This is a genomic window from Alkalihalobacterium sp. APHAB7 (assembly GCF_048323755.1).
Lineage (GTDB): Bacteria > Bacillota > Bacilli > Bacillales > Bacillaceae_F > Alkalihalobacterium.
Genome location: NZ_JBLWFS010000001.1, coordinates 461,370 through 519,040, shown reverse-complemented (window position 1 = coordinate 519,040; position 57,671 = coordinate 461,370). Strand labels below are relative to the sequence as shown.

Sequence of the window (57,671 nt, the reverse complement as noted above, 5' to 3'; positions counted from 1 at the left end):
TGGTAATTGTGTTTATTAACTAACGTAATGTCTGCTTCATTATAACCTAGCTCTTTCGTTAGGCGAGAAGCTGTAATCATTCCCCCGTAGCCTGCTCCTAAGATTACAATTTTTGGCTTATTCAAGTTCATCACTTCCATTTTCTTTTTAGTTAAATACTGTTAATCTCTGAAGTAATTTACTAGTTTGTGATTTACTTCACTTAAAAAGGTAAAATTTTTTATAAAATTATACAAAGGTTAACAAATTAATTCGATAAATAGTCACAAATCACATCTATTATCATATTGGTTTTCACTATATTTTTCAACTATCTTTTTTATAATTTCTTCTTATATCCGTACGTTTATGCGTGCATTTATTTGGAATGTACAGTTTTATAAAGACCGGTATAATCGACAGGATTAGACATTTTTATTAATAATCCTTAATTATAGGCTCTTTTCTCAAAGATTGTTGCTCTTGCTTTTGAACCGTTAGCCAAGCGAATGCTTTCTCCACGCACAGCGTGAAGCTAAAACATTCCAAAAGAACCTTTTTAAATTTACCATTATAACTTCTAAAATTAAAGTTGGCTACATATTTTTAAAATATTTAGATAAATTAATGGAGGTGCACAGTTATGACGGAAAAACGCAATGTTTATGACATTACGATTGTGGGCGGTGGTCCTGTCGGTTTATTTACGGCCTTCTACGGTGGTATGAGACAGGCGAAAGTAAAAATTATCGAAAGTATGCCACAGCTAGGCGGTCAACTTTCCGCATTATACCCAGAAAAGTACATATATGACATAGCTGGCTTCCCAAAAATTCGCGCTCAAGAGTTGGTCGATAACTTAAAAGAGCAAATGAGTAAATTTAATCCAACTGTCGTGTTAGAACAATCTGTAAAAGATATTAAAAAACATAAAGATAAAGTGTTTGAAATTCATACAAATAAAGAAATACATTATTCAAAAAGTATCATAATTACTGCTGGAGCAGGAGCATTCCAACCACGACGTTTAGAATTGGACGGGGCTGAGCAATACGAAGGAAAAAACCTCCACTATTTTGTAAATGATTTAAGTGTGTTTGCAGGTAAAAAAGTATTAGTGAGCGGTGGCGGCGACTCTGCTGTTGACTGGGCACTCATGTTAGAACCAATAGCTAAAAGTGTAAAGCTCGTTCACCGTCGTGATAAATTTAGAGCACATGAACATAGTGTAGAACTGTTACATCAATCCAAGGTCGACATTCAAACTCCTTTTGCAATAAAAGAATTAATAGGCGATGGGGAGAACATTACTCAAGTTGTCCTCGAAGAAGTACGAGGTGATAAAATAGAAACCCTTGATGTGGATGCTGTTATCGTCAACTACGGATTCATCTCCTCACTAGGTCCCATTAAACAGTGGGGTCTTGACATACAAAAAAATTCCATTATTGTGAATTCAAAAATGGAAACGAACGTTAAAGGCATTTATGCTGCTGGCGACATCGCTTCGTATGAGGGCAAAGTTAAATTAATTGCCGTCGGCTTTGGTGAAGCCCCTACTGCCGTTAACAACGCTAAATTCTATATGGACCCAGATGCTCGCCTCCAGCCTGGTCACAGTTCAAGCATGTTTTAATGAATTTAAAAGCAAAAAGGCTGAATAAAAGTTCAGCCTTTTTGTATCTATTTAACATGTGGAGGTGTGGTTTGGAAATTATTTATTTTACAAAGCCACCATTTAATTGTTGCTCAGCTATTTGTATAATGTATGTATAACATATGTCACTCAAATGATTTTATACTTTCTTGAATGATCTAGTTTTAACCATACACAAAGACGCATAGCTAGGCGCGTGATCATGACACCAAGAAAAAAAGGCTGAATATCTCAGCCTTTTTTCTACAATACCTTTATTATTAACAATCTTCAGGCTTACCAGCATTCTCAGCTGTTCTAAATGAAGAACCACAACCACATGATGCGATCGCATTTGGATTTTCAATCGTAAATCCGCCACCCATCATGTTTTGTTTATAATCGATCACTACACCATTTAAAACAGGTGCACTTTCTTCGTCAACTAGTACCTCTAAGCCATCATAGTCTAATTTTTTATCACTGTCTTGTTCTTCTTTATCAAAGCCCATGCCGTATGAAAGGCCGCTACAGCCTCCACCTTTCACACCAATTCGAAGCTTTAACCCTTGCTCCTCTTCTTCATTAAGCATTTCTTTAATACGAGCAATTGCTGATTCTGTAATGGTTAACATTCAAATCCCTCCTCTACTAGTACGTGTTCAAAAAGGAGGACAAAAAGATCCAAGAAGTTCGAGGCGGTGCAGTTGCGAGTACCGCAGCGTATGCTATTAATACGTGAGGAACGCAGCAGCAAACCAACAAAGAAATTCGCCAGATATTTTTCCCGGACTTTTTGAACATCCTCTACTATATCTTATTTTACTACCTATACACATTGTTCTCAAGGAAGGACGTTTTCTTTTACTTTTTGATTAAAAAACATTTGTTTTTTCTGCTTCGTTAATATTTCATTATGTTTTTCATCTATTTTTTGACTGTACTCCAATACTAGTGGGTGGTTAAATCCATATTGTAGAGCCGTTGATACCATTTTTTCTCTTAAAAGTTCAATTGTCGATAGGCACTCTTCACAACAAATTCTCTCCAAACCACTCACCCCTATCCTTTCGTCCTTATTTTTCTTTTTCTATAAGTTTCTTTTCTCAAATATTGTTGCCCTTCACGCATTCCGTGAAGCTTTTGAAAATAAAATAGCCGTTCAGACAAATGAATTTGTCTAGAAAAGGCTATTTTATTTTCAAAAAAACGGCCCAAAAGAAAAAAAGTTTTCGAATACAGCCTTTTGTAAAGGACAAACTTTAATTGTTATTTTACCAAAAAGATCCATTGTTTACAAAATGATATATCTTGAACTCACGCTTTTTTCAGAATAAGTTTTACATTGAAAAATGCCTGGTTACTAACGGTTTACCCTTATTGAAAGAATGTTAAACGTAAAAATCTAGTTTTTTACAATTCTTCTTTCTTTCTTTTTCTTATTTTTTTTTGATAGTATAATAGAAGAACATTTAAAAACAAAATGTTTCACATAACTTGGGGGATAATGATATCAATGGTACAATATCAATGATTTATATGATCTAGATGTAAAGGAATTTATCCTCAGAACAGTTTGAATAGATTTCTATCATTTTTTCTATATCTTAAGTTGAATATGAATACACTAATTAGCTAAAAAGTGCTGTTATGACACAAGTGCTTTTACTCGGCCAAATATAATGAAATGAGGTAATTTGATGTCTACACTTACTCTCGACAAGCGCATGCAGGAAATTGCAAGCAAAGTACAAAATGGTGAACGCCTTACAATCGAAGACGGACTGTATTTATACGACACTCCAGACCTACTTTCAGTTGCTCAACTTGCAAATGAAGTGAATCAAAAAAAGAATGGAAACAACGTGTATTTTATTGAAAATATGTATATTAATCCTACGAATGTTTGTGAAGCAGACTGCGGTTTCTGTGGCTTTAAGCGTAAGCCTGGTGAAGACGGGGCTTACACAATGGACGAAGAAGCGTTACTAAAATACGTTAGTGATCGTTGGAACGATAATATTCGTGAATTTCACATCGTTGGTGGTCATAACCATGAAGTTCCTTTTGATTACTATTTAGATACAATCCGTACGTTGAAAAAACATTATCCACAAGCTACAGTAAAAGCTTACACTGGAGCTGAAATTGAATTCTTCTCAAGAATTGCTGGCATTTCAATGAAAGAAGTTCTTGAAGAACTAATCAAAGCTGGTTTAGATACGTTACCTGGGGGCGGAGCTGAAATTTTAACTGAGCGTTACCGCTTGAAAATGAGTCCAGATAAAGCATCTACAGATCAATGGTTAGAAGCTCATGAAATTGCTCACGGACTTGGGTTAAAAACACATGCGACAATGCTATACGGATCGATTGAATCGTATGAAGAGCGATTGATTCATATGGATCGTTTACGTCAGCTTCAAGATCGCACAAATGGCTACATGGTATTTATTCCACTAGCTATGCAGCCACGTTCGGTTAACGCTGGTTTAAAACGAAGAACGTCTGCTTTTGATGATATGAGAACAGTTGCGATCAGTCGACTGATGCTAGATAACTTTGATCACATTAAAGCTTACTGGATTAATATTGGCGTTCAACTAACACAAATGGCATTAACGTTCGGTTCTGATGATATTCACGGTACGTTAATTGAGGAACGTATCTCTCATGCTGTCGGTGCATTAACTTCATCTGGTATTACACGGGACGAGTTAATCCACTTGATCAAAACAGCTGGTAGAACACCAGTAGAGCGAGACACATTCTATAACATCATTAAGAAATATTAATTAAATGTTTGTTTAATTTGGCGATGGCTCATTGCGCCAACTCAATGAGGTAATAAAAAACGGTCTTCCCATGGAGACCGTTTTTGTTATTGCTTATTTTCGAACATATTCACCTGTACAAATCGTTTCTGCTGCCCCTGTCATCAGAACATCTCCACCCGTTGACCAAGTGATTTTTAAATCGCCGCCTAGCAAATGAACCGTGATCTCTTCGCCCTTTTTCACTTTATCATTTAAGACCGCAGCTACTACAGCAGCGCACGCTCCCGTTCCACACGCTTGCGTAATTCCAGAACCTCTTTCCCACACACGGAAGTGCAGTTCATTATTATTAACCGCCTCAACAAATTCTACATTAACCCATTCAGGAAAAATCTCGTCCTTTTCAAGTACAGGGCCTAACGTTTCTACAGGCGCGTCAGCAATTTGATCTACGAAAAATACCGCATGAGGATTCCCCATCGATACCGCGGTCATCTCTAAAGAGTGGCCATTGCGCTCAATCGGTTCAGCAACTACTTGTCCTTCCGGGTCACCTATCATCGGCAAATCTTTTCTCGCTAAGCGAGGTTGTCCCATATTGACTGTTACTTCTTCTACTTGTTCCCCTATTAAGTGAACGGTCGCCTCTACTAACCCGCCTAGTGTTTCAATTTGGAACGTGGGATCCTTAACATAGCCCTTTTCATAGGCAAATTTTGCGACACAACGAAGACCATTCCCGCAATTTTTCGCTTCTGAACCATCATTATTAAAGACTCGCATTTTTACGGGGGCTATCTCAGAAGGACATACAAGGATCATCCCATCCGAACCAATTCCTTTATTTTTATCAGCTACTTCTACAGCTAGTTGCGGCAACTCTTCTTCGTTTAGTTGTTCTTGAAACAGATCGACATAGATATAACTGTTTCCTAGTCCATGCATTTTTGTGAATTTCATAAAGCTTCCTCACTTTCTTAACTTTTCATCCGTCCAAAAGTAATCATCATCCGCTTCTAATATCGTCATTTTATGATGACAGCAAGGCATAACAACAATTGTTTTTATCCCTTCTTTAGCTCTCTTTAAGTCACTTTCTTTTAAATGAATCAAGACACTTTCTGACTCGCAATATGGACATTCACTAAAATAAATATCTTTCATTACTTTTTCATAAGGCCACGTATTTTCAAATGGAATGACATCCAATAGAAAAACTCCTTCTTTATAGCTCGCAACGATAAATAGAGCTTTTTTATCAAGTGTATCTGTATCGTAAGAAAAGCAGAAGTACTCGACAAGCGCTGGAGGTCCAACAGATTGAATCCTAGTTCGTGACATATTTGATGCTCCTAAGCGACCTCGAGCCGCTGACTAGACATCCTGCCAAATTTATCTTTTCTTATAAAATAAGCCTGCTCCTTTTCAAGAGCTGGCTTATCTTAAAACATTGGATTTTCTTCGATATATATATAGATGTTGTTTACTAATTCCTCTGTTGACTGACCATATACAAACTCGCCGTTTACTAGAGCAAAATGCGATACGGCACATTGACCGCAATGACCCAAACATCCGTATTCAATCACATCTAAATTGGGGTCTCTCTCTAGCTCTTCTTTTGCCTTTTGACTACCGCTGGCTAAATTACTTAGGCAAAATTCTACGATTGGTTTTATCACAGTTATCACCTCTATTTCTCACTCTGCTCATAATGCTACATGCCTTAGTACAATAAATCAATATTAACATGTTTTTATCAAAAATACTCAAAAACTCCACTTTAAAAGCCCTATATTTTTCACAAATTTGTTGTTATTTAGACATGGAATTGTTATAATTCAAACTGACCACGGTCACTTTTTAAGGAGTACTGAGATGGAAAAAAATAAAAAAGAACGTACAAAAGAACGAATTGTCAGTGCCGCAATTGTTCTTTTTCGTGAGAATGGATTTGACGCAACGACAGTCAAAGAAATTACTGAAGCAGCAAATGTTGCAAAAGGTACTTTTTTTAATTATTTTCCTACGAAAGAGTCCATATTACAAACCTTAATCGCTGAGCGGTTGATAGCGGTAACTACTTTAATGAGTGACGCTTTCTTCACTAAGAAAACGCTTTTATTTAAGATTGAAAGAGTAATTGCGGAATTGTTAGCAGATTATAACGATAACCCTGAATTAACCGTAAAAATGTGGGTCCATTCCCTGCAATCTGAGCAGACTATTCATACATATTGGGAAAACATATTAGACCAATCCATACAAATGAACGAAATCAATCGAGATGTATGTATTAAAAATTGGAGTCACTTAATAAATAGTCAATTTTTATATGGCCTTGTCATGTTTGCCGACAGACAGCCCAAGCAAAAAGTGATTAAACAAATGATGGAACTGATCACCATTTGTTTACAGGCAATACTAGAAAAAAGGGGAAATCATCACATGCATAAACTCGTAGTATTAGGTGGCGGCTATGGTGGTATGAGAGTTTTACAACGCTTACTAACTAACGATCTACCTAACAATATTGAAGTAACATTGATTGATAAAATGCCTTATCATTGTTTAAAAACGGAATATTATGCACTAGCTGCTGGTACCGAATCAGATCAACATATTCGTGTCCACTTCCCAGATGACCAACGATTAAAAATTAAATATGCGACGGTCCAAGACATTGATTTAGAAAATAAATTAATTCATTTAAAAGATGAGGATGCTTTTTCATACGATACATTGATTATTGGTTTAGGCTGTGAAGATAAATATCACAATGTCCCTGGCGCACCTGAACACACATTAAGTATTCAAAGTATGGAAGCAACACGCAAAACGTATGAAACCCTTAGTAACTTACGCCCAAATGCTGTCGTTTCGATTGTTGGGGCTGGATTAAGCGGGGTCGAGCTCGCAAGTGAATTACGAGAAAGTCGTCCGGATTTATCGATCAAGTTATTTGACCGTGGTGAAATTGTATTATCGATGTTTCCTCACCGCTTAAGTTCTTACGTGCAAAATTGGTTTGAAAGCCACGGTGTAGAGGTCATCAATAAATCGAACATCACGTCTGTAGAAGAAAATACATTATATAACCATAACGAACCGATTCATTGTGATGCCATTATTTGGACGGCTGGTATTCAACCGGTAGAAGTGGTTAGAAATTTAAATACGGATAAAGATGAGCAAGGTCGAGTACAATTAACACCTCATCATCACCTGCCAAATGACGAGAATGTATTTGTTGTCGGCGACTGTGCAAGCTTACCACACGCACCAAGTGCTCAGCTTGCTGAAGGACAAGGTGAACAAATTGTCATGGTTCTAAAAAAACGGTGGAACGGTGAACCTATCCCTGAAACCCTTCCGAAGATTAAGTTAAAAGGTGTACTTGGTTCACTCGGGAAGAAACACGGGTTCGGACTAATGGGTGAACGCACATTATTAGGTCGCGTACCACGCGTACTCAAAAGCGGCGTACTTTGGATGTACAAATACCATTCCGGTTGATGGTTCAACGTAAAGTGGAAACAGCCGTAACCGATAAGTAACACCGAGACTGGTAAATTAGTTTTTCCGAAAAAAATCCCCCTAGGAGCGTCCTAGAGGGATTTTTCGTGTGGTTTGATTAGGGAATACTATCTTTCATGTATATTCCCTTTTCATGAACCGAACACTCCTTCTAACCGAGTTATATTATTTAATAACCTCTTCTATTTTTTCACTAATTGCTCTTAACTTAGGATTACCTTCTGCAACAACTTCACCGTCTATGACAATAAGTGGGTAAAAGTATTCCTCGTTATGGATCGCTTCCACGAAAACTTGATCGGCTTCTGCCACCTCGTCCTGCTCAATATCAACGTATCTAAATTGTAACGATACATTGGGATATTTCCGAGTAAGTGCCGCTTCTAACCATTCTTTCGTTTCTAAAGAAGTTGGTAAGTTGACACAACTTGCACATCTTACTTCCGCTCCGTATATACTAATCGTTACACTACTCAACTCAATCACCCTCAACAATTTAATAAAACGATCATACACTGTAGTATGAGAAAAGCGCAAGCGATCGGGTAGCGACGTAGGGACTGGAGCGCTCCGTATGAGATAAAGAAAACACGTAGAGCGCTAGCGTTACGATGTTGCCTTATCGTAAGGAGGAGAGCGAAGTCCACTAGGCGCTGATCGCTGGAGCTAGACAAAGAAAAGCGCAAGCGATCGGGTAGCGACGTAGGACTGAAATTAATCGAGTTAACCCGCAAGTTTTTATATATAGTTAAGCTTTCCTATTTTAGTGGACTGAGAGGACCTTATTTCAAGGAAATTCTCTTATTTTAGTGTTTAGCGGACTGAGAGGCTCTTATTTGTCTAAAATCATTAAAAAACTACAGTGAAAGTAGTAAATAAGGGCTTCTGAGTCCTCTAATTGATAAAGTCCATATAATTGTGTAAAAAGAATAAGCCATATCAATTTCTGGTTACAATGTTTTCAACCACGAAAAACCGTAAAGGAGAAATTGATATGACTCAAATTAAGTTTACCCTAAATATGGAAGATTTAAAAGAAGAGGTCATGAATTCTGGGTTAGACGCCGTGATTAAATCTTCTCTTGTACTGGTATTAAATGAGTATATGGAAAAAGAACGCGATGAGTATATGGAATCCAAGTCTTACGAGAGAGTTGGAAACCGTAAAGACTATCGAAATGGCTACTATGAAAGAGACTTTACAGTAGCGGTTGGAAAGCTCAGTCTTAAGGTTCCTCGTACAAGAAACGGTGATTTCTCTACGACTTTATTTGAGAAATACCAACGCTCAGATCAAGCCCTCGTTTTATCTATGCTTGAAATGGTGGTTAATGGTGTTTCTACTCGTAAGGTAACAAAGATTGTGGAACAACTTTGTGGTGAAAGTGTCTCTAAGTCTATGGTATCAAGTCTTACAGTTAAATTAGATCCCATCGTAAAGGCATGGGCTGAGCGTCCACTCAATATCATGTACTATAAGTATATCTTTGTGGACGCCATGTATATCAAAGTACGGGAGCATAATAAAGTCGTGTCTAAAGCGGTGTATATTGCGGTGGGAGTAAATGAAAAAAACAAAAGAGAGATCATTGGTCTAAGTGTTAATCACGCCGAGACTAAAGCAGGTTGGACTCAATTTTTCGATCAGTTAAAAGCAAGAGGATTGCAGTCTCCAAGACTGGTTATTTCTGATGCACATGAAGGCTTGAAAAATGCCATTAAGGATTCATTCATCGCAACAAGCTGGCAGCGCTGTACCTTCCATTTCAAATGGAATATCGTCGATCGGATGCCGAAGAAGAACTCAATTGAGGCCAAAGAGATGTTGAAACGGATGTTTGATGCACCTTCTCCAGAGGAAGCCAGAAAGCTTAAAGGTGAATTTATTCAGGCATATGAAAATGAAAAAGGTTATGAAAAAGCGATTGAAGTATTAGATGAGGGCTTTGAAGATGCGATTCAATTTTTGGATGAACCTATCGAAAATCGTATAAAAATTAGAACAACGAACAATTTAGAGCGCCTAAATGTAGAAATTAGAAGAAGAGAGCGCGTAATTAGAATTTTTCCTAATACCCAATCAGCATTACGTTTAATTGGAGCAGTATTAATCGATTACGAGAAAACGTTAGATCAAGGCAACCGAAAATACTTACCATGACCGCCCTATGCCTCACGCGCAGCGAAATTTTTTGGAGAAAGAGGGGGTACCCCCTCTTTCTCCAAAAAATAATGAACCACACTAATAACAACTAGTTAGATGAAAACATTGATTCTCTAATTTACACAGGATTGTGGACTTGACTCTCTAATTTCGCTAAGGTGAAGGTTTTTATCAAAATAACGGCTTCTCAGTCCGGTTAATTCATTCTGTATGAAAAATCGAACAGCAAATCAAACGACCCTCAGTGTTGCCATAAAGTTCAGCAGTCAAAACCTCATAGCGTAAAGTCTGTTCCAGCATTTACTTTACAGAAGAAAGCATGTAGCTCCCATTACCAACGTTGAAAAATTGGAAATTCAGGATTTACAGTGCACAATCATAGATTTTTTAGTGAATGGATATTATAATTGAGGAAAGAAAGGAGTGTTATAAATGGCAAGTGAAGAAATGCGTGCACAAGTTGAAGAAGTATTAGATAAACTTCGTCCATTCCTTCTTCGTGATGGAGGAGACGTTGAGTTTGTAGATATCGATGAAGAAGGTGTAGTTAAAGTTCGTCTTCTAGGAGCTTGCGGTTCTTGCCCAAGTTCAACGATCACATTAAAAGCTGGTATCGAACGTGCTCTATTAGAAGAAGTACCAGGCGTAAAAGAGATCGAACAAGTATTTTAATGTAATCAAAAGATCCCCGTCTCCGGGGATCTTTTTTTTGTTACCTTTCAGTTACCGCCGAATTCACAATTTCTACTTTAACTCCCTCGCTCGCTGGTTCGACTCGTTCTACTGAAAAAGATGGATAGTTCTCTTCTAATTTTTGTTTTAGAACTTCCCCATTATTTTTTTCTGTAAAACAAATGATCGCTGGTCCTGCCCCACTTAAAGCAGCACCGTAACCACCTAGCTCATCAATCGAGTTCATTACATCTTCTAATCCGTCTACAAGCGGAAGACGATACGGTTGGTGAAATAGATCCCGGGTCATCATTTGCCCGGCTAGTTCCCAATTCCCTTGCATAATCGCGGCCACTAAGACATTTGCAAGTCCACTGCCTCTAATGGCTTCTTTAAATGGTAATTGTTCAGGTAAAATACTTCGTGCTTTTTTTGTAAGTAATTCTTTATCAGGTACGAGCATCACGAGGTCAATTTCAGGCACGCCGCAGTAGACAACATCCGTTCGCTCTGCACTGTGGCTTCCGACGATTAAGCCGCCGTAAATCGATGGTGCGACATTATCAGGGTGACCTTCCCAGAGACTTGCGAATCTCACTTTTTCATCGATCGTTAAGTTTGCTTTTAACAGTTGGTTAGCCAGCTCAATTCCCGCAACGATGGCAGCTGCACTGCTTCCGAGCCCTCTTGCTAATGGAATATTGCTGACCATTTCGACATCACAAGGGTAAAGATCTCCGCCAAGTTCGTGGGCGATATGTTCTGCCACTTCGTATATGAGGTTTTCTTTTCCTTCAGGTACTCCCCTTAGCTCTGGAGACTCGGAATGAAATCGCCACTTTTCACTCGGCTGCACCTTTAAGGTTAAATATCGATTGACGGCTATACCGATCGAATCAAACCCGGGCCCTAAATTAGCTGAGCTCGCTGGTACAGTGATGAGCATTTTTTCTACGCTCATTGATGCACACCGCCTTTAATGTGTTCCATAAAGGCTTCCTCACTATTTGGTAGCACAAGAGGTTTTACCTCGACTGTGTCCATTGCTGTCGTCGGATCTTTAAGCCCATTTCCTGTAAGCACACAAACCACTTTTGAACCTTTTTTAATTTCACCTGATTGAATTTGCTTGATTAAGCCTGCAATGGATGCACAAGATGCCGGTTCCGCAAAAACACCTTCACGACTTGCAAGCAATTTATAGGCTGCTAAAATTTCATCATCTGTTACATAATCAATTTTTCCGTTCGATTCATCCGCTGCAGTTACTGCTTGTTTCCAGCTTGCTGGATTACCGATCCGAATGGCTGTAGCAATTGTTTCTGGCTGCTCGATGACTTCATTTTTTACAATCGCTGCTGCACCTTCGGCCTCAAACCCTCGCATTTCTGGAAGTCCCGTTTGCTTATGCTCATTGTATTCTTTGAAGCCTTTCCAATAAGCTGTAATATTTCCAGCATTACCTACTGGGATAGCTAACACATCAGGTGCTTGACCGAGGGCATCACAAATTTCAAAAGCTGCTGTTTTCTGTCCCTCGATACGGTAAGGGTTGACTGAGTTGACAAGTGTAATCGGTTCTTGTTCACTAATTTTACGAACAATATCTAATGCATTATCAAAGTTTCCTTTAATCTCAAGCACTTCTGCTCCATACATAACCGCTTGCGCAAGCTTTCCAAGCGCGATTTTTCCTTCTGGAATAACGACGATGCAACGAAGTCCAGCTCGTGCTCCATACGCGGCTGCAGCAGCAGACGTATTTCCTGTAGATGCACAAATGATCGTTTTACTTCCGTCTTCTTTTGCTTTGGCAACAGCCATTACCATTCCACGATCTTTAAAAGAACCGGTCGGATTTGCCCCTTCTACTTTTACATAGACTTCGACGCCCCATTCTTTCGATAAATTTTCTAATGGAATGAGTGGTGTATTTCCTTCGCGTAACGATAACATCGGTGTATCTTCATTTATTGGTAAAAATTGTTTGTACTCTTCTAGTAAACCTTTCCACTGACTCATAATTATTTTCCTCCCTCAACACGGTAACTACTTTCAACAGATTGAACAACATCCAGTTGATTTAATGCTTGGTAAATATCTTCGTACGTCTTTTTACTTGTCGTATGCGTAATAATGATGATTTCTGCTAGATCTGCTTCTTTGATTGGTAATTGTAAAAGTTTCTCAAAGCTCACACCGTGTTCTGCAAACAGTGAGGTAATTGCTGAGAATGTACCGGCCTTATCGACAACATGTAAACGCAAGAAATATTTAGATTGAATTTCTGCGTCTGTTTTTAATTCTTTATGGTAAAGTGGAGCAATGACATTTCGTCCTGTTACTCCAAGTCTCATGTTTTTCATCACAGTCACAAGATCAGATACGATTGCTGTAGCTGTCGGTAATGAACCCGCTCCAGGTCCATAGAACATCGTCTCGCCTACTGCCTCGCCGTACACATAGACCGCATTGAACTCATCATTAACGGCAGCTAATGGATGCTCATTCGGCAATAACGTCGGTTGGACACTCACTTCTACTCTTCCATCACTACGATCTGCTAGACCAATTAATTTCATCGTATAACCGAGCTGATCACAATAATGAAGATCTTCTTGTGTGATGGTCGTAATCCCCCGTACAACGACATCCTCAAGTTTCACGTTCATTGAGAAGCCTAATGTGGCTAAGATTGCCATCTTCCTTGCTGCATCAAGACCTTCGACGTCTGAAGTAGGATCTGCTTCAGCAAAGCCTAATTCTTGCGCTTCTTTTAGTACGTTTTCATAGGAACTGCCTTGCTTGCTCATTTTTGTTAAAATGAAATTCGTTGTTCCATTAACGATCCCCATCATTTTTGTAATTCGGTCAGAAGCCAACCCCTCTGATAAGCTGCGAATAATCGGGATGCCCCCTGCTACACTAGCTTCATAATACAAATCACAACCATTCTCTTGAGCAATCTTTAATAACTCTGCACCGTGTAGAGCCATTAAATCTTTATTGGCGGTTACGACATGTTTTTTATTTTGCAATGAGCGAACAATATACGCTTTCGCTTCTTTTACTCCCCCCATGACTTCAATGACTACGTCAATATTAGGGTTATCAATAACCTCTTCAGGGTGTCCCGTCAACTTGTTTTCATCAATTTCTACGTCTCTTTTTTTATCAAGTGAACGCACTAGTACTTTACCTACCGTCACTGGACATCCTACTTGGTGCATCAATTCTTCTTGATGTCCTTCTACTATTTTAATGACCCCTGTACCGACCGTTCCCAGGCCAAGTAAACCGATTGAAATTCCGTTCACATTCTCCACTCCTCAACATAGGTTTTATCCTTTATATGTGTATTCAGAATAAACAAATGTATATCTATAATGGACATTATAATTCTAGCGCCACTTATTTACAAGGGTTTATTTGAATTATTTTTCAATTAAAATAATTCTAACATATTGTGTTGCTTTCGATTATAAAGAATTGATGAACAATATGAATTTTAATGGTGGCCATTTTTGAAATAGCAGCGCAAACTTCAATTTATCAGCGTAACTCACGATTTATCGGTGCAGTTTCAAATATATCGGCGTAACTCATGATTTATCGGTGCAATTTCAAATATATCGGCGTAACTCATGATTTATCGGCGCAGTTTCAAATATATCGGCGTAACTCACAATTTACCGACGTAACCGTATTTGGAGTTAATAATAGTAATAACTTCGAGAATATCTTTTTTGTTCAACTGGGTATTCACTTTTTGTTTTTCATTGTTCTTCATGCTATATGTACAAAAATATGTTTCCATATAAAAAAGGCCAGGACAGCCTCTATTGCCGCCCTTTGCCTCTTATTTAATCTTTTCAATAATTTTTTCATATAGTTGCTCAGGTGTTGATGCTCTTAATCGTTCTCCATTCAGCATGCAGTGAAATTCCTCGGAGCACTGGTGGCAATTTCCTATACAACTAAACGTTTCTACATTGACGTTCGGCCGTTTTTCCAGCTCTGAAAAGATAGCTTCACTGCCGTTTAATCGATTAATAAAACAACATTCCATTTGGTGAGCCATTCATTTAAACTCCTAATTCTTTTAAATTAACCGCAGCAATCGGTTGTTCTCCTCTTAAGGTTCGAACAATATTTTGTACCGTCATTTCGACCATGGCATCTCTCGTTTCCACAGTTGCACTTCCTATATGAGGAATCGCGACAACATTTGGCAGTTGAACCAGCGGATGGTTAGCTCGAATTGGTTCTTCGGCAAAGACATCGAGTCCTGCCCCTTTAATAACACCATTTTTCAATGCTTCTACAAGTGCGGACTCCTTAACTAATCCACCCCTTGATGCATTAATAAAAATTGCCGAATCCTTCATTTGTTGAAACGCCTTTTCATCGAATAGTTCTTTTGTTTCTGGTGTGAGTGGCGCTAAACAAACGACGTAATCTGATTGTTTCAGTACCTCTTCAAATGTACAATAGCGTGCGCCTATTTCCTGTTCCGCTCCTGTTTTTCTTGTGCGGTTGTGATATAAAATGGTCATATCGAAACCTTTCGCCCGCCTTGCAACAGCTTCACCGATGCGCCCCATCCCGACGATTCCAATCGTTTTATGATGGACATCCGTTCCTGCAAGTAAATAGGGACTCCACTGGCTCCACTCGTCATGTGTAATGTAGCGTGTTGCCTCAGGAATTCGGCGTGCGGTTGCAAGTAACAGCGCGAATGTTAAATCAGCTGTTGTATCTGTAAGTACGTCTGGCGTATGACAAACGACAATACCTTTACTCGTTGCAAGCTCGACATCAATGTTGTCATAACCAACTGCCATATTGGCGATTACTTTTAAATTGGGGCAGTTTGACAGCTGTTCGGATTGGACCGGATCGGAAACCAGTGAAAATAACCCGTCAGCTCGTTCTAGCTCTTTTTTTAAAACGTCATTTGGAACAGGGACATCTTCGTGCTCCCACATCTTGACCTCAGCCATTTCATATAACTCGGTAAGGAGTTGTTCTGGAACTTTTCTCGTAATAAAAACATATGGCTTCATACATAATTTCCTACCTTTTTTACTGATCTTCTCATATCTGCTGGAGCCAATCAACCCTTGGAACACGCGCAATCATTTCGCTATTTCCCATTAAATCATGAAATTCAGACAAAAATTTTTGATTTCGTTGTTCTCGGTCGAGTAAATGAAAGAACTTTTCCCCATAATACAAGCGCTCTTCTTTTAATTGGGTTCCGTAGTAATTTTCTAGCGTTTCAAAATAGTTTAACGGAAATAATAATCTTGCATAAATCATTCTCCACGAATAAGAAGTGAGTGGCTTGACATTTTCATAATCATAAATAAACCTCAATATATTTGTCTCTGAAAATTCATCTCCATAAAATTCGTGTCTGATCCATTCTGCAACATCCCGACTTGGATGATCGATGATGAAGTGAGATGGAAGCTTGATCAGGGATTGAGCGGTGTTCGGTGAAGAAATCCAGGCCCGATCCGTAAAGCAATTGTGGCAAATCACTGGTTGTTCATTTCCACGATAAGGTTCATCGATATCGCTATCGGCAACAAATTGGATGGCGTTCTCAGTGAGCCCCAAATAATAAGGAAAACTCATTAAAAAGGCATCATCCACTTCGGTTTGCGGCAACCTTCCTAACATCGTTTGATACCATTGCTCAAGTTGCATTAATCTCTTTTCCCATATCAACTTCCATTGTCCATAGTAATTCGCAGCAGAATGGGCTGCAGTCTGGATATTACTGCCCTTATAATGAAAAAAGGCAAGCGAGCGCCCCATACTTTCCGCTGCTTCTGATCTCCACTCTTCTTCACTTTTAGGAAGCTTAAATAAATATCCGTCTACCCCATCAATTAAAGCTACTGCTTGATTTTGAACCGTACGTACAATTTCAGCTACGACACGTTCTCCGTTTGTTTTTAAATGTTCGGTCATTACCATCATATCTTGAACGGATTGGCCTGCGGTAAATTCAATAGGAACAAATACGTAATACTCTTTGTTAGTCTCAAATCCTTCAAGATCACCCAACATAAACCGTTCTTCACAGTACAGCTGATAATGGTCGTAGATATTGCGCTCAAACATGTTTGATTCACTCCTCGTCAGCCTACTTCATAATATAGTCTATGACCCAGGTTTCAAAAAGTGTAACTATAGATTAGGCTTCATTGTATTTATGACAAGTATGTTTTTTTAGTAGCAACATACAATAAACAGTATAAGTACGTGTTCAAAAAGGAGGACAAAAAGATCCAAGAATTTCGACGCGGTGCAGTTGCGAGTACCGCAGCGTATGCTATTAATACGTGAGGAACGCAGCAGCAAACCAACAAAGAAATTCGCCAGAGATTTTTCCCGGACTTTTTGAACATCCTCTATAAGGACAACGAGTTGCTGATATTTTGAATGAGGTGATGTAGATGAAAGAAGAGTATAACCTCGAAGAAGTCGCGAGAAAATCATTAGAAGAACGCGGGGTTACTTTAGACGAGATTGCCGATCTTGTTTATTTTTTACAAGTGAAATATCATCCTAATTTAGATATTGAGGAGTGCAAGCTGAATGTTGATCGCGTACTTTCTAAAAGAGAAGTACAAAATGCGATTATTACAGGGATACAACTCGATAAGTTGGCTGAAAAGAAATTAATTGAAGAGCCACTACTGAGCATTATCGAAAGTGATGAAGGTTTATACGGCGTAGATGAAATCATTGCATTATCGATTGTTAACGTTTATGGTTCAATAGGATTTACGAATTACGGATATATCGATAAGCAAAAGCCAGGCGTCCTTGAAAGGTTGAACGATAAAGAATCAAAGGAATGTCATACATTTTTAGACGACATCGTCGGTGCAATTGCCGCTGCTGCATCTAGTCGACTAGCGCATCGTGCCGCAAATTGTGAATAATTATTCGGTACGTGGCACCTTTAGTACACTAAAGGTGCCACGTACCTTTTTGTTTTTTATTCTTCTGCAAACACATATTCAGCTAGTGAGTCTAATGAATAGGTTGGTTGTTCTTTCATTTGTTTTAGGTCTTCTTTTGAAGTAACTCCCGTATGTACAATCAATGTATCGATCCCAGCTCGAATACCAGCCATAATATCCGTATCATAGTTGTCCCCAATCATTAACGTCTCTTCTTTACTCGTTCCTAGTCGTTCTAAAGCCTGCTCTATAATAATCGACTCTGGCTTTCCTATGAACGTTGGGGTAACTCCAGTTGAAACGGCGACGACTGACGTGAGCGAACCATTCCCAGGTAGAAGTCCTCTTTCGGTCGGTATCGCTTTATCTCCGTTGGTCGAGATAAATGTCGCGCCATTTCTTACGTGTAAGCAGGCCTTCGCAAACTTCTCATACGTAACTTCACGGTCAATTCCCATAACGACAACGTTTGCTTCTTCTACCGTCAACTCTAACCCTCTAGATTGCAAAGCTTCCTCTAAGCCAACTTCACCAATCATAAACACTTTCGGTGCTTTCTCAATTTGTGCGATATAGTTAGCAGTCGCCATACTTGTCGTAAAGACGTGGTCACTTGTACACTGAACCCCCATTTGTTTTAATGTATCGGCAACTTGCTCCGGTGTCTTCGATGAATTATTCGTCACAAACAAGTAAGGAAGCCCAGTTTGATGAATGGTATTAATCCACTCCACTGCTTCTTCGATTCGCTCCTTGCCTCGATATACCGTTCCATCCAAATCAATTAAAAAACCCTTATAATTCTTCATAAAAATCATAAAAACCCCTTTTATTGTAAGGTACCAGGCACCTTTAATCCACTGCCTCACTAAAGGTGCCTGGTACCTTTAGTACTTTAATTCATCACTATTATAGTCATTATGGGTGAAAAAAAGAAGTATAGCTTCAGCTATACTTCTTTTTCGTCTTAATCATTGTTTTCTGGCGCTTTAATTTTATAGTAACAATGCGGTGTTTCGTTTATCGCCATACATGTTTCGCATTCAATGTCATTCGTATCTAACAACTCTTGGAAAAGTGATTGCTCACATGCACACGCTACAGGGTATTCTTTGGCGATTTGTGAAATCGGACAGTTGTATTCTTTGAAGTGTATGGTGCCGTCATCTGACTTTTCCCATTCCACCATATATCCATTGTTTGACTGAAAGTCTGCTAATTCTTTAATTCGTTCTTCAAAACTTTTGCCTTTAAAGCGATCTTCTAGCTCTTCTTTCATTCGTTGCTTTCGTAGTTCAAACAACTGATCAATCATTTGTTTACCACTTAATTTTTCAATATCTTTTAAGAAACCTAGTGTGAGCGAAGCATAATTGCGTGGGAATAATTCTTCACCCTCTTGCGACAATGAATACAGTGTCGTAGGTCTTCCCATGGCTTGCCTTACCATTTTCGTTTCAACGACATTATCTCTTTCTAACGTCCCTAAATGCCTTCTAACAGCCATTTCTGTAATCCCAAGATGACTGGCTAGATTAGCAACCGTTAGACTTTTATGTTTTTTTAACAATTGTAAAATTTGCTCTCGAGTCGAGGAGGCTGTACTATCCATCCTAACACCACCTTCCTCTATATTGTATTCGATTTATTATATTATGTAAATTTTTATATAAAAATGTATAGTATATATAAAAATAGCGACGCCTTTTTTAAGGCATCGCTTAACTTTAAGTATATTGCTCGTCTTGTATTACTTGCCCGCCCACTGGATACCCATATGCCTATAATACAAAGTAGGTGTTCAGACAAATAAATTTCGATACTAACTTTCGTTAACAACTAAAACGAAACCTTTCTAGTTCCACCTCCAATTATTAAATGACTAAATGAGTTTTACGGTCAATTTGAAATAAAAAATTTTATCTCATTACATCAATTTTCCTGATTTATTTCACTTCCAGTCGCATTTCTCCTTTTTTTAATTTGTTTTGTTATCGTTTTAGAAGGTTTAATATTTAGTGCAATTTTATTAATAAAACCTAAAATAAGTCCAATACCAACTAAAGTATAAACGACCGTGAACAATTTCCCAAAATCTGTTTGAGGCGCAAAATCTCCAAACCCTACTGTCGTTAAAGTCATGACACTGAAATAAAATGCATCTATTACCCGCATTCCTTCTACCTGGCTATAAAAAATCGTACCTGAAATAAACGTTAAGATCGTAAAAAATAATAGCGTTTGAAATTCCTTATCTTTCGATGCATTAATTACTGCTTTAACCATCCTTTTCACCGTTAATAAAAAAGAAATCAAAATCTTGCTCCCTTCTCCACCTTTTACATGATAAAAGAATATATGACTAATATGGTTTTTTAGTCATTTTTATACAAAAGAAAAGTTTAACTCATTGTTAAACTACTTCTCATTTAGATAGTCCTTCCATAAAATACAGATTTATTAAATTTGCTACTTCCTCTTTTGGAAGTGGTTCATTCTTCTCATTCCAGTCATTCACAAGTACTATATATGTCTTAAACATTAGAAAAGCTGTGAGCTTCGGATTACATTCACGTATTTCTCCTCTTTCAATAGCCTTAATAATCTTTAATTCAATAAAATCACAAACTTCAATCTCTAAAGTATCCAGCGCTTCAACAACTGCTGGAGTTCCGATTTCCTTCACTTCTTGGTAAAGTTTAATTGTAAGTTCATGTTGTTCTCTAAATTCTAAAATTCCATTAAGTACATGATATAAATTAGTTATAAACTTTCTGTCTGGCCTGACATTTTCAACGGCAACACGTCTCATTTGCTGAGAGATACCTTCAATAATTTCGTTAAATAAATCTTCTTTTGTTGCAAAATACGTGTAAATTGTTCCTTTGCCTACCTTTGCTATCTTTGCGACTTGATCCATTGTTGTTGCTTTATAGCCAAATAGAGAAAATGATTTTGTTGCAGCCTCAATGATGCTTTTCTTTTTCTCGCTTTCCAATTCGTCCACCTCCTTAAATATGACTAAAATACTAAAATAGTCAACCAGTTACGAGGGTATTTTATGTCATAACTACTTCCATTGTCAACAACTAGCTATAACTTATGACTCCTAACCTTTATAGACAGAAAACAGGTGCTAATTCTAAATAAATTAGCACCCCTTCGATCATTTAATTTGCTTTCTACTCTCTCAAACTTAGTACAAGTTCACTTCCAATTGTTGATAAACTAGTTCTCTTTTGGAAGAAAAGCTGATACGGGTCCGAGTTCTGACTCAAGATAATGACGTACAGCTCCTGGGAACGCTTCAATCGCTGCTACATTCCCCTCTAATATGTTGAGCAGTTGACTATGGTCAACAGTTACATAAGCTTGTACGAGTGGCTTCCGGAAGCGAATAACATGTCTTAACTGTTCAGCTACGCTTGCTTCTACTACTTTCTCGTCTTCGAGAATATCGATAATATCCTCATAGCTTCCGGGATCTCTCATAATAAAGCCATCAATCATCGCATTTCCTACATCAATAATTGACTCAATTAAATTATGCCCAATTCTTTCTAGTGCTAGCTTTTCTATTACAGAATCCCATGTTGACTGATTTCGGTATCTACTAAGTAAGACTTCAATATGATTTAACGTATTTTCAATTTTTTCACGGTCTACAAAATACATTTTTGATCACCCGATGTTCTTATTTTTTTGGCTCTTTTTACAAAGATTCTTGCTCCGTGCTTTTGGACCGTAAGCCAAGCGAATGCTTGGCTCTTCTCGCATAGCGTGAAGCTTTTGAAAATAAAATAGTCGTTCAGAAAAATGAAATTGTCTTGAAAAGGCTATTTTATTTTCAAAAAACGGTCCAAAAGCAACAAAGTTTAGGAAAACAGCCTTTTTTTACATAAAAAGTACCAACTGTCTCTATTCATTAGTATAACATATTCATTTCATATCCTAGACCCTGATTTATTTTTTTCGATATTTGTTCCATACTATTTCCTTATTATTGTTGATTTTGTTATGATTAAACATGACTAAACATATAAAGAGCTTTAGAACTGGAGGAGAATACATTGGATCGTGAACTTGCACTAGAGATCGTCCGAGTAACAGAAGCAGCTGCTCTTGCATCAGCACAATGGCTTGGCCGCGGGAAGAAAAATGAAGCAGATGATGCGGCTACAACTGCGATGCGTGCCATGTTTGATTCCGTCAATTGCAAAGGCGAAGTTGTCATTGGTGAAGGCGAATTAGATGAAGCACCAATGCTTTATATAGGTGAAAAAGTTGGTAGTGGAAATGGACCTGAAGTAGATATTGCAGTAGACCCGCTTGAAGGTACGAGTATTGTTGCTAAAGGACATCCTAATGCGATGGCTGTTATCGCTGTTGCAGATAAAGGAACATTACTTCATGCACCTGATATGTATATGGAAAAAATCGCAGTTGGTCCTAAAGCTGCAGGCCTTGTCCGCATTGATGATCCGATTGAAAAAACGATCGACATTATTGCCAAAATGACTAACAAGCGAATTCACGATGTAACCGTCATCATCCAAGAACGCGAACGCCATGCTGAACTGATTGAAAGAGTTCGTCAAAAGGGAGCACGTGTGAAATTGTTTGGAGACGGAGATGTTGGTGCTTCCATCGCTACAGCATTACCGCATACAGGGATTGACCTATTTGTTGGTATCGGCGGCGCTCCTGAGGGGGTTATCTCTGCTGCTGCCATTAAAGCGCTTGGTGGCGACATGCAAGCTCGTCTTAAACCACAAGACGATACGGAGTTTGAACGCTGTAAACGAATGGGACTTGAAGATCCACATCAAATTTTAATGCTTGATGATCTCGTGCGTGGCGACGATGCCATTTTTGCTGCAACTGGCGTCTCTTCTGGGGAATTACTTCAAGGTGTCCGCTTTTTAGGCGGCGATTTAGTTGAAACCGATTCGATCGTGATGCGTGCCAAAACAAAGACTGTTCGATATATCAAGGCGCATCATCACTTAGAATACAAACCGCATTTACAAATGCATAACTCATAGAGGTGATAAAAAATGGCAGAACGTTTTTTCTTATATGATGATGAAGAAGCAACGAAAACACGATATGTAAGTTTTATGGGCGAAAATCAACGCTTTGATCTCGCCATCGTAAAAACTACTCGACATTACGGAAAGCAGCTTATTTTAGATATGCAATCTAACCGTTTTGCGATTATCGGACAAGACGATTTAGATGAGCCTGGTTATCTAGAGTATGTTTACAAGCTGAATGATGAAGATGCAGAGGAGCTTCGCTCGTTCCTGCAGGAAATGATGTAACATAGCGGGGAAAGCCTTTATACTCATGAGTGCTGTGTGGAGAACATTTTAATGGAACTCACAGGCCCTTATTTTCATTAAAATTAGTATTTTTTGTACTTTAGGGAACTCCAGGACCCTTATTTGATCTAATTTCAGTTCAAAATAGCTATTCTTTAGCAAATAAGGGCTTCTCAGTGCTCTTAGCTACTCAAAACTTCGATTTTTACTTAAATAAGGGCCTCTCAGTGCTCTAATTTTTGCTGTAACTAAAAACTAGATGGGTTGGGACGGCTTAGTAAGGGTCTTTCTGTAGTTGGTCTTACGAAGGAACCTCAATTGGAGACGACGTCGGGTCCTTCGTCGAAGTTCCTATTCGGCAGCCATTTTCCCGGACTATTTGAACATCCACTATAAGGCTAAAAACCACCTCTTAGGGTACTCTAACCATAGGAGGTGGTTATATTATGGATGAACAACACCCGCAAAGAAAAGATAAAGAACAACCAACCGAAGCGTCGTACACTGACTTTTCAAATGTCGAGACACAGCGTAACTTTATCTTTCCAGAAACATTGCCCGATGGCCCATATGGTTCTCCAATTGATCGTCCATTAGGAAAAAGTACTCCTTGGCGTGAAGGTCAACGCAGTTACAGTGCATTTAACTATGAATTTAAATCACTTCACCAAAACTTACCACGTCAATTCCCAGGTGCTCACCCCACTCACGATGATCCTGATAAAAACGAAGAACCACCCTATACGAGCAAGTAAACAACAAAACAGTGAGGAACTTGATTCCTCACTGTTTTTATCAAGTTATATTTTTTATTTATGTACATTATTTTATCAGTCAAACAGTACTTGATAATCACAAGCAGACACTTTATGATCCTAAGTTTGTTTTACTGGGTAGATCCTAATTGTGCTGTTTCTTATCCGCCCCCGACAATATACGACCCTAGGTGTTCTATACTAATTTTTACGCCCTTCTTTTACTCGCTTTAATACAAAATAAGGACAACCGAAATTACAGTATTCATATAAATATTCGGAAAGCGTACTTATTTTATTTTCATAATTGGACTTTTTATTAGCGTCTTCGAAAAACCCTCTTAAGCGAAGCTGACTGTATCCCCAGTCGCCTACAATATAATCATATTTATTTAAAACGTCACTATAACGCTCGATGAATTCTTCTTCATTCCAGCCATTGCGGACGTCTTCTATAATTTCAAAGCTCAAGCCTTGTACCCGAACCATCAAGATCCCACCTTCTTTAAATCATTCATTTTATTTTACCATAAACTGAAACTTCATAACATCCGTAGATTTGTATCAGCACCGTTCTGTTAGTGAAAATCCTATTGACGCATTCCAAATTAACCATTATTTTCATTCATTAAAAATGGCTAGACTCGCTCAACCTATAAAAGAGATCTTTCAATATTCATTTTTGGACTTTAGTTAAGGTACTTAATCGTACAAATTTTAAGGAGGAGGGTCGTCTTAATGAAAAAGAAAATGATCACTGCTTGTGTACTTTCTTCGATGCTAATCACTGCAGGTTGTCAAACGATGATGGGAAATGAAGCTCCAAACATGCAACAGCAAGCAAGACATACAAAGTATAATCCATCTGGTGGTGGTGCTGGCATCCTTCATTCTGAACGAAACGGAGTTCAAAATCCAGAGCACGCGCAATTCGGCTATGTCCGCCATCAAAAGGCCCAGGAACAACGCGAACATCGTGAACCAGATGCGGCTTATATAGATCGTGACCTACTTGCAGATGCCATAAGTAAAATGGCCGTCTATCTTCCACAAGTTGAAGAGTGCGGTACGCTTGTTACGGATAAATACATTCTTGTCGCTTACTCAGCTAATGCTGTTGAAAATAGAGAAGATGTTGCTCTACAAGTGAAAGTAACAGCACAATCGATGGCACCACGGTACTTAGACGTTTTTGTTACGGATAATCCAGAAATGATGGAAGACATTGAACGTTTTGGTAACTTAAGCAGTTTAACTCCACGAGTCGATGATTTATTAGAGCAACAAATTAGAGACATGGATCCTATCTTCCCTAACCTTGAGCGCTTGCAAGAAGCTGGCGATCCGGAAATGCAATATGAAGCACCTTATCCAATCCAACGGGATAAGCAATTGCCAGAAGATCAAGGGCAAGAAGAAGCATAAATAGATTAATGTGATGGCGTCTATTTATGACTTTAAGAGGCTCTCCCGCAGTAAGAGCCAGGAAACACATCATGTCACCTGGCTCTAGGGATAGTCACTTTTTATTTTTTTATTAGGTTACTTTGAAGAGTTCGCCTCTTTTTCAATAACTTTTGAAGCTTCTTGATGCACTTGTGCTTCATTTACTTGTTCATCCGCATGATACGAAGATCTTACGAGTGGGCCTGCTTCACAATGACTAAATCCTTTAGACATCGCAATTTCTCGTAACTCAGCAAACTCATCTGGGTGATAATATTTCACAACTTTCAAGTGCTTTTTCGTCGGTTGAAGATACTGGCCAATCGTCATAATATCTACATTGTTGGCACGGAGATCATCCATCGTTTCGATAATCTCTTCTTTTGTTTCACCCAGTCCAATCATTAAACTAGATTTGGTTGGAATATCAGGATGAAGCTCCTTCGCTCTTTTAAGAAATTCGAGTGATCTCTCATACGTTGCACGTGCACGAACTCTTGGTGTAAGCCGTTTTACCGTCTCGATATTATGGTTTAAGATATTTGGTCTTGCATCCATTAACGTTTTTACGTTTTCGTATACGCCCATCATATCAGACGGGAGCACTTCTATTGTTGTAAAAGGATTTTTTCTGCGAACGGCTCGAACCGTTTCAGCAAACACTGCAGCTCCACCATCTTTAAGATCATCACGTGCAACTGCAGTAATAACCGCATGCTTTAAGCCCATCAGTTGAACTGAATCTGCAACACGCTCAGGTTCTTGCCAATCTAACTCTGTCGGAAGTCCTGTTTTTACTGCACAAAAACGACATGCTCGCGTACATACGTCTCCTAAAATCATAAAAGTTGCTGTTTTACGCTCTGCCCAGCACTCGTGAATGTTTGGACAACGTGCTTCTTCACAAACCGTATGTAAATTGTTTTCACGCATCATTTTCTTTAAGCCAGTGTAAGTTTCATTCGTATTTAACTTTATTTTCAACCAATCCGGTTTACGAATATGTTCTTCTTTTTTTGCCATGGAATCGTTCACTCCAACTTATTATTTTATTATACTAATGTATCACGTTTTACCTTGTACTCACAAATACCATGTTAGATTACCAATAATTAACTCAGATTATTTTCCAAATAAATTACAAACTAACATTATGAGCTTTTACAGATCAATAGCCTGTAACACCCACTAGAAAGGAGAATAACATAATGCTAAAAAAGTTTGCAATCATTTTTGCCGTTATTCCTTTTCTGTTTGCTGTATTCCAACCTTACAGTGTATTTGGAGAACAGAAAACCGAATCAAAATATGAACGACGAATGGACCTCTATAAAAAGGTTGAGACACTAACGAACATTCCTTGGAATTATTTAGCGGCTGTCGATACGTACGAACGAGGATTACGAAAAGCAAGACGAGATCGCCCAGATGAAGAAGGAGTCATCGGCATTTATTACTCCCCGGAACAATGGGTCGGTCCTTTAAACCCCAATCTCGAGGACACTGATCCATTATCCATCAGCTTATTTGGCGGTAAAGGTCTAGATGGTAATGGAGATGGCGCTGCAGACAGGAATAATGATGAAGATGTTCTCTATACGATGGCCAGACATTTAGAGTCGTATGGCTTTAATTTTGAAGATTTTCGTATTGCCTTATGGGAACACTATCAACGTGATCAAACCGTAAATATCATTACAGGACATGCTAAGATATACGAAAAGTTCGGTACTCTTGAGTTGACGAAAAATGCGTTCCCAGTCCCACTTAACCATAACTATAGTTACCGTAGCACATGGGGTGACCGTCGTGGTTGGGGTGGTCGAAGAATTCACGAAGGTACAGATATTTTTGCCGGTTATCATGTGCCTGTTCGGTCAACGACATATGGGGTTGTCGAATTAAAAGGCTGGAATCGATATGGCGGATGGCGTATCGGAATCCGGGATTTAAATAACATTTATCACTATTACGCTCATTTAAGCGGCTTCGAAAAAGGAATTGATCCGGGAACAGTTGTGGAGCCTGGACAAGTCATTGGATATGTGGGAAGTTCAGGCTACGGAAAACCAGGAACACAAGGCAAATTCCCACCTCACCTTCACTACGGAATGTATCGTGATAATGGCATAACCGAATGGTCATTTGACCCTTATCCTTCATTAAGGTCTTGGGAAAAGCAAGAACGTGCGGCTAGACGTAAAAAACGCTAGTACAAACTATAATTAAACACATGGAGGAGCTTGTTTTATTGTTAGCAACTACAATTTTCTGATCAAGAGGACTCAGCGGACCTTATAATAACTGAAACCAACTCATTTAACCAATTGGTGGTCTCAGGGGCTCTTATTTGTTTAATATTGAGTAAATACATTAGAGATTCTAGTAAATAAGGGCTTCTGAGTCCATTACGTCCTCAAGATAGCCACTTATTAAAGAAATAACGGCCTGTGAGTCCGCTTAGTCCATTCCCCCATCTAACGGGGAATTTTTTCTATATAAAGTAAAGTGCGTAGCAATAAGAAAACACTCAGATCAACATCTGAGTGTTTTCCTTAAAAACCTTATTTATTTTGTTTAGCCACTCTAACGGCATTTAAGATACTTAAAGCTAAGCCGCCCCAAACGATTGCGATACCGATAACCATCATTACAATTGCACTTGCACTCATTATAGTTCAGCTCCTTTTTCCTTTGGAATTTCTAAATCATTTTGCCCCCACTTAATCGCTGAGAAGATAAATCCGATGAGAATTGCTCCAATCGCAACGCCCCACCCTGAGTAAAGTAAGAATGATGTTGCATAGCCTTCATAGTTTTCTTGAATATTACCGATTAGATTTTGAATAGCCATGTAACCTAGAACAATTGGAGTAATAACTCCTAAGCACACTTTCCACCATAAACCTAAACGAATATCCGATACGGAGTTTGCATGGCCTTGAAGTTCTGGCAGCTTCTTAACAAACCATGAAACCGTAATAACTGATACTAGACCAGAAAGTGCTACACCAAATGTATTGATGAAGTGGTCAGCTGCATCTAGGAAGAATAGTCCCCCTTGAGTTGCAAAAAGAACTGAGATTAAAGCTGAAAGACCGCCACCAAAAATAACTGCTTTACCACGAGAAATTTTGAACTTATCTTGTAGACCCGCTACAAATGTTTGAACGATCGAAATTAAAGACGATAAACCTGCTAAAACTAAACAAGCAAAGAATAAGAAACCAAACAGCCCATTAAGTGCAGGGAATGTATTAATAATCTGCGGGAAGACAACGAACGCTAGACCAATACCTGCCGCTGCTACTTCGTTTAATGGAACACCCGCTTGTGTCGCCATGAAACCTAATGCAGCAAATACCCCGATACCAGCTAATACTTCAAAACTAGAGTTACTGAAACCTGTAATGAACGCATTGTTCGTAATATCTGATTTCTTCCCAAGATAACTTGAATAAGTGATCATGATAGCAAATGCAATGGATAAACTGAAGAATACTTGACCGTAAGCTGCTACCCATACGCTTGGCGTCATAATTTCGCTCCAGTTTGGCTTGAAGAATGCATCAAGACCAACAGCAGCTCCTTCTAACGTTAAAGCACGGATAACGATAATTAAGAATAAAACTACAAGTGCAGGAATAAAAATACGGTTTGCAACTTCAATACCTTTTTTAACACCTTTAAATAAAACACCTAATGTAATAACCCATACTAGAATTAATGGGAAAAATACAGATGGTACAAGACTTCCAATTTGACCTGGTACTTCAGCTAATTGGAGATACTCTCCGAATAAGAAACCACCCGTGTCTTCTCCCCAGCGCTGACCGATTGCAAAATATGCATAAGCCATCGCCCAAGCGATAATGACGGCGTAGTATGTTGCAATGACAAATGATACCCCTACTTGCCACCAACCAATCCATTCTGTTTTCTTGTTCATTCTTGCATAAGATAATGGTGCCGAACCACGATACTTATGTCCCATCGTGAACTCCATAATTAATAGTGGAATTCCCGCTGTTAATAGTGCGAATAAATATGGGAAGAAGAATGCTCCACCTCCATTTTCATACGCAACATAAGGGAAACGCCAAATGTTACCTAAACCTACTGCTGAACCGACTGCCGCTAGAATAAATCCAGCACGTGTGCCCCATTGTTCACGTCCATTCATTTTCATAACCCCTTTCTCTTTTTAATTTTCTAAATTTTCTATCTCTTAATAGCAAGTATATTCTACTTTCTGTAAGATAGTCTAGCAAAAATTATTATTTTTAAAAATATTATGAATATTCAATCCACACGAATTCCATAGCATTTGTGAATAGCTATTACGAATTTTACAATTCGTACCCCTTTCTGTTACTAATTTTCAGATAATTCGTTTTTTTATTATAATAAGTTTGTCCTAGTTTGTAAATAGCTTTGTCGAAAATAATCGAAAAAAATAGAGACTAAAGTTAGCCTCTATTTTTCTAGTCGTTATACTATTTTCTTTAATACGATAACTATTATTATAAAAGCAGCAAATGCAGCCATAAAACCGAACACCATGCTGCCTGTAATTCCAAGGACTAAAAAGCCTACAATTGAAATTAAAGCAACTAGTAGAGCATAAGGAAGCTGCGTAATGACGTGGTCAATATGATGGCTGCCTGCTCCGGTCGATGACAGTATCGTCGTATCCGAAATTGGTGAACAGTGGTCACCGAAAATCGCTCCAGCTAATACAGCAGCTAGCATCGGAAGCAGCATCGTAATATCTAATGTTGCTGCAATATCACCTGCGATTGGCAACATCATACCGAATGTTCCCCAAGATGTTCCAGTAGAAAACGCCATTGCACCAGCAACAATAAAGATAATTACAGGTAAAAGCGCAAGTGGAATATTCCCGTCAATCAACGTCGCTAAATACGCGCCAGTCCCTAAATCGCCAATAATTTCAATAATCGTCCATGCGAAAATTAAAATATAGATCGCAGGAAGCATCGATTTTATACCTGCCCACAACCCCATTCCAAAGTCTTTCGCTGGTACTTTTTTCATTAATGTTAAAATAACAGCTGCTGCTAATCCAAGTAAGCCTCCATAGACGAGAGCTGCAGCTACATCGGTATTTTCAAAGATTTCAAGAATCGTTGCTGTTCCTTCTGTTCCTTGAATTCCCGTAATAACCATAAAGAAAATTGTACCAACAATTAAAGTAATAATCGGTAATACGAGATCTCTTACTTTACCATTTTCCACAGGTTGAACATCCATGTTTTCCCCTGGAGGTATTCCTTTTGCTTTATCTACCACTTCACCCGTTTCAATGGCTAACTTTTCGTGTTTTTTCATCGCACCGAAATCTAGCTTAAACCATGCCACCGCTAAGACGAGTAGTACAGCAAATAAGGCATAGTAGTTCATTGGAACAATAATTAAAAAGGCTTGAAGTGCTTGATATTGAGTAACACTATGTGTCATTAAGATACCGCCGATGATTGCGATAATATAAGCTCCCCAACTAGAAATTGGTGAAATGACACACATTGGAGCAGATGTCGAGTCCACGAGATACGCTAGCTTTGAGCGTGAAATTCGATGACGGTCTGTTAAAGGACGACTTACATTTCCAACTGTTAAACTATTAAAATAATCATCAATAAAGATAATAATACCTAACACAACGGTTACTAATTGAGCACCTACTCTTGTTTTTACGCGTTTAAGCGCCCACTCACCAAACGCACGACTTCCACCTGATAAAGCAATTAGGGAAGCGAGCATTCCTAATAATAATAAGAAAAAGATAATATAAAGCTCCCAATCATTGATTGCACCGTCCACATAGAAAATCGCTGCTACAATCCCAAAGATTTGCGTTAAAGAACTGATTGGATCGAACCCATTTAGTAATAACGCACCGACAATAATCCCTGCCCCTAGCGAAATCAATACACGTCTCGTTATAATAACTAAGATTAACGCTAGCACGGGAGGAATTAATGATAATACTGATGTTTCCATCTTTTGACCTCCTACTAATTTTTTTTACTACAATTGGAACCAAAAAAAGGCTTACTCTAAAGTGTCATTCACTTCAAAAAATCTAGTTGAAGTGGTGACTCTATCTTCTTGAGTAAGCCTCTCTAATCGAGCATCTATTGGCTCCCCATCAACTAAAGTAGTCCTCCACAGCACCGGTGCTGTGACAGTGTTACACCTATTCGATGCAACCCCAGCAAAAAGTACGTTAACAAGTACTCTCACTTCGGCAAGTTCCCCTTTCATCAGTACTCACAGTTGTCATCCTCCTACTGATTACTCTTGAAACTCGCGCCTCTACCTCATCATTACTTGATGAGGTGTAACTATTTACTTTGTCATTGACCACGCTATAGTATAGCATTATTCTAAAAAAACGCCAAATGTAATTTCTGTTATTTTCAGCAGGAGATAACTCTTACTTTTTGGTTTTTCAACACGTGTCCACTATCGGACAACCTTCAATTGGAGCACTAAGTTAATTATCTCTTACAGCATCTTGAATGTCTGACTCTCTAATGAAGGTAGGTGCTGGACCCGTTCCACCCACATTATAATATTCTGGAACTTTCCCTGGAACTAACGTCATACCAATCGGAATCGAGGTCTTAACAACCTCCATATCTGTTGCAAATGGAATAACGATTTTAACATCCACTTGCAGATCGAGATATAGAGATAACATCGTATTATTGATGCCCGTATTTTCTACTTGATGCCTCATATTTGCCTTTACATCCCCAATCGCTGTAAATCGAACCGGAATTTGCGGACCTAAATGAGCGAGTAGAGCATTGTTTGTCGCTTGACCTAAAGGAATCGTATAAATAATACCGTCTTGTGTGTAAATTTCTTCGTTAAAATCAACTTCCACACCATCAGGAAGGACCATCTCATGGACTCTGCCTTGTTCCATTAATCGTAAATAGCGTTGAACCCGTTGTGTCGCTTCAGATTGAACACGAGCGACAATAGATGAATTAAATGTGATCGAGGCGATATCTCCATTTTGATCCTTTTCAACAATCAGCAACTCATCCATATCTAACTGCTCAGCAATTTTCTTAGAAATGGCGTCATTAATCGCTTCTGTACCTAAAACTTGTGTTTCCGTTTTGGCAATATGAATAAGCGTCGGCCGAATACCTTTCTCTACTAGCCAAAGCCCTTGTGCGGTTAGAACAATAAAAATAACAAAAGATAATAACAGAACATAACGAAATGGAAGCGGACCTTTCCTTCCTGAATTTTGATTAAAGAGAGGACCATTCCCTCTTTTTCTTTTAAGGAGAGGGCCTTTCCACACCCCACGCTGTCTAAAACGAACCACAACAAAAACCCCCTTTGCAAAAAATATATGCAGAAGGGGGACGGCCTTGACCTGAAATTTATAAGAAACCCTTAATTTTTATCGATACGACTTCAGTCAGATCTAACTATTTTAAGAAGGTAAATCCTCTATTTGGATAGGTAACGACCATTCGTTACTTTCTTTCATAAACCGTAAAGTAGTAATCATACGGATTTTTCTCGTCTTTTATCCCTTTTTCTCTCGACACTTCTTTCCACTCACTATCAGGAAAGGCTGGAAAATAAGTATCGCCATCAAATTCTTCATCGATATGCGTGATATACAACTTGTCCGCGATTGGAAACGCCTCTTTAAAAATTTCAGCACCACCGATAATAAACGTTTCTTTATCGTCTGCATCTACAACTTGTTTCACATCTGCTAACGAGTGAAGCACGGTACAACCATCTACACTATATTCTTGATTACGCGTGAGGATGATATTTTCTCGTCCCGGCAATGGTCGTCCGATCGACTCATACGTTTTCCGCCCCATAACGATGGGATGTCCCATAGTTACTTTTTTAAAATACGCCAGATCAGCAGGGAGACTCCACGGCAAATCGTTATTTTTACCGATCACACGGTTATTGTCCATCGCAACTAGAAATGAAATCAACGAAAACAACCCCTTTCAAAGTACGAAAAATACTCAAGGTCTATTATAACCTTGAGTATAGAAAAGCGAAAGGTGCCCGTTTAGCGGCTTATGGACTGGAGCTCCCCCGTATGAGATATAGGAAACACGGCGATCGTCATTGAGCCGATGTTGACTTATCGTAAGGAGGGGTGCGAAGTCCACTAGACGCTGGGCACCTGCAGCTAGACAATAGAAAAGCGAAAGGTGCCTGCTAAGAGCCTATTCGGCCTATCATTAAACGGCAACGGGAGCTTTAATCGTCGGATGTGGATCATATCCTTCAATGGAGATATCCTTCATCTCAAAATCAAACACCGACTTGACATTCTCATTCAATACCAACTTAGGAAGCGGTTTGGGCTCTCGGCTTAACTGCGTTTCAATTTGCTCCAAGTGATTTAAATAGATATGAGCATCACCTAACGTATGAATGAACTCGCCAACTTGTAAACCGCATTCATGAGCAATCAAATGGGTAAGTAATGCATAGCTTGCAATATTAAAAGGAATGCCAAGGAAAATATCGCCGCTTCTTTGATACAATTGACACGATAACTTTCCGTCTAAAACATAAAATTGAAACAACGTATGACAAGGAGGCAATGCCATCGATGGAACATCTTCTGGATTCCAAGCAGACACGATCAGGCGTCTTGAAGATGGATTTTTCTTAATCGTTTCAATTACATCGGCTAATTGGTCCAATGTTTCCCCTGTTGACGTTTGCCATGCTCTCCATTGCTTTCCGTAGACTTGTCCTAAATCTCCGTATTTTTCAGCAAATGTATCATCTTTCAGTATACGGCTTTTAAACAATTCTAGTTGTTCCTCATACTGCTTTCTAAATTCATCATCTTGTTGCGAGCGTAACCCGAAGTTATCCATGTTTGGCCCTTCATACTCTTCACTCGTTACCCAACGTTCAAACGCCCACTCATTCCAAATATTATTGTTTTCTTGTAATAAGTAGCGGATATTTGTATCACCTTTCATAAACCAAAGTAACTCGCTGGCAATGAGTCGAAAAGGAACACGTTTGGTCGTCAATAACGGAAATCCTTCATTAAGGTCAAAACGCATTTGGTAGCCAAAAGTGGAGATGGTACCTGTTCCTGTTCGATCTTCTTTTTTTATTCCATTTTTAAGTACATGTCTACATAGTTGAAGATAATTCGTTTCACTTGTACCCAACTTACATGCAGCCCCCTTTAAACTTTAACTTCTTTATTTGCTAATACAGTTTCACACGTTGTGATCGTCATATTGATATGTGTCATTAGATCAAGGTCATACGGTTTAACTTGACGTTCATTCTCCTTCGTAATCCGGATGATTGGACGTGTGGATAGCTGTTTATTTTGTTTTACGACAATACCTTCCCTGCCATCACTTAAACCGACTGTTATACCTACTGGATACACCGCAATTGTTCTTTGAAAGGCCTCTATCAATTCCTTATCATACAATGTTCCTACCCCAGAATACAACAATTCAAGTGCTTCATGAGGAAGCATAGCACGACGGTAAACACGATTAGAGGTTACCGCATCAAACACATCACAAAGACCAATGAGCTTGGCATACGGATGGATCTCATCCCCTTTAATCCCACGAGGATAACCCGATCCATCATTGCGCTCGTGATGTTGGTACGCACAATGTGCAGTTAATAAAGAAACGTTTGGTTGATCTTTCAATAGTTCATAGCCAGCTTGTGCATGTTTTTTAATGACTAAAAACTCTTCATAATCTAACTTACCTGGCTTATTTAAAATTTCCGTCGGAATTTCGATCTTCCCGACATCATGTAGTATCGCACCTAATCCAATTTCCAGCAACTGTTTCTCGTTATATTTCAACTCTAATGCAAGTGCTAATGTATATATAGTAACATTTAATGAATGGGTAAAAATATAGGAGTCGTAAACAAAAACATCAGATAAAAGAGAAATGGTTCTCGGGTTCTCTTTTACTTCAGCTAAAATGGAACGGATCACTTTTGAGAAGTTTTGACTAAGATGTGCATTATGAAAAGATTTCTTTAATGTTTGATCATCACAAATTTTATTAAATTCAGACTTGATCGTACCAATTGCTTGAAAACGAACTTTGTCTGAAATCACTTCATTGTCTTCTACATCTTGTGTCAGTCCGTCCTCAATATAAACAAAAGTAATTCCCTTCTCAATCAAACGCTCAATCATTCGTGACGTTAAGGGCACCCCTTGCTGTAAGAGAACTTGCCCATTATCATTAATAATCGGCTTTGCAAGACAAGTATTTTCAAGTAGTGATTTAGTTGCTGCTAGTCTCATAGGTTGCTCCTGCTCTAATTCAAATTTACATTACACTCTGAATGAATGATTCCAATCGATAAACGAATTGAAACCCTTTCATTTAAAAATATGGCGTTTGTTTTACAGTCATCTACAAATTGTATAAAATTTCGACATATCAAGGGTATCATTTGTGTAGACATATGTTAACTCCCTTTCAACTGTTTAATTAAAATTCAGGACTACAGTTGATAAGATTAGAAAATTTTGGTGAGCGTGTATAGGTCTTTTAACCCAATACAAAAGAGACCAACGAAAAAATAAAATCCGTCAGTCTCTTTTTATTGAACATGGATAGAGTATCCATATGTTGAGTTAGAGCATCTTTAACAATGCATCTTTACCTTTCATTCCTGCTTTAACACCTACAGCTTCAGCTTCTAATGTAATGGACTCAAGCGGAGCCTCAAGGAGTTGGTCGATTGTACGAACACCAACGGCACGGCCTGCGATGATTTTACGCTCTTTCAGCTTTTCATTTAATAGTGCAACGTCAAGTGCCCCGCACATTATATATCCTTTATCACTCATCACTGCCATAAAGTTTGTTTTTGGAAGCTTAAGGGTAACAGCAATGAAGGTATGACCCTCGATTGAAATTGGATTCATTTCAAGCACAGTATCACTCCTCCGTTTTTCGGATAATGCATATGTTCCAAAGCCTTAATCCCTTAGGAATAGTCTCTAGAACAAGCTCACGTGGTTGCTTATGAAGATAAAACTTCACAAGGCGTTTGACTTATCCTCGTTATACAATATGAAAAACAGACGAAAAAGTGCAAAGGTTGGACGATTACCTAATTTGTTTTAACTTCCATAAGAAAACATCCCGAAGAAGCTCCGGCATAAAGAAAACTTTTGACGTAGACTCGGCGATAGCCGGATACAGTTTTCCAAATGTAAACATATCGAGGGTTGCTAATTGGTACTCTTTTTTCATATCAATCGATTGTCCGTCAATGAGAATCCGTTCTACGTGTTCTGCTTGGTCTGCTAGCTTTTTAGTATGAACCTCAATGCCTGAGAAAGCCATTCTCCCTAAAACTTCACCACGGAAACCAAAACCTTTTAATTCAAGGCGCTGCATCCGCTCTGTAAAAGCATGCAAGATCGTTTCTTTCAAGCGGTCACCGCGCAGTGTAACAATACATGGGTTAATCGGATGAGGACAAATTCGATGAACATCCCCTCTCGTAATACCGCCTTTTGGAAGACTATCGAGTAGCACACCAGAATTCACCATGCTAATATTTGTACTACACCACTCTTTTAATGCTTCTGCTAACAGCTCTGGACCAATTGAAGGTTCAAACCATTTAACCGGTAAATCATACGGCAATACCGCAAGCTCTTCGTTCATAATTTGACGTTGTTTTTGGTCAAGACGCTCTAACAGCTCAAGTGTTTCCTTTGATTGTGGCATTGTTGGCGTCTCAATGGCCGCCATTTCAATATCGACAATTTCCTTTGTTTCTTCATTAATTACAAGTTTGATCTGACCAATATGAAAGCCAAATTTCCCCGCTTGGCCGATGAATGTACCTTTTATGTTTTTACCGGACTGAAGAACGTGATGCGTATGCGCTCCTAAAATAACATCAATGCCTTCAATGTGCTCGGCTATTTCTTGGTCTGCCGGGAAGCCGAGGTGTGATAAGAAAATCACAAAGTCAGCCTCAGCACGAACTTTTGCTACGAGATTGGGTAAGATTTCAAAAGGGTCGACAATGGTCCAGCCTAGTTTGTCGTAGAAAGGAAAAAATGGCGCTGTCATCCCGATTACACCAATTTTTGTTCCATTGTTTAACGTGATGTAGTGATAAGGCTTTGCCCAGGCCGGCACTTCATCGTGTTCGTCTAACAAGTTCGCTACTAAAACAGGAAATTGTGCATCTTCATACAACTCGTTCAAAGTGTCCTTGGAAAATGTTAAACCTTCGTTATTTCCGATAGTAACCGCTTGAACTCCTGCTTGGTTTAACAATTCAACATTTCCTTTGCCTTCTGTTGCCTCAGTCATTGGATGACACCGATCGGCATGATCGCCAATATCAAAGTAAAGCATATTCTCCTGCTTTCGTTCATGAAAGCTGCGCTGCTTTTTAATAAATTCAACAATTTTTGGCCAATGTTCAAAATGACTATGTATATCGTTCGTATGATAAATAAATAAAGTCTGTTCAGAAGACACCCAAAAGCCTCCTTTTTTATAGTGACGCTGTTAATGTTTGATGTAGATGTTGTTATTGAAAAAGACTAAGATTTTATGTGGACATCACTTCTCATTCATGCAGACCCAAGACAATTATCTTTTGAAGAGGGTAAACCAGTGTCAAATTTTGAGCCAAAGATCAATGCATTTCAACAATATGCTTTAACATAATCTCTTAACACGAAGGGCAATTACCCTACCATCAACCCTTGCCAAATTAATCTCGCTCCAATAATGACTAAGAAAATTCGTAAAAACATAACTAATGTATCACTTTTTAGTCGTTGACCGATTGCGGCCCCTAATTTTCCACCGATCCATGCTCCTGGAATTAACGCTATCGCATACAGCCAATCCACGTTACCTAAAGCGATATGAGAAACGGAACTAGAAATGGCTGAAAAGAAAATCATGAACATCGATGTGGCAACAGCCATATGAGCCGGAAAACCGAAGATTAAGATCATTGCAGGTACCATGAGCGAACCGCCGCCGATCCCAAATAATCCTGAACACATACCGACAATAAAGGAAATTGGAATAGCAAGCCAAGGACTGAAGCCATATTGAACGGTTTCTCCTAGGTCATTCACATATTCTCGTTTAACCCCTTTTTTTCCTACTTTAATTGGCTTTAAATACTTTCTGACCATTAAAATTAAAGAAACAATAATAATAAAAAGTCCAAAATAAATAAGAAAGCTGGAAACTTCAATTCCTTTGTTTAAATAAACCCCAAACAAAGCTCCTGGAATACTCCCAATTAAAAAAATCGAACCACTTATGTAGTCTACTTTCTTTTGCTTTATATAAGCGAGGGTAGATGACGCTCCTGTAAAAATCATTATGAGTAAAGAAGTACCAACTGCCACTTGCGGAGTGATGCCGGCTAATATCCCGATGTAACCACTAAGAACCATTAAAGCGGGCACAACAATAATCCCGCCGCCTAAGCCCATTAAACTGCCTAATGTCCCGGCAATGAGCCCTAAAATCACTAAAACGATCCATTCCATACCTGTTCCCCAACTTTCTTTAATTGCGCTTACTTACTCGTCTTACAAAAATAATTTATAATACTATATCATTCATCAAATAACGTTAATTGTCTAGGGGCGAGTCCTTCATATTCGATGCCGAGCATTGCTTGAAATCGTTTAGCATTTCCAGCCGCATCTCCACCTGAATTATTATTAAATACGACATATATGTCTTTTGTAGACGTTTCAAGTCGTCTTACCCTTTCAACCCATTCACCAAGTTCCTCATCATTGTAATTATATAAATAACGGACATCGCGCCAATTTCCGTCCCCCGGATCACGCCAGCCGTAGTAGTTGCGACCATGAAACCGTATGAGTGTCTTCTCGTCGTCGGTAGCTTCTAGTACGATCGGAACACTCCCAGTACCCGCTTGCGGTTCATCACAAATGCTGTGAATCCATTGTTCCTCCTTCATAAACGTTACTGTTTTCTCCTTCATATCTGGAGTAAACCATGATTGATGGCGAAATTCTAGTGCAACTGGAAGAGCTTGAAGCTGTGCCTTAACATAGCGTATATATTGAACATTTTCTTTTCGGCAATCAAACCATGGAGGAAACTGACACAAGACCATTGCTAAACGGTTTTCCCGAACTAACGGCTCGACCGATTCACGAAACGCTTCAAACATCTCTTCTTTCGATTGAAATGGAATCGCTCCACGCTGATGCCCCGTCATTCCTTGATAGGCTTTCACGACAAATTGAAAAGAAGATGGCGTTTCACGTATCCATTTTTCATAATTACGAACAGGTTGTATCGCATAAAATGAGGAATCCACTTCAACGACAGGAAAATGACTGCTGTACGTTCGCAGCTTATCCTGAGGCCTCGTTCCTTCATATAAATCATCGTGATCCCCCCAACCGGTTAAACCTATGTAAATCATCGCAATCCCTCTTTGTCAAAATGATGGATACGTCTATCATACTACTGTTTTTCTCATGTTCACAATAGTTAGGGCCTGCTATGGGGAAATGCGGTTGGAATGATTATTATTTAGATGAGTCATTTTTAATAACTAGACCGGAATAATAACTTGAAAGAGATGAAACGAGTTTATTTAGCTATTTGATAGGAAAGTTAGTTTCGGTGATGCGGGTGCTATTGTGGAGGTGAGGTTATATGCGAGTGGAGTGGTCAATAGTGGTGGTGATGTAGGATTGGGATGCTGCTGTGCATTGGGAGTTGCTTTGCATTAGGAAGTTGCTGTTGAATGAGAATGAGATGTAAATGTTACAATGATGAATGTGGTGGAAATGGAAATCGATGGTGAGTATTATAGTAGCTACGGTTCGCTTATTTTAAGTTATTTATCTTAAAAGTGAGGTGCTGCTTTCAGTTGATATGAACGAGCGCGTTTGTTTCCGCTAGCTATAACAAAAATTTCGAGATCGGCGAGATGATGTAAAATGCGCCGAGCGTGGCGAATACCTATTTTTAAATGGTTTGCAATTTCTAGTGGTGTTATCGGTCTGATTAACCGACGTGCATACCTTACAACTTCTACTTCTAGCCATGATAACTGCGATTGAGTTTCCATAGATATAAACTTCCCAATAAAAGCAAGTACAAGCTGCTGACATTGTTTTGTTTCTTCTTTTATCGATAAGTAAGCTATCGGTAATATTGTCCAACTATCAAGCGATAGTAACGAATGTCGCCAGCACAAGTCTTTAAATCTCCTCACATCAAGGTCTCTTGCATGTGGACCATATCCTTGGATTTCAATACATCCTTTCGCACCTCCTCGTTTATAAGCGAGATCTAGATAACGATAGCCATTATTAAAGTCTAGGACTTCCCATTCCGGGTACAAATCATCAAAATTTCCTACTACAGGGAACCAAACTAATCGAAGAAACTCAACTGTCCCATGCCCAAGTCCTTTTTCAAGAAGCTCACGCCTGCGGGGATTTTTTTCTTCGAGAATTTGTATTTTTAACCATTTATCATATTCCTCCTGAAACCTTGCCATTGTTACCACTCCCAATTTAAGTTTAGAAGTGACCTCTATGTAGACTGACTATGTTTAGTATAAATGTAACTAGAACTCTCTTCAAACAATTTCTTTCACAGTTATTTTATGGCACTCTGAGGCCCTTATTTCTTGTTTTTCACCCTATATATTCACATTATGGCACTCAATGGTCCTTATTGACTATCAATTACAAAAATTCTTGGTTGAAACGGTAATATAAGGGCTTCTGAGTTCCCTTTTCATTAAAAGTTAGTGTCTTTTGGCTTAATAAGGGCCTCTCAGTTCCCTTAATTACTTGGTTATAATAATCACTAGTTAACCGTGCTGTGTTCACTCAACCACCAGCATCAATTTTCCGAAACAACAGTCGACGCCACTCAAAAAAATTAAAAAGCCGCTCCTCCACAAGGGAAGAAGCGGCCTTACATTTATTAACCGATTGAACCTTCCATCTCGAACTTGATGAGACGGTTCATCTCTACTGCATATTCCATCGGTAATTCTTTTGTAAATGGTTCGATGAAGCCCATAACAATCATCTCAGTCGCTTCTTCTTCAGAAATACCGCGACTCATTAGATAGAACAACTGATCTTCAGATACTTTTGATACCGTTGCTTCGTGCTCTAATGTGATGTTGTTGTTTAGGATTTCATTGTAAGGAATTGTATCAGAAGTTGATTGGTTATCCATGATTAACGTATCACACTCAATCTTCGCTTTTGAACCTTCTGATTTACGTCCGAAGTGAGCAATCCCACGGTACGTTACTTTACCACCTTGTTTTGAGATCGATTTAGAAACGATCGTCGATGAACAATTTGGTGCTAAGTGATGAATTTTTGCCCCAGCATCTTGGTGCTGACCTTTACCAGCGATTGCAATTGAAAGGATCGTACCTTTTGCTCCTTCACCTTTCATAACAACTGCAGGATATTTCATCGTTAGCTTCGAACCGATGTTACCGTCAACCCATTCCATTGTAGCGCCTGCATCAGCAACTGCACGTTTTGTAACAAGGTTGAAGATGTTTGGTGCCCAGTTTTGGATCGTCGTATAACGGCAGTAACCGCCTTTATTAACGATGATTTCAACAACCGCACTATGAAGTGAGTTTGTTGAGTAAACTGGCGCAGTACAGCCTTCTACGTAGTGTACGTGGCTGTCTTCGTCTGCGATGATTAACGTACGCTCGAATTGACCCATGTTTTCAGAGTTAATACGGAAGTACGCTTGCAGTGGAGTTTCAACTTTTACGCCTTTTGGTACGTAGATGAATGATCCACCAGACCACACTGCAGAGTTAAGTGCAGCGAATTTATTATCAGTAGGAGGAATAACTGTACCGAAGTACTCTTTAAAGATGTCCTCGTTCTCTCTTAAAGCAGAGTCCGTATCTTTAAAGATAATTCCTTGCTCTTCAAGACCTTCTTGCATGTTGTGATAAACAACCTCAGATTCGTATTGAGCAGAAACCCCAGCTAGATACTTTTGTTCTGCTTCAGGAATTCCTAGCTTATCAAACGTATTTTTAATTTCTTCTGGTACTTCATCCCAAGATTTCTCAGAACGCTCTGATGGCTTAACGTAATACGTAATATCATCAAAGTTTAATCCAGAAAGATCGCCACCCCATTGCGGCATTGGCATTTTATAAAATTGCTCCAGTGACTTTAAACGAAAATCTAACATCCACTGTGGTTCACTTTTCATTCGAGAAATTTCCTCGACGATTTCACGAGTTAATCCCTTTTTCGAACGGAAAATCGAAACGTCTTTGTCTCTAAAGCCATATTTATATTCACCGATTTCCGGCATTTTCTTAGCCATGAGAAAACCTCCTTATTCGTTTTCGCTTTGAATACCCTTTTCCATCGCTTTCCATGCTAACGTTGCACATTTAATTCGTGCTGGAAACTTTGATACACCTTGTAGTGCTTCAATGTCACCTAGATCAAACGTAGAGTCATCATAGTCTTTACCTTGCATCATATCAGAGAAGATTTGTGACATCTTTAATGCTTCTTCAACAGATAGACCTTTAACAGCCTGTGTCATCATCGATGCAGAAGCAAGACTGATGGAGCACCCTTCACCTACAAACTTAGCAGCTGTGATTTTATCATCTTCTACTTGCATTTGTATTTGAATACGATCCCCGCATGTTGGGTTATTCATATTCACCGTTACAGAATCTCCTTCAAACTCTCCACGATTTCGAGGGCTTTTATAATGGTCCATGATCACTTGTCGATATAAAGTATCGAGATTGTTACCTAAAGACATCGCCGAAATACTCCTTTGTTTTTATTAATCCATTGACAAGTGCATCAACATCTTCTTTTGTATTGTATAAATAAAAACTAGCTCTCGCTGTTGCTGTTACGTTCAGCCATTTCATTAACGGCTGCGCACAGTGATGACCTGCGCGAACAGCAATTCCTTCAGCGTCAAGCACTGTCGCTACATCATGTGGATGAACATCGTCAATGTTGAAAGTGACTACACCTGCCCGCTTTTTCGGACCGTAAATCGTTAATCCTTCAATTTCAGACATACGCTCCATCGCATAAAGCGCAAGTTCATGCTCGTGCGCTAAGATTGCATCCATACCGACTTCCTCTAGAAAATCGATCGCCGCCCCTAATCCAATGGCACCTGCAATGATTGGAGTTCCACCTTCGAACTTCCAAGGAAGCTCTTTCCATGTTGATTCTTGCAAACCAACAAAGTCAATCATTTCTCCACCGAATTCGATTGGCTCCATGTTGTCTAATAGCTTTTTCTTTCCATAAAGAGCACCGATACCCGTTGGACCAGCCATCTTATGACCCGAAAAAGCAAAGAAGTCGCAATCTAAATCTTGCACATCGATTTTCATATGAGGTGTGCTTTGGGCACCGTCCACAACCATTACCGCGCCATGCTTGTGAGCAATCGCTGCGATTTCTTTGATTGGGTTAATGGCCCCTAACACATTCGAAACCTGCATAACCGATACAATTTTCGTTTGCGGAGTTACCGTTTTCTCAACATCAGCTAGATCAATACTTCCATCTTCTTGCAGTGGAATATATTTTAACGTCGCTCCAGTAGCTTTAGCCACTTGTTGCCACGGAATGATATTGCTGTGGTGTTCCATCGGTGTAATAACGATTTCATCACCTTCACCGAGATTGGCACGTCCGTAACTGCTAGCAACTAGATTGAGTGCTGTTGTCGTTCCTCTTGTAAAAATGATTTCTTCTGTTGAATTCGCATTGATAAACTTACGAACCTTTTCCCTTGCACCTTCATAACCATCAGTTGCAAGTGTACCGAGGGTATGAACCCCACGATGTACATTAGAATTATAGCGACGATAGTAATCATCTAAAGCTTCAATAACTTGAATAGGCTTTTGAGACGTTGCCGCACTATCTAAATAAACAAGTGGGTTCCCGTTCACTTCCTGATGTAGAATTGGAAACTGTTTGCGAACCTCTTGAACGTTCATTATTTTACTTTCCTTTCGATGACTTCCGTAAAACGTTCTTTTACAGATTCAACTGGAAGTTGGTTTACAACTGGTGCTAGGAAACCATGAATAATTAAGCGTTCAGCTTCTTTTTGCGTAATTCCACGACTCATTAAATAGAACATTTGTAGTGGATCAATTCTTCCTACAGATGCAGCGTGACCTGCTGTTACATCATCTTCATCAATAAGAAGGATCGGGTTCGCATCTCCACGAGCTTTTTCACTTAGCATAAGTACACGCTCAGTTTGCTCACCGTTTGATTTTGAAGCACCGTGTTCAATTTTTGTAATTCCGTTAAAGATCGCAGTTGCTTCTTCACGCATTACGCCATGTTTTAAAATATACCCTTCAGAATGTTTTCCATGATGGAAAATCTGTGTGGTGAAGTTTTGTTTTTGTGTTCCGCGACCAATCGTTACTGTTTTTGTATCAGCATACGAACCTTCACCAACTAGGTGTGTTGTATTTTCACTTACTGTATTTCCGTCATTCATTTGACCAAGTGCCCAATCTACTCGAGCATCGCGGCCAACCTGTGCACGACGAACCACATAAGTCGTTACGTTTTCAGAAAGATTGTCAACTGCTCCGAAAGAAACGCGAGCTCCAGCACCTGCATACACTTCAGCTACGATGTTAGCAATCGTTACTTCTTTAGGGCTTCCAACATAGTTCTCTACATACGTAACTGAACTATTATCTTCTGCAACAACAATCACGTGGTTGAATAATGCAGCTTCACTTATATTGTAAACGGCTTGAAGAGGAACAGTTACCTCTGTATTTTTTGGTACATAGATGAAAGTACCACCATTCATTAATGCCACATGAAGGGCAACCAGACGGTTTTCGTCCACATTTACAGCGTCTGCCATAAAATATTTTTCCACTAATTGTCCATGCTCTTTAAGTGCTGTTGCAAGGTCTGTAAAAATAACACCTTGTTGCTTAACAGCTTCACTCACTTGAAGACGAGCTGTTGCACCATCTTTTTGAACAACAATGTTTTGTTCACTCGTTACTTCACCAGCTAAACCTTTAATCTCATCATCTAACTCATCAAAAGAAGATACTGTTACTTCTTGAAGATGAGCAAATTGAGTGAAATTCCATTTATCAATCTTCGTTTTATCTGGTTTTGGTAAATCTAATTTATCTACTAAGTCAAGCGCTTTTAAGCGAAAATTTAATAGCCATTCAGGTTCGCCGCGCCCTGTAGAAAATTGTTTAACATACTCTTGATCGAACGCAAGCTTCGTTTCCACTGACATATTATCCCTCCTCACTACCTTATGCTTCTACTTTTTCATCTTCAATGCCAAGTTCTTCTTTAATCCAGTCGTAACCTTCTGCTTCTAAACGTTCAGCAAGTTCAGCTCCACCAGATTTTACGATACGGCCTTGCATCATAACGTGAACTTTATCAGGAGTGATGTAGTTCAGTAAGCGTTGGTAGTGAGTGATGATAAGACAGCCAAACTCTTCTCCACGCATTGCATTTACACCTGTAGATACTACTTTAAGTGCATCGATATCAAGACCTGAGTCAATTTCATCTAAAACGGCAATCTTTGGCTCAAGCATCATTAATTGAAGGATTTCATTACGTTTCTTTTCTCCACCAGAGAAACCTTCATTTAAATAACGTTGTGCGAACTCTTGATTCATTTCAAGTAAATCCATTTTCTCATCTAATTTGCGGATAAATTTCATTAATGAAATTTCGTCTCCCTCTTCACGACGAGAGTTGATCGCTGAGCGAAGGAAGTCCGCATTCGTGATCCCACTAATTTCACTTGGATATTGCATTGCTAAAAATAGACCAGCTAGAGCGCGCTCATCTACTTCCATTTCTAAAAGGTCTTCACCGTTAAAAGTGACTTTACCACTTGTAATTTCATATTTAGGGTGACCCATAAGTGCAGATGCTAATGTAGATTTACCTGTACCGTTTGGTCCCATGATCGCGTGTATTTCTCCACCTTTAATTTCTAGGTTGAAATCCTTTAAGATTTCCTTACCTTCTATTGCTACATGAAGATTTTCAATCTTTAAGTATGGTGCTGTCATTCTTTACTACCTCCAATATTTTATCTAAGATTACACTCCTCTCTTGACGAAAGAAGTGCTTTTGTTTATTCTCAATTTATTCTCATTACAATCTTATATCAAATCCAAAGTAAGTTCAACTTTTTTAATAACATTTATACACTTTTTATATATTTATGTATAGAAAGTATTTTGTGACCTTGTCCAACCTAATACTAGTTTCTCAACTCAGCTGCAATGTCATACAGTGAAACGTGGAAATGTCTAGCTATCGACGACAAGCGCTGGTGAAACAGCAAATTGTTCCTGCTTTTCGGACACGTTTGCTGAACCGATGGCACATGCAGCTATACAGTGAAACATGCAAAGGTTTAGTTGTATATGGACTTGGTGCCGCCACAGTATGAAAACGGTTAAACTCCTATTGTTCGAGACACAGACTAACTTTGTATCTCCTATTTTAGAGGAGTGAGAGGACCTTATTTTAACCAAACCCACCTGATTAAGAGTTGAGCGGACTGAGAGGCGCCTATTTGCTTAATATCATTAAAATACACAGCAAAAAGTCCTAAATAAGGGCTCTTGAGTCCGTTACGGTCCCCAAAAGCATTCTTTTTAATGAAATAACGGCCTGTGAGTCCGTTTCTGTTGCAAACTTAAAACGATTATTTATCTCATGCAGAAAACTACGATATAAAGAGACTGACTCATTACAAAAGAGTCAGCCTCTATTTCTGCTTATCTTATTTTAACGTTGTTTCAATTCAATAGCTAGTTTAATGGAACGTTTATAGTCTCTTTCGCGCGCTTTTTCAATTTCTAAGCGCTTCTCCAGGCTGCGATTGTACTCCTCGTAACCAATTCCGTGGTTCTGTTGCATCGCCTTTTCCATGTCGCCTGTGTAATTCGTTTGAATCATGTGGATAATAAATCAATCCTTTCTTTTTTATAAGGTAACTGACAGTTTGCAATCAATTTAAGTTGAGTGCTTCAGTTACGCTTACTCTATAAAGAATCATATCATTCAAACGATTTCTACCCAACTGCGATATAATGTGAAATTTTCTGACAATGTGTCGTTATGCATACTCACCTTTTCTCACATATCAATGCTATACAATTTAGCACATATACTCTTTATTACTCGCAGATTGAAAATAGAAAAAGAAAATCGCAAGCGCCCGTTTAGCGACGTATGGACTGGAGCGCACCGTATAAGATAAAAGAAACACGGTGAATGTTAATGAGCCAAAGTTGACTTATCGCAAGGAGGTGAGCGAAATCGTAGCGCTTCACTCCTTTAATGGTTCTTTTGTTTATCTGAAGAACCTAACTCTGAAATAGCTTCTTGAACTAAAGTTACAGCCTGACTCATCGCTGCTCCCCCACCAAATGCTGCAGTAACACCTAAGGCTTCGAGAATTTCTTCTTCACTGCATCCTTCATCTAAGCAACCTTTTGTATGATAAATAATGCAATATTCATCTTGTGAAACGACACTAATTCCTAATGCAATCAGCTGCTTTTCTTTTTTGGATAATTTTCCTTCTTTAAAGCACGCTTCTGTAAACTCATTAAACTTCCCAGCGACATCAGGCATTTTTTGCAAGAATTGTCCTAAACCTTCTTTATACTCTTGTAAGGCCATTTGAATGACACTGTCTTGCTGATTATCTTGATTTTGGTTTTGTTCCATGTCTATGTACCTCCTTTTTATCTGAACACCTTTAACATTCCTATTATTCCTTTGTATTTCCATTTCATGTATAAAACTCGCATGCCATTTTCGCGATTTCGAAATTCATCATCTGCTTCAAGAGTTATTCATTATTACTGTTGTTATTCTCAGGCCCTTGATAAATTTTCTTTTTAAAAAATTAAAAAAGTGGCATTGGAATATTACTTCCAACGCCACTGGGTTGATCTTAAAATTTATCTTACTCACTCCATGGAATAACTGCACCGTCATACGTTTCAAGAATGAAGTTTACAACTTCTTCAGAACGTAATACTTCAAATAAAGTGTGGAGCTCTGGACGATCTACATCTTCAGATCGAACAACGATTAAGTTTGGTTGAAGAACATCTTGTCCTTCAAAGGCAATACCGTAACTTTCGATATCTACTCCACCTTCAAGAGCATAGTTTGTGTTAATAACAACAGCGTCACCTTCACCACTTTCAAATGATGGAGCAAGTAATCTTGCTTCAACAAGTGTTGTGAAGTCTAAGTTTTTCGGGTTTGACACGATATTTTCACGTTGCGCTAATTGTCCTTCTTCAACGTCTAACTCAATGACACCTGCACGCTCAAAGATAGGTAAAATACGACCGTGGTCACTGAAAGAATCACTCATGATAATTTTTGCACCATCAGGCAGCTCGTCTAAACTACTGTATTCTTTTGAATAAACCCCAATAGGTTCAGCGTGAATTGGCCCAATGCTTTCGAACTCATAACCAAACTCTTCAATTTGCATTGCTAAATAGCCTGGTGTTTGGAAGTAGTTTGCATCTAGCTCGCCTTCATTTAATGCTTGGTTTGGTAAAATATAATCCGTGAATGTTTTAATTTCTAGATCAATTCCTCTTTCAGCTAAGAGTGGAGCAGCAAATTCAAGCACTTCTGTATGTGGAACAGCTGATGCCCCTACGACTAATTTAACATTCTCTTCTTGAGCTGCTTCTTCTCCTGGTGTTTCTTCTGTTTGTGGCTCTTCAGCACCACCACCACATGCTACTAATGATAATGAAATTGCTGCAGCGCCAATTAAACTTAAGAACTTTTTCATTTCTTTTTTCCCCCTTATTAACGTTTGTCAGTTTTATATGTGAAATAATCTCCAATCCATTGAATAATGAATACGATCAATAAGATTGAGATTGTTGCCACCATCGTTACAGTTGTATTGTTTCTTTGGAAACCTTCTAAATAGGCAAAGTGACCCAGACCTCCAGCACCGATAACCCCCGCCATTGCTGTGTAACTTACTAAAGCAATCGCTGTAACCGTGATCCCTGAAATTAATGCAGGTAAAGACTCTGGAATTAACACCTTATAAATAATTTGCCAGTTTGTTGCTCCCATCGATTGTGAAGCTTCGATAACACCTTTATCAATTTCTCTTAAGGCGATTTCCACCATACGAGCGTAGAAAGGAGCCGCACCGATAATTAAAGCAGGTAACGCTGCATTCGCTCCTAACATCGTCCCCATTAGCATTCTCGTAAATGGAATGAGCAGTACAATTAGTATAATAAAAGGAATAGACCTGAATACATTGACAATCGTACTTACGATTAAATTAGCGGGACGGTTTTCCCACAGGTTTCCTTTACTTGTTAAATATAAGATAAGTCCTAAAACAAGCCCAATGGCGAATGTGGCTACAACGGAAATTGATGTCATATAAATGGTTTCGACCGTTGCTTCCCACAACTTGTCCCATTTCATTTTTGCAAACCATTCATTAAACATGATCGATCACCTCCACTTGTACTCCTTCTTCACGAATGAAAGCAATCGCACGATCAATTTCTACGACATCTCCATCAATCTGGATAAACAGTGTTCCGTATGCCCCTTCTTGCGTCTGCGAAATTTTACCTTGTAGAATATTTACTTCTATATCAAACTTCCGAATGATTTTCGTAATGAGGGGCTTTTCCGTCTCTTCCCCTATAAAACTTAATTGAACGACTTTTCCTGATTCATCTTCAATAATATGAGAGATCGTGTCCTTCGTTTCCTCTGGATCTGTTACCTGTTTTACAAATTGTTTTGTAATTCCAGCTTGCGGGTTTTTAAATACATTCAGAACAGGCCCCATCTCAACGACTTTACCTGCTTCCATTACAGCGACACGATGACAAATCTTTCGAATGACATGCATCTCGTGTGTAATGAGTACGATCGTTAAGCCAAGTTTTTTATTGATATCTACGAGTAATTCTAGGATCGAATCGGTTGTTTTCGGGTCTAATGCCGAAGTTGCTTCATCACAAAGGAGAACTTTCGGATTGTTCGCAAGCGCTCTAGCAATTCCAACCCGTTGCTTCTGTCCACCACTGAGCTGAGAAGGATACGATCCCCCTCTTCCTTCAAGACCGACAAGTTTAATTAATTCATCGACTCGTTTTTGACGTTCTTCTTTTGGCACACCTGCAATCTCTAGAGGAAATCCAATATTTTCTCTAACAGTCCTCGACCACAATAAGTTAAAGTGTTGAAAAATCATACTAATTTCTTGTCTTGCTTTACGTAGAGACTTTCCTTTTAACGACGAAAGCTCTTTACCTGCAACGGTAACGGTTCCTTCTGTTGGGCGTTCGAGACTGTTCAACATACGAATTAACGTACTTTTTCCAGCACCACTATAACCGATAATTCCAAATATTTCGCCTTCTTTAATTTCTAAATCTACACGGTCGACCGCTGTAACAACGCCGTCTTTCGTTTTAAACAGTTTCCGTATGCCACTTAAATGAATCATGGTGCCCTCCTAATAATTATTTCTCTCTCCTATGTTATTTATCTCTATTTTTCCTATTTGTTTACTCGTATTAATGCCGACAACAACCTTCAACACTACGTCTTCTTACGTCATTGTTAAAGTTTAATTGCTGGGACTAATAAAAAAAACCTTCCCGTCATAGATGAACAGAAAGGTTTAGTCACAATGTTAGTGTCCTTTCTCTCATCTTTCAAGGCATTTCACCTTGCAGGATTTAGCACCTTTCTTAACACAATTCATGTTTTCAAAGGTTGCCGGGTTTCTTCGGGCCAGTCCCTCCACCACTCTAGATAAGAGCTTGCAGCTATTAAATTACTTTAATCAATGAAAGAATAATAACATGTGTCGAATTTTGTTGTCAATAGATTTTAAATAAATGATTATTTAACTTTTCTAAATACTAAATAAAAGTAAACCGAACCAATCAAATATAAACAACCTGTAATGGTAAAAACGATAGCATATCCGTGATACGCCCCGTACATCATAACAAGTGTCATCGAAACAGGCCCCATGACTGCCCAACCGAGCTGGAATACCATTTGCCCAACTGAGTTCGCTAACCCCTTAATCGAGTCATCTACACTTCTCATCATTAGTGACATCTGAATAGGGTTCCCGGCATTCATTAAGGCTTGACGGAAAAGGAAACCAATAACGGCCAACCATAAATTTTCTGTATAAGCTGTAAGTAAAAGGAAAGGTAACGATGCTAATTGTAAAATAACTACCGCACGAACTTCACCAAAACGTTTTACAACAGCAGGACCGATCATAAACGCAACGGCTGTCATCGCTTGACCTAAAGATAAGATAATACCGACAAGTGATTTGCTAATTTCAAAGCGGTCTGTAAAATATATGTTCAAATACGGAATAACAAGACCGGAACCAAAGCCAATAATTAACTGCGCAATGGCAAAAAGAGCGATCATTTTAAGCCCGGACTTTTGTGTTTTAAAGATATTTTTAAATGAACTTGCTGCTGTTTTTTCGGTCTTAAGTTTTCTTTCTTCGTTAATCTTCATAATTGGAATGAGAGATGTAAAGAAAAATATGGACCCGACGAGCAATGTAATTCGTACACTCCACAACGCACTAAGCGAAAATAATGCCTGTAAGACATCACTTAACGTACCACCTAATGCATTCCCTATAACATTTGCAACCATGATTAGGGCAAAATTAAAACTAAATAAATGAACCCTTTGCTTTTCTGTAGAGTTTTCCGCTAAAAGCGGTATAGAAGACACTTGAATAAACGACATAAAAATCCCTGTGGCAAACGCACTAACAAGAAGCAGCGATTCCGCTTCTATTACAGATCGTGATAACATCGTAACAGAAGCAAATATTGCCCCAACTAATATAACTTTTTTTCGACCTACTTTATCACTCATAATTCCAGCTGGTAATAAAAAGATTGCTGACGCCATCGCTGTCATTGCAATTACTTTCCCGTTTACCTGGTCGTCATATCCGAGTTCACGTATATAATAGTTGTAAATGATCATGAAAATGCCCATTCCGACATTCACTAAAAAGGATGCGAGTAAAAATAACCGAACATTTTTGTTATAGCTCTTGAGCTGATTACCCCAATCGCCAATAAATTTTGACATGCTACAAACCTTCCCCGAAATTAATTTCGCTACCCTAAATATAATAGTCAATTATTTCGAGTTTGCCTAGAGTTTTGCCTCATTATTTTTTTGTAAAATTACGGTTATGTCCATAGAGGAGACATTTCGAGGGAAACATTCCTTGAAATCGTTCTTATAAAAGAAAGCCCTTTTGAAAATGCTTAGGAAACGAAAGACGATGAGTTCGACTTATCCAATCAGGCGGTGAAACCGAAATTTTAAAGAAAACAGCCAATTTTAAGCGGTAGCACTTCAAGGAGTTAAACACATAAATCACTAATAAACCACTTGATTCCTGGTACAGAACAGAACGGCTATTGAGTCCTTTACGTTCAAAAATAATTATGAATTTTATAGGTATAAGACCCTGGCATCCGCTACTTTTATTCCAACAGTTTCAAACAAGAATAAACTTCTTCTTTAAACAAAAAAAAAAATGAGGCGACAGCAGCCACCTCATTTTTTCATCTCATACTTTAATTTCTTAAACTGGAAATACATAAAACATCCGACGCAAAACCCGAGCAAAGCGACTGAAGCTGCTACAGTAACCATTCCAACCAGAACCCATCCGAACCAATGTCCGGTTGTCAGTAACACAATCAACGCAATACTTAATAAGCTTGCTGCAATAATTTGATTAAATCGTTGCAGCTCTGCTGCTTCCGTTTCTTCATTAGAAACGTCTTTTATCAGCACCTTGGCCACATTAAATGTAATATTTGCCTTAGGCCCAAATAAAAGCGGTAATAACACGATTAATAAAGTAAGTGCTAGTAATGATACATTTTGAAGTAAAATTGAAAATAAGGTTAGGACAACCATCACATACTGATTGGTTCTAACATATGACTTTGGAATTTCTTTCATATTAATCCCCCTAAATCCGATAAACATTATTAGTTTAATTCATTTTATGATGAATAGACCTATAAGGCAATAGAAAAAAATTAGATCCTGCTTGTTTATAATGCAAAAAAGCGGGGGCTATTACCCCCGCTTTTTCCTAGCACCACCCTAAGTCACAATCATCAACGTATTTCTCTTGTTTTTCTGGATGAGCATTTTCATAACGGTAAACTTTATTACTATCGAACTCAAACCCTTCAGCCATTTCATACTGATTGCCTTGATTTGTCATAATAATTTTACCGATACGAGCATCATCCATGTATAAATTCATCGCACCATTTTCTAGTTTTCCATCCACTTTGCTCGTAACATCAACTTTTTTCATTTCTTTTTCAATCATCAAACAAAACCTCCTTTTCTCGGGCGGTTGTTTTTACATTTCCCTAAAAGGATGTTTTTCAAACCAACGACTAATGGGAAGTGTTATTGGCTTATACGCGTACACAAAAAGGCTGACACGTGTCTTTCAACAAGCTTATCGGATGCAAAAGAGCCCTAATAAGAAGTTGATAACACTGAAGTGTCAGCCAATTTTATGCGTGGTTATTGAAATTGCCCTCAAGAGCTACTCCATTTTTCGATCAAACTTAACTTAGTCTTCACTAATCATTTCTTGATATTTTTCAGCTGTCATTAAGTTATCTAACTCAGACTCGTCTGATAGCTCTACAACGATCATCCAAGCTTTTTCGTATGGCGATTCGTTTACTAGCTCAGGAGCATCGTCTAAATTTTCGTTAATTTCGACAACTTTACCACTTACGGGTGCGTAAAGCTCAGAAACTGTCTTAACTGATTCTACGCTGCCGAATGGCTCATCCGCTGTAATTTCATCACCGACTTCTGGAAGTTCAACGAATACGATATCGCCTAGCTCGGATTGTGCGAAATCTGTAATTCCGACATGAACTTTATTTCCTTCAACTTTTACCCACTCATGTTCTTCTGAATATTTTAACTCTTTTGGTAAACTCACGTAATTCCCTCCAATTATTTCAGTGTTCATCGTTACTATATAATATATTAGTAGCGTTATACAACCCTAGTTATTTTTTCCAGTTTACTACAAATTCTTCTTCTTTAAATCCTACCGTTACTTTTTCTCCATCCGTTACGATCGGTCGTTTGATTAGCATTCCATCGGTAGCAAGAATATCTAACAACTCGGAATTAGATGCTTCCTTTACCTTATCTTTCAAACCGAGTTCACGGTACTTTTTACCACTCGTATTAAAAAATTTCTTAATTTCTAATCCACTTTTTTTATAGAGAGATTCTAATTCCTCTCGACTCGGTGGATGTTCAACGATATGTATAGCTTCATACTCCACTTCATGGTCATCAAACCACTTCTTTGCCTTTTTACAAGTTCCACAATTGGGATACCAGTAAAACTGTAAACTCATCTTTATTCTCTCCCTTCCAAATTATCCGTATTGCAGTAATCCACATAGGTGCACTTTCTACATTTATTATTCCTTAAATAGCATCAATTAACAACTAAAAGCACCGGTACCAGGTACCTTTACCGCACTACAGAGCTAAAGGTACCTGGTACCGGAATAAACCGTATTTTGGTAACACGTCAAAGAAGCCCCATTTTGGGACTTCTTTGATCTTAGTAGAGAGGAGAATGCTTCCTTGTAGAAAGGAGGTTTTATTATGTTTTTGGAACTAAAGCTCCAAAATTGAATAACAAGTTAAAATTAAATTACGTAACGCTCTTCAGCTAATACAGCCTCAGCAATTTGACGCTTCTTCGCAATTACATTGATTGGAGTATGACGAGTTAATTTGCGTAAGATAGAAATCATTGTACGAAGAGTGTCGCCTTCTTGCATAGCTACTAATGACTCTTTAGCATGCGCTTCGATACGGTTGAATGCTTCTTGGCAATATACTTCAGTTAAAAGTACTTTTTGCTCATTTTTATCTAAACCATTACGGTTGATCGCTTTTTCTGTACGAAGGATAGCAGATTCCATGTTGAATACTTCACTAACGATGTCTGCCACGTTAGATAAGATTTCTTGCTCGTTTTGAAGCTTTTGTTGATACTTTTGAGCTCCAGTACCAGCTACCATTAAGAAGATCTTCTTCGCCATTTTTAGTAAATACTTTTCTTGCTCTAATGGCTCAGTTCCAACTTCCTCAGGCATCATCATCATTAATTCTTCTTGAAGAGACATTGCTTGCTCAAGTAAAGGAAGCTCGCCTTTCATTGCTTTACGAAGAATTGTAGCTGGAACTAATAGACGGTTGATTTCGTTTGTTCCTTCAAAGATACGGTTGATACGAGAGTCACGGTAGATGCGCTCTACTTCGTACTCAGCCATAAATCCATAACCGCCGTGGATTTGAACAGCTTCATCAGCATTGTAGTCTAATTGTTCAGAACCTACAATTTTATTTAAAGAACACTCGATAGCGTATTCAGCAATAGCGTCTGCTACTTTACGGCCATCTTTTTGCTCTTCTTCACTTAATCCACCTAAACGATCTTCGAAAAGTCCGCCTGTACGGTAGATGGAACTCTCAGCTGCATACGTACCTACAGCCATGTTTGCTAATTTCTCTTGGATTAAAGTAAATTTAGCAATTGGTTGTTTGAACTGCTTACGCTCATTCGCATATTTAGCAGCAAGCTCAAGCGTTTTTTTACATCCACCGATCGTACCTACCCCAAGCTTGTAACGACCAACGTTTAAGATGTTAAATGCGATAACATGACCTTTGCCAACTTCACCAAGTAAGTTTTCTACTGGTACATGAACATCTTCTAAAATTAATGTACGAGTTGAAGAACCTTTAATACCCATCTTCTTCTCTTCTGGACCTGTAGAAACGCCATCGAATGCTTTTTCTACGATGAATGCAGTGAAGTGCTCACCATCGATTTTTGCATAGACTACGAATACGTCTGCAAATGCAGAGTTTGTAATCCATTGTTTTTGACCGTTTAATACATAGTGAGTTCCTGCTTCATTTAATACAGCAGTTGTTTTTGCACCTAATGCATCTGAACCAGAACCCGGCTCAGTTAATGCGTAAGCAGCAATTTTCTCACCTGAAGCTAGAAGTGGAAGGTATTTTGACTTTTGCTCATGGTTACCGAAAAATACGATTGGTAACGATCCGATACCAACGTGTGCACCGTAACTTAATGAGAATGCACCAGCACCAGCAAATTTTTCAGTAATTACTGAAGAACTGATTTTATCCAAACCAAGTCCGCCGTACTCTTCTGGTACGTCTGCACCTAAAAGTCCAAGCTCACCAGCTTGTGTTAATAGACGACGAGAAATTTCAAAGTCATGGTTTTCGATTTCTTCAAGGTGAGGGCGAACTTCACCATAAACAAACTCTTCAGTCGTCTTACCAATCATAATATGCTCTTCAGAAAAGTCCTCTGGAGTAAAAACTTGTTCTGCAGAAACATCATCAAGTAAAAAGCTTCCGCCTTTTAAAACTTCATTTTTTACGTTACTCATCATTCATTCCCCCAATTTGTTATTTGAAACAAAAAGATAATCTTTTATAAGGGAAGCAGACAAAGCTGCTTCCGCTTCCGCTTTTCTATTAACCTATTAATTCAAAGACACCTGCAGCTCCCATTCCGCCACCGATACACATTGTAACGACACCGAACTGTTCACCACGACGTTTCATTTCATTCATAAGTGTTAGTGTAAGTTTTGCACCAGAGCATCCAAGCGGGTGACCTAGAGCAATTGCTCCACCGTTTACATTTACTTTATCTAGATCTAGACCTAAGTGACGAACTACTTGTAATGATTGAGAAGCGAATGCTTCATTTAATTCAAATAATGCGATATCAGAAAGGCTTAATCCAGCAATTTCTAGAGCCTTAGGAATAGCTTCAACTGGACCAATTCCCATAATTTCAGGTGCTACACCTGCTACTGCAAATGAACGGAATTTAAGAATTGGAGCGAGACCATTAGCTTCAGCTTCTTCACGGTCCATTACAAGGACACTTGCTGCTCCATCACTCATTTGAGAAGAGTTACCTGCAGTAACAGATCCTTTTGGATGGAAAGCAGGGCGTAACTTTCCTAATGTATCGATAGTTGTCTCTACACGTACACCTTCATCGACACTGAACGTTACTTGTTTTTCTTTTAATTTATTGTC

Annotated in this window: 60 protein-coding genes, 1 pseudogene and 2 riboswitches (2 of these 63 cut by a window edge); of the genes and pseudogenes, 12 read left to right on the top strand and 49 right to left on the bottom strand. The window is 38.7% G+C overall.

Annotated elements, in window-relative coordinates:
• A protein-coding gene (locus ACNSTQ_RS02295; protein WP_418198229.1) for an NAD(P)/FAD-dependent oxidoreductase crosses the window boundary here: on the bottom strand, positions 1-125 show its 5' portion. The gene continues 1,078 nt to the left of window position 1, outside the view; 125 of the gene's 1,203 nt are visible here — the first part of the coding sequence; it begins with the start codon at positions 123-125; its stop codon lies beyond the left edge, outside the window.
• Between the two features lie 497 nt (positions 126-622).
• Between ACNSTQ_RS02295 and ACNSTQ_RS02290 the strand changes: the two genes are divergently transcribed.
• Positions 623-1,615 carry an NAD(P)/FAD-dependent oxidoreductase gene (locus ACNSTQ_RS02290; RefSeq protein WP_418198228.1) on the top strand — a complete coding sequence of 331 codons (993 nt, stop codon included), beginning with the start codon at positions 623-625 and terminating at the stop codon, positions 1,613-1,615.
• A gap of 281 nt (positions 1,616-1,896) precedes the next feature.
• On the opposite strand, the gene ACNSTQ_RS02285 is transcribed toward ACNSTQ_RS02290, so the two are convergent.
• Both ACNSTQ_RS02285 and ACNSTQ_RS02280 read right to left on the bottom strand, forming a co-directional pair.
• Positions 1,897-2,250 (bottom strand): HesB/IscA family protein, encoded by a 354-nt coding sequence (locus ACNSTQ_RS02285; RefSeq protein ID WP_418198227.1) that lies wholly within the window; start codon positions 2,248-2,250, stop codon positions 1,897-1,899.
• A gap of 209 nt (positions 2,251-2,459) precedes the next feature.
• Positions 2,460-2,666 carry a Spo0E family sporulation regulatory protein-aspartic acid phosphatase gene (locus tag ACNSTQ_RS02280; RefSeq protein ID WP_418198226.1) on the bottom strand — a complete coding sequence of 69 codons (207 nt, stop codon included), beginning with the start codon at positions 2,664-2,666 and terminating at the stop codon, positions 2,460-2,462.
• Positions 2,667-3,315: 649 nt separating this feature from the next.
• Here ACNSTQ_RS02280 and mqnE point away from each other — a divergent pair.
• Complete coding sequence (gene mqnE / locus ACNSTQ_RS02275) at positions 3,316-4,410, top strand: aminofutalosine synthase MqnE (RefSeq protein ID WP_418198225.1); 1,095 nt, start codon at positions 3,316-3,318, stop codon at positions 4,408-4,410.
• 93 nt (positions 4,411-4,503) lie between these two features.
• On the opposite strand, the gene dapF is transcribed toward mqnE, so the two are convergent.
• The 3 genes from dapF to ACNSTQ_RS02260 form a co-directional block, all read right to left on the bottom strand.
• Entirely contained in the window at positions 4,504-5,352 is an 849-nt protein-coding gene (dapF, locus tag ACNSTQ_RS02270) for a diaminopimelate epimerase (RefSeq protein WP_418198224.1), read from the bottom strand.
• Between the two features lie 9 nt (positions 5,353-5,361).
• Positions 5,362-5,733, bottom strand: coding sequence for a hypothetical protein (locus ACNSTQ_RS02265; RefSeq protein ID WP_418198223.1), 372 nt, complete (start codon positions 5,731-5,733; stop codon positions 5,362-5,364).
• A 101-nt stretch (positions 5,734-5,834) separates the two neighbouring features.
• Complete coding sequence (locus tag ACNSTQ_RS02260) at positions 5,835-6,071, bottom strand: YuzB family protein (RefSeq protein ID WP_418198245.1); 237 nt, start codon at positions 6,069-6,071, stop codon at positions 5,835-5,837.
• A gap of 199 nt (positions 6,072-6,270) precedes the next feature.
• On the opposite strand from ACNSTQ_RS02260, the pseudogene ACNSTQ_RS02255 reads away from it, so the two are divergent.
• Together ACNSTQ_RS02255 and ACNSTQ_RS02250 are read left to right on the top strand one after the other, a co-directional pair.
• A pseudogene (locus tag ACNSTQ_RS02255) lies at positions 6,271-6,381 on the top strand (TetR/AcrR family transcriptional regulator); the annotation flags it as partial.
• 459 nt (positions 6,382-6,840) lie between these two features.
• A complete protein-coding gene (locus ACNSTQ_RS02250; RefSeq protein WP_418198244.1) occupies positions 6,841-7,908 on the top strand; it encodes an NAD(P)/FAD-dependent oxidoreductase in 1,068 nt (355 codons plus the stop codon).
• A gap of 186 nt (positions 7,909-8,094) precedes the next feature.
• Here ACNSTQ_RS02250 and ACNSTQ_RS02245 read toward each other — a convergent pair whose 3' ends face one another.
• Positions 8,095-8,415: a YuzD family protein gene (locus ACNSTQ_RS02245; protein WP_418198222.1), complete on the bottom strand. Its 321-nt coding sequence runs from the start codon at positions 8,413-8,415 to the stop codon at positions 8,095-8,097.
• A gap of 508 nt (positions 8,416-8,923) precedes the next feature.
• On the opposite strand from ACNSTQ_RS02245, the gene ACNSTQ_RS02240 reads away from it, so the two are divergent.
• Both ACNSTQ_RS02240 and ACNSTQ_RS02235 read left to right on the top strand, forming a co-directional pair.
• The gene (locus ACNSTQ_RS02240; RefSeq protein ID WP_418198221.1) at positions 8,924-10,090 is read left to right on the top strand and encodes an IS256 family transposase; all 1,167 of its coding nucleotides are present in this window, start codon (positions 8,924-8,926) and stop codon (positions 10,088-10,090) included.
• A gap of 435 nt (positions 10,091-10,525) precedes the next feature.
• Positions 10,526-10,765, top strand: coding sequence for a NifU family protein (locus ACNSTQ_RS02235; RefSeq protein ID WP_275119936.1), 240 nt, complete (start codon positions 10,526-10,528; stop codon positions 10,763-10,765).
• Between the two features lie 40 nt (positions 10,766-10,805).
• Here ACNSTQ_RS02235 and thrB read toward each other — a convergent pair whose 3' ends face one another.
• The 6 genes from thrB to yutH all read right to left on the bottom strand — a co-directional run bounded on the left by thrB (position 10,806) and on the right by yutH (position 16,900).
• The gene (gene thrB / locus ACNSTQ_RS02230) at positions 10,806-11,726 is read right to left on the bottom strand and encodes a homoserine kinase (RefSeq protein ID WP_418198220.1); all 921 of its coding nucleotides are present in this window, start codon (positions 11,724-11,726) and stop codon (positions 10,806-10,808) included.
• Complete coding sequence (gene thrC / locus ACNSTQ_RS02225; RefSeq protein ID WP_418198219.1) at positions 11,723-12,787, bottom strand: threonine synthase; 1,065 nt, start codon at positions 12,785-12,787, stop codon at positions 11,723-11,725. Before thrC ends, thrB begins: the two co-directional genes overlap by 4 nt.
• A gap of 2 nt (positions 12,788-12,789) precedes the next feature.
• A complete protein-coding gene (locus ACNSTQ_RS02220; RefSeq protein WP_418198218.1) occupies positions 12,790-14,082 on the bottom strand; it encodes a homoserine dehydrogenase in 1,293 nt (430 codons plus the stop codon).
• Positions 14,083-14,624: 542 nt separating this feature from the next.
• The gene (locus ACNSTQ_RS02215; RefSeq protein WP_418198217.1) at positions 14,625-14,846 is read right to left on the bottom strand and encodes a DUF1450 domain-containing protein; all 222 of its coding nucleotides are present in this window, start codon (positions 14,844-14,846) and stop codon (positions 14,625-14,627) included.
• Positions 14,847-14,850: 4 nt separating this feature from the next.
• Complete coding sequence (locus tag ACNSTQ_RS02210; RefSeq protein ID WP_418198216.1) at positions 14,851-15,831, bottom strand: 2-hydroxyacid dehydrogenase; 981 nt, start codon at positions 15,829-15,831, stop codon at positions 14,851-14,853.
• 31 nt (positions 15,832-15,862) lie between these two features.
• The gene (gene yutH, locus ACNSTQ_RS02205; protein ID WP_418198215.1) at positions 15,863-16,900 is read right to left on the bottom strand and encodes a spore coat putative kinase YutH; all 1,038 of its coding nucleotides are present in this window, start codon (positions 16,898-16,900) and stop codon (positions 15,863-15,865) included.
• A 335-nt stretch (positions 16,901-17,235) separates the two neighbouring features.
• Between yutH and ACNSTQ_RS02200 the strand changes: the two genes are divergently transcribed.
• Positions 17,236-17,727 carry a phosphatidylglycerophosphatase A gene (locus ACNSTQ_RS02200; protein ID WP_418198214.1) on the top strand — a complete coding sequence of 164 codons (492 nt, stop codon included), beginning with the start codon at positions 17,236-17,238 and terminating at the stop codon, positions 17,725-17,727.
• 56 nt (positions 17,728-17,783) lie between these two features.
• Here ACNSTQ_RS02200 and ACNSTQ_RS02195 read toward each other — a convergent pair whose 3' ends face one another.
• The 5 genes from ACNSTQ_RS02195 to ACNSTQ_RS02175 all read right to left on the bottom strand — a co-directional run bounded on the left by ACNSTQ_RS02195 (position 17,784) and on the right by ACNSTQ_RS02175 (position 21,423).
• The gene (locus ACNSTQ_RS02195; RefSeq protein ID WP_418198213.1) at positions 17,784-18,557 is read right to left on the bottom strand and encodes a TIGR01457 family HAD-type hydrolase; all 774 of its coding nucleotides are present in this window, start codon (positions 18,555-18,557) and stop codon (positions 17,784-17,786) included.
• Positions 18,558-18,715: 158 nt separating this feature from the next.
• The gene (locus ACNSTQ_RS02190; RefSeq protein ID WP_418198212.1) at positions 18,716-19,360 is read right to left on the bottom strand and encodes a helix-turn-helix transcriptional regulator; all 645 of its coding nucleotides are present in this window, start codon (positions 19,358-19,360) and stop codon (positions 18,716-18,718) included.
• A gap of 320 nt (positions 19,361-19,680) precedes the next feature.
• Positions 19,681-20,064 carry a potassium channel family protein gene (locus tag ACNSTQ_RS02185; protein WP_418198211.1) on the bottom strand — a complete coding sequence of 128 codons (384 nt, stop codon included), beginning with the start codon at positions 20,062-20,064 and terminating at the stop codon, positions 19,681-19,683.
• Positions 20,065-20,173: 109 nt separating this feature from the next.
• The gene (locus ACNSTQ_RS02180) at positions 20,174-20,746 is read right to left on the bottom strand and encodes a TetR/AcrR family transcriptional regulator (protein ID WP_418198210.1); all 573 of its coding nucleotides are present in this window, start codon (positions 20,744-20,746) and stop codon (positions 20,174-20,176) included.
• A gap of 230 nt (positions 20,747-20,976) precedes the next feature.
• Complete coding sequence (locus ACNSTQ_RS02175; RefSeq protein WP_418198209.1) at positions 20,977-21,423, bottom strand: DUF86 domain-containing protein; 447 nt, start codon at positions 21,421-21,423, stop codon at positions 20,977-20,979.
• A gap of 395 nt (positions 21,424-21,818) precedes the next feature.
• On the opposite strand from ACNSTQ_RS02175, the gene glpX reads away from it, so the two are divergent.
• The 3 genes from glpX (at position 21,819) to ACNSTQ_RS02160 (ending at position 23,827) form a co-directional block, all read left to right on the top strand.
• Positions 21,819-22,793, top strand: a complete 975-nt coding sequence (gene glpX, locus ACNSTQ_RS02170; RefSeq protein ID WP_418198208.1) for a class II fructose-bisphosphatase — start codon at positions 21,819-21,821, stop codon at positions 22,791-22,793.
• A 12-nt stretch (positions 22,794-22,805) separates the two neighbouring features.
• Positions 22,806-23,072, top strand: a complete 267-nt coding sequence (locus ACNSTQ_RS02165; protein ID WP_418198207.1) for a DUF3055 domain-containing protein — start codon at positions 22,806-22,808, stop codon at positions 23,070-23,072.
• A 446-nt stretch (positions 23,073-23,518) separates the two neighbouring features.
• Positions 23,519-23,827, top strand: a complete 309-nt coding sequence (locus ACNSTQ_RS02160; protein ID WP_418198206.1) for a cytosolic protein — start codon at positions 23,519-23,521, stop codon at positions 23,825-23,827.
• A gap of 201 nt (positions 23,828-24,028) precedes the next feature.
• Here the strand turns inward: ACNSTQ_RS02160 and ACNSTQ_RS02155 are convergent, their stop codons facing one another.
• Positions 24,029-24,316, bottom strand: coding sequence for a YutD family protein (locus ACNSTQ_RS02155; RefSeq protein ID WP_418198205.1), 288 nt, complete (start codon positions 24,314-24,316; stop codon positions 24,029-24,031).
• A gap of 249 nt (positions 24,317-24,565) precedes the next feature.
• Here ACNSTQ_RS02155 and ACNSTQ_RS02150 point away from each other — a divergent pair, with 249 nt between their 5' ends.
• On the top strand, positions 24,566-25,252 hold the full coding sequence (locus ACNSTQ_RS02150) for a YhcN/YlaJ family sporulation lipoprotein (RefSeq protein ID WP_418198204.1): 687 nt from the start codon (positions 24,566-24,568) through the stop codon (positions 25,250-25,252).
• A 117-nt stretch (positions 25,253-25,369) separates the two neighbouring features.
• On the opposite strand, the gene lipA is transcribed toward ACNSTQ_RS02150, so the two are convergent.
• On the bottom strand, positions 25,370-26,296 hold the full coding sequence (gene lipA, locus ACNSTQ_RS02145) for a lipoyl synthase (RefSeq protein WP_418198203.1): 927 nt from the start codon (positions 26,294-26,296) through the stop codon (positions 25,370-25,372).
• Positions 26,297-26,481: 185 nt separating this feature from the next.
• On the opposite strand from lipA, the gene ACNSTQ_RS02140 reads away from it, so the two are divergent.
• Positions 26,482-27,486 carry a M23 family metallopeptidase gene (locus tag ACNSTQ_RS02140; protein ID WP_418198202.1) on the top strand — a complete coding sequence of 335 codons (1,005 nt, stop codon included), beginning with the start codon at positions 26,482-26,484 and terminating at the stop codon, positions 27,484-27,486.
• Positions 27,487-27,837: 351 nt separating this feature from the next.
• Here ACNSTQ_RS02140 and ACNSTQ_RS02135 read toward each other — a convergent pair whose 3' ends face one another.
• From ACNSTQ_RS02135 to ACNSTQ_RS01995, 29 genes are all read right to left on the bottom strand, one after another.
• Positions 27,838-27,945 (bottom strand): methionine/alanine import family NSS transporter small subunit, encoded by a 108-nt coding sequence (locus tag ACNSTQ_RS02135; RefSeq protein ID WP_418198201.1) that lies wholly within the window; start codon positions 27,943-27,945, stop codon positions 27,838-27,840.
• Positions 27,945-29,456 (bottom strand): sodium-dependent transporter, encoded by a 1,512-nt coding sequence (locus ACNSTQ_RS02130; protein ID WP_418198200.1) that lies wholly within the window; start codon positions 29,454-29,456, stop codon positions 27,945-27,947. Before ACNSTQ_RS02130 ends, ACNSTQ_RS02135 begins: the two co-directional genes overlap by 1 nt.
• 308 nt (positions 29,457-29,764) lie before the next feature.
• Positions 29,765-31,297, bottom strand: a complete 1,533-nt coding sequence (locus ACNSTQ_RS02125; protein WP_418198199.1) for a Na+/H+ antiporter NhaC family protein — start codon at positions 31,295-31,297, stop codon at positions 29,765-29,767.
• A 150-nt stretch (positions 31,298-31,447) separates the two neighbouring features.
• Positions 31,448-31,623, bottom strand: a riboswitch (Lysine riboswitch).
• A 170-nt stretch (positions 31,624-31,793) separates the two neighbouring features.
• Complete coding sequence (gene yunB / locus ACNSTQ_RS02120) at positions 31,794-32,645, bottom strand: sporulation protein YunB (RefSeq protein WP_418198198.1); 852 nt, start codon at positions 32,643-32,645, stop codon at positions 31,794-31,796.
• Positions 32,646-32,799: 154 nt separating this feature from the next.
• Complete coding sequence (locus tag ACNSTQ_RS02115; protein ID WP_418198243.1) at positions 32,800-33,264, bottom strand: dihydrofolate reductase; 465 nt, start codon at positions 33,262-33,264, stop codon at positions 32,800-32,802.
• A gap of 276 nt (positions 33,265-33,540) precedes the next feature.
• Positions 33,541-34,497 (bottom strand): thymidylate synthase, encoded by a 957-nt coding sequence (locus ACNSTQ_RS02110; RefSeq protein WP_418198197.1) that lies wholly within the window; start codon positions 34,495-34,497, stop codon positions 33,541-33,543.
• A gap of 17 nt (positions 34,498-34,514) precedes the next feature.
• Positions 34,515-35,621: an HD-GYP domain-containing protein gene (locus ACNSTQ_RS02105; protein ID WP_418198196.1), complete on the bottom strand. Its 1,107-nt coding sequence runs from the start codon at positions 35,619-35,621 to the stop codon at positions 34,515-34,517.
• Positions 35,622-35,957: 336 nt separating this feature from the next.
• A complete protein-coding gene (locus ACNSTQ_RS02100) occupies positions 35,958-36,260 on the bottom strand; it encodes a YunC family protein (protein ID WP_275119914.1) in 303 nt (100 codons plus the stop codon).
• Positions 36,261-36,435: 175 nt separating this feature from the next.
• Positions 36,436-37,833, bottom strand: coding sequence for a bifunctional metallophosphatase/5'-nucleotidase (locus ACNSTQ_RS02095; protein ID WP_418198195.1), 1,398 nt, complete (start codon positions 37,831-37,833; stop codon positions 36,436-36,438).
• Positions 37,834-38,045: 212 nt separating this feature from the next.
• Positions 38,046-38,870: a sulfite exporter TauE/SafE family protein gene (locus tag ACNSTQ_RS02090; protein ID WP_418198194.1), complete on the bottom strand. Its 825-nt coding sequence runs from the start codon at positions 38,868-38,870 to the stop codon at positions 38,046-38,048.
• A gap of 68 nt (positions 38,871-38,938) precedes the next feature.
• A complete protein-coding gene (locus tag ACNSTQ_RS02085) occupies positions 38,939-39,787 on the bottom strand; it encodes a DUF72 domain-containing protein (protein ID WP_418198193.1) in 849 nt (282 codons plus the stop codon).
• Between the two features lie 429 nt (positions 39,788-40,216).
• Positions 40,217-40,876: a transcriptional regulator gene (locus ACNSTQ_RS02080; protein WP_418198192.1), complete on the bottom strand. Its 660-nt coding sequence runs from the start codon at positions 40,874-40,876 to the stop codon at positions 40,217-40,219.
• Positions 40,877-41,310: 434 nt separating this feature from the next.
• On the bottom strand, positions 41,311-42,708 hold the full coding sequence (sufB, locus tag ACNSTQ_RS02075) for a Fe-S cluster assembly protein SufB (protein ID WP_418198191.1): 1,398 nt from the start codon (positions 42,706-42,708) through the stop codon (positions 41,311-41,313).
• Positions 42,709-42,720: 12 nt separating this feature from the next.
• Complete coding sequence (gene sufU, locus ACNSTQ_RS02070) at positions 42,721-43,164, bottom strand: Fe-S cluster assembly sulfur transfer protein SufU (RefSeq protein ID WP_418198190.1); 444 nt, start codon at positions 43,162-43,164, stop codon at positions 42,721-42,723.
• Positions 43,151-44,374, bottom strand: a complete 1,224-nt coding sequence (locus tag ACNSTQ_RS02065) for a cysteine desulfurase (RefSeq protein ID WP_418198189.1) — start codon at positions 44,372-44,374, stop codon at positions 43,151-43,153. The genes sufU and ACNSTQ_RS02065 overlap by 14 nt, the downstream gene beginning before the upstream one ends.
• Positions 44,374-45,669 (bottom strand): Fe-S cluster assembly protein SufD, encoded by a 1,296-nt coding sequence (gene sufD / locus ACNSTQ_RS02060; protein ID WP_418198188.1) that lies wholly within the window; start codon positions 45,667-45,669, stop codon positions 44,374-44,376. The genes ACNSTQ_RS02065 and sufD overlap by 1 nt, the downstream gene beginning before the upstream one ends.
• A gap of 19 nt (positions 45,670-45,688) precedes the next feature.
• The gene (sufC, locus tag ACNSTQ_RS02055) at positions 45,689-46,468 is read right to left on the bottom strand and encodes a Fe-S cluster assembly ATPase SufC (RefSeq protein WP_418198187.1); all 780 of its coding nucleotides are present in this window, start codon (positions 46,466-46,468) and stop codon (positions 45,689-45,691) included.
• A 727-nt stretch (positions 46,469-47,195) separates the two neighbouring features.
• Positions 47,196-47,366, bottom strand: a complete 171-nt coding sequence (locus tag ACNSTQ_RS02050) for a hypothetical protein (protein ID WP_418198186.1) — start codon at positions 47,364-47,366, stop codon at positions 47,196-47,198.
• Between the two features lie 381 nt (positions 47,367-47,747).
• Positions 47,748-48,143 carry a carboxymuconolactone decarboxylase family protein gene (locus tag ACNSTQ_RS02045; RefSeq protein WP_418198185.1) on the bottom strand — a complete coding sequence of 132 codons (396 nt, stop codon included), beginning with the start codon at positions 48,141-48,143 and terminating at the stop codon, positions 47,748-47,750.
• Between the two features lie 241 nt (positions 48,144-48,384).
• Positions 48,385-49,239, bottom strand: coding sequence for a MetQ/NlpA family ABC transporter substrate-binding protein (locus ACNSTQ_RS02040; RefSeq protein ID WP_418198184.1), 855 nt, complete (start codon positions 49,237-49,239; stop codon positions 48,385-48,387).
• 17 nt (positions 49,240-49,256) lie between these two features.
• Positions 49,257-49,925, bottom strand: coding sequence for a methionine ABC transporter permease (locus ACNSTQ_RS02035; RefSeq protein WP_418198183.1), 669 nt, complete (start codon positions 49,923-49,925; stop codon positions 49,257-49,259).
• Positions 49,918-50,940, bottom strand: a complete 1,023-nt coding sequence (locus tag ACNSTQ_RS02030; RefSeq protein ID WP_418198182.1) for a methionine ABC transporter ATP-binding protein — start codon at positions 50,938-50,940, stop codon at positions 49,918-49,920. The genes ACNSTQ_RS02035 and ACNSTQ_RS02030 overlap by 8 nt, the downstream gene beginning before the upstream one ends.
• 201 nt (positions 50,941-51,141) lie before the next feature.
• Positions 51,142-51,258, bottom strand: a riboswitch (SAM riboswitch).
• An 83-nt stretch (positions 51,259-51,341) separates the two neighbouring features.
• Positions 51,342-52,583: an MFS transporter gene (locus ACNSTQ_RS02025; RefSeq protein WP_418198181.1), complete on the bottom strand. Its 1,242-nt coding sequence runs from the start codon at positions 52,581-52,583 to the stop codon at positions 51,342-51,344.
• 477 nt (positions 52,584-53,060) lie between these two features.
• A complete protein-coding gene (locus tag ACNSTQ_RS02020; RefSeq protein WP_418198180.1) occupies positions 53,061-53,474 on the bottom strand; it encodes a DUF4395 domain-containing protein in 414 nt (137 codons plus the stop codon).
• Between the two features lie 136 nt (positions 53,475-53,610).
• Positions 53,611-53,856 carry a YusG family protein gene (locus tag ACNSTQ_RS02015; protein WP_418198179.1) on the bottom strand — a complete coding sequence of 82 codons (246 nt, stop codon included), beginning with the start codon at positions 53,854-53,856 and terminating at the stop codon, positions 53,611-53,613.
• A 252-nt stretch (positions 53,857-54,108) separates the two neighbouring features.
• Positions 54,109-54,492: a glycine cleavage system protein GcvH gene (gene gcvH / locus ACNSTQ_RS02010; protein WP_418198178.1), complete on the bottom strand. Its 384-nt coding sequence runs from the start codon at positions 54,490-54,492 to the stop codon at positions 54,109-54,111.
• A 70-nt stretch (positions 54,493-54,562) separates the two neighbouring features.
• The gene (locus ACNSTQ_RS02005) at positions 54,563-54,922 is read right to left on the bottom strand and encodes an arsenate reductase family protein (RefSeq protein ID WP_418198177.1); all 360 of its coding nucleotides are present in this window, start codon (positions 54,920-54,922) and stop codon (positions 54,563-54,565) included.
• A gap of 300 nt (positions 54,923-55,222) precedes the next feature.
• On the bottom strand, positions 55,223-57,007 hold the full coding sequence (locus ACNSTQ_RS02000) for an acyl-CoA dehydrogenase family protein (RefSeq protein ID WP_418198176.1): 1,785 nt from the start codon (positions 57,005-57,007) through the stop codon (positions 55,223-55,225).
• An 88-nt stretch (positions 57,008-57,095) separates the two neighbouring features.
• Positions 57,096-57,671: the end of an acetyl-CoA C-acetyltransferase gene (locus tag ACNSTQ_RS01995; protein WP_418198175.1), read on the bottom strand. The gene runs 606 nt beyond the window's last position; only the last 576 of its 1,182 coding nucleotides appear in the window; its start codon lies off the right edge, out of view; it ends in the stop codon at positions 57,096-57,098.

Coding starts and splice junctions, on each gene's coding strand:
- ACNSTQ_RS02290 (WP_418198228.1), top strand. CDS start 623: ATGACGGAAAAACGCAATGTTTATGACATTACGATTGTGGGCGGTGGT.
- ACNSTQ_RS02285 (WP_418198227.1), bottom strand. CDS start 2,250: ATGTTAACCATTACAGAATCAGCAATTGCTCGTATTAAAGAAATGCTT.
- mqnE (WP_418198225.1), top strand. CDS start 3,316: ATGTCTACACTTACTCTCGACAAGCGCATGCAGGAAATTGCAAGCAAA.
- dapF (WP_418198224.1), bottom strand. CDS start 5,352: ATGAAATTCACAAAAATGCATGGACTAGGAAACAGTTATATCTATGTC.
- ACNSTQ_RS02265 (WP_418198223.1), bottom strand. CDS start 5,733: ATGTCACGAACTAGGATTCAATCTGTTGGACCTCCAGCGCTTGTCGAG.
- ACNSTQ_RS02250 (WP_418198244.1), top strand. CDS start 6,841: ATGCATAAACTCGTAGTATTAGGTGGCGGCTATGGTGGTATGAGAGTT.
- ACNSTQ_RS02240 (WP_418198221.1), top strand. CDS start 8,924: ATGACTCAAATTAAGTTTACCCTAAATATGGAAGATTTAAAAGAAGAG.
- ACNSTQ_RS02235 (WP_275119936.1), top strand. CDS start 10,526: ATGGCAAGTGAAGAAATGCGTGCACAAGTTGAAGAAGTATTAGATAAA.
- thrB (WP_418198220.1), bottom strand. CDS start 11,726: ATGAGCGTAGAAAAAATGCTCATCACTGTACCAGCGAGCTCAGCTAAT.
- thrC (WP_418198219.1), bottom strand. CDS start 12,787: ATGAGTCAGTGGAAAGGTTTACTAGAAGAGTACAAACAATTTTTACCA.
- ACNSTQ_RS02215 (WP_418198217.1), bottom strand. CDS start 14,846: ATGGCTCACCAAATGGAATGTTGTTTTATTAATCGATTAAACGGCAGT.
- ACNSTQ_RS02210 (WP_418198216.1), bottom strand. CDS start 15,831: ATGAAGCCATATGTTTTTATTACGAGAAAAGTTCCAGAACAACTCCTT.
- yutH (WP_418198215.1), bottom strand. CDS start 16,900: ATGTTTGAGCGCAATATCTACGACCATTATCAGCTGTACTGTGAAGAA.
- ACNSTQ_RS02200 (WP_418198214.1), top strand. CDS start 17,236: ATGAAAGAAGAGTATAACCTCGAAGAAGTCGCGAGAAAATCATTAGAA.
- ACNSTQ_RS02195 (WP_418198213.1), bottom strand. CDS start 18,557: ATGAAGAATTATAAGGGTTTTTTAATTGATTTGGATGGAACGGTATAT.
- ACNSTQ_RS02190 (WP_418198212.1), bottom strand. CDS start 19,360: ATGGATAGTACAGCCTCCTCGACTCGAGAGCAAATTTTACAATTGTTA.
- ACNSTQ_RS02175 (WP_418198209.1), bottom strand. CDS start 21,423: ATGTATTTTGTAGACCGTGAAAAAATTGAAAATACGTTAAATCATATT.
- ACNSTQ_RS02165 (WP_418198207.1), top strand. CDS start 22,806: ATGGCAGAACGTTTTTTCTTATATGATGATGAAGAAGCAACGAAAACA.
- ACNSTQ_RS02160 (WP_418198206.1), top strand. CDS start 23,519: ATGGATGAACAACACCCGCAAAGAAAAGATAAAGAACAACCAACCGAA.
- ACNSTQ_RS02155 (WP_418198205.1), bottom strand. CDS start 24,316: ATGGTTCGGGTACAAGGCTTGAGCTTTGAAATTATAGAAGACGTCCGC.
- ACNSTQ_RS02150 (WP_418198204.1), top strand. CDS start 24,566: ATGAAAAAGAAAATGATCACTGCTTGTGTACTTTCTTCGATGCTAATC.
- lipA (WP_418198203.1), bottom strand. CDS start 26,296: ATGGCAAAAAAAGAAGAACATATTCGTAAACCGGATTGGTTGAAAATA.
- ACNSTQ_RS02140 (WP_418198202.1), top strand. CDS start 26,482: ATGCTAAAAAAGTTTGCAATCATTTTTGCCGTTATTCCTTTTCTGTTT.
- ACNSTQ_RS02135 (WP_418198201.1), bottom strand. CDS start 27,945: ATGAGTGCAAGTGCAATTGTAATGATGGTTATCGGTATCGCAATCGTT.
- ACNSTQ_RS02130 (WP_418198200.1), bottom strand. CDS start 29,456: ATGAATGGACGTGAACAATGGGGCACACGTGCTGGATTTATTCTAGCG.
- ACNSTQ_RS02125 (WP_418198199.1), bottom strand. CDS start 31,297: ATGGAAACATCAGTATTATCATTAATTCCTCCCGTGCTAGCGTTAATC.
- ACNSTQ_RS02115 (WP_418198243.1), bottom strand. CDS start 33,264: ATGGACAATAACCGTGTGATCGGTAAAAATAACGATTTGCCGTGGAGT.
- ACNSTQ_RS02105 (WP_418198196.1), bottom strand. CDS start 35,621: ATGAGACTAGCAGCAACTAAATCACTACTTGAAAATACTTGTCTTGCA.
- ACNSTQ_RS02090 (WP_418198194.1), bottom strand. CDS start 38,870: ATGGAATGGATCGTTTTAGTGATTTTAGGGCTCATTGCCGGGACATTA.
- ACNSTQ_RS02085 (WP_418198193.1), bottom strand. CDS start 39,787: ATGATTTACATAGGTTTAACCGGTTGGGGGGATCACGATGATTTATAT.
- ACNSTQ_RS02080 (WP_418198192.1), bottom strand. CDS start 40,876: ATGGCAAGGTTTCAGGAGGAATATGATAAATGGTTAAAAATACAAATT.
- sufB (WP_418198191.1), bottom strand. CDS start 42,708: ATGGCTAAGAAAATGCCGGAAATCGGTGAATATAAATATGGCTTTAGA.
- sufU (WP_418198190.1), bottom strand. CDS start 43,164: ATGTCTTTAGGTAACAATCTCGATACTTTATATCGACAAGTGATCATG.
- ACNSTQ_RS02065 (WP_418198189.1), bottom strand. CDS start 44,374: ATGAACGTTCAAGAGGTTCGCAAACAGTTTCCAATTCTACATCAGGAA.
- sufD (WP_418198188.1), bottom strand. CDS start 45,669: ATGTCAGTGGAAACGAAGCTTGCGTTCGATCAAGAGTATGTTAAACAA.
- sufC (WP_418198187.1), bottom strand. CDS start 46,468: ATGACAGCACCATACTTAAAGATTGAAAATCTTCATGTAGCAATAGAA.
- ACNSTQ_RS02050 (WP_418198186.1), bottom strand. CDS start 47,366: ATGATTCAAACGAATTACACAGGCGACATGGAAAAGGCGATGCAACAG.
- ACNSTQ_RS02045 (WP_418198185.1), bottom strand. CDS start 48,143: ATGGAACAAAACCAAAATCAAGATAATCAGCAAGACAGTGTCATTCAA.
- ACNSTQ_RS02040 (WP_418198184.1), bottom strand. CDS start 49,239: ATGAAAAAGTTCTTAAGTTTAATTGGCGCTGCAGCAATTTCATTATCA.
- ACNSTQ_RS02035 (WP_418198183.1), bottom strand. CDS start 49,925: ATGTTTAATGAATGGTTTGCAAAAATGAAATGGGACAAGTTGTGGGAA.
- ACNSTQ_RS02030 (WP_418198182.1), bottom strand. CDS start 50,940: ATGATTCATTTAAGTGGCATACGGAAACTGTTTAAAACGAAAGACGGC.
- ACNSTQ_RS02025 (WP_418198181.1), bottom strand. CDS start 52,583: ATGTCAAAATTTATTGGCGATTGGGGTAATCAGCTCAAGAGCTATAAC.
- ACNSTQ_RS02020 (WP_418198180.1), bottom strand. CDS start 53,474: ATGAAAGAAATTCCAAAGTCATATGTTAGAACCAATCAGTATGTGATG.
- ACNSTQ_RS02015 (WP_418198179.1), bottom strand. CDS start 53,856: ATGATTGAAAAAGAAATGAAAAAAGTTGATGTTACGAGCAAAGTGGAT.
- ACNSTQ_RS02005 (WP_418198177.1), bottom strand. CDS start 54,922: ATGAGTTTACAGTTTTACTGGTATCCCAATTGTGGAACTTGTAAAAAG.
- ACNSTQ_RS02000 (WP_418198176.1), bottom strand. CDS start 57,007: ATGAGTAACGTAAAAAATGAAGTTTTAAAAGGCGGAAGCTTTTTACTT.